The 51,457-nt window shown below is 59.2% G+C and carries 48 protein-coding genes; 28 read left to right on the forward strand and 20 right to left on the reverse strand.

Annotation, left to right across the window (positions count from 1 at the left end):
- From PMI28_RS17260 to PMI28_RS17235, 6 genes are all read left to right on the forward strand, one after another.
- Positions 1-1,228 (forward strand): imelysin family protein (locus tag PMI28_RS17260; RefSeq protein WP_007985813.1); only part of this gene is annotated, 1,228 nt, incomplete at its 5' end.
- A gap of 278 nt (positions 1,229-1,506) precedes the next feature.
- Positions 1,507-2,934 carry a di-heme oxidoreductase family protein gene (locus PMI28_RS17255; RefSeq protein WP_007985815.1) on the forward strand — a complete coding sequence of 476 codons (1,428 nt, stop codon included), beginning with the start codon at positions 1,507-1,509 and terminating at the stop codon, positions 2,932-2,934.
- 27 nt (positions 2,935-2,961) lie between these two features.
- The gene (locus tag PMI28_RS17250) at positions 2,962-4,026 is read left to right on the forward strand and encodes an imelysin family protein (protein ID WP_007985817.1); all 1,065 of its coding nucleotides are present in this window, start codon (positions 2,962-2,964) and stop codon (positions 4,024-4,026) included.
- Between the two features lie 14 nt (positions 4,027-4,040).
- The gene (locus PMI28_RS17245) at positions 4,041-5,141 is read left to right on the forward strand and encodes a DUF1513 domain-containing protein (protein WP_007985819.1); all 1,101 of its coding nucleotides are present in this window, start codon (positions 4,041-4,043) and stop codon (positions 5,139-5,141) included.
- 201 nt (positions 5,142-5,342) lie between these two features.
- Positions 5,343-6,491: an efflux RND transporter periplasmic adaptor subunit gene (locus tag PMI28_RS17240; protein ID WP_007985830.1), complete on the forward strand. Its 1,149-nt coding sequence runs from the start codon at positions 5,343-5,345 to the stop codon at positions 6,489-6,491.
- Between the two features lie 13 nt (positions 6,492-6,504).
- A complete protein-coding gene (locus tag PMI28_RS17235; protein ID WP_007985832.1) occupies positions 6,505-9,531 on the forward strand; it encodes a multidrug efflux RND transporter permease subunit in 3,027 nt (1,008 codons plus the stop codon).
- Positions 9,532-9,713: 182 nt separating this feature from the next.
- On the opposite strand, the gene PMI28_RS31050 is transcribed toward PMI28_RS17235, so the two are convergent.
- From PMI28_RS31050 to colR, 5 genes are all read right to left on the reverse strand, one after another.
- A complete protein-coding gene (locus PMI28_RS31050; protein ID WP_081501413.1) occupies positions 9,714-9,941 on the reverse strand; it encodes a hypothetical protein in 228 nt (75 codons plus the stop codon).
- Positions 9,942-9,943: 2 nt separating this feature from the next.
- Positions 9,944-10,657 carry a lipopolysaccharide kinase InaA family protein gene (locus tag PMI28_RS17230; RefSeq protein ID WP_007985833.1) on the reverse strand — a complete coding sequence of 238 codons (714 nt, stop codon included), beginning with the start codon at positions 10,655-10,657 and terminating at the stop codon, positions 9,944-9,946.
- A 4-nt stretch (positions 10,658-10,661) separates the two neighbouring features.
- Positions 10,662-11,330 (reverse strand): class I SAM-dependent methyltransferase, encoded by a 669-nt coding sequence (locus PMI28_RS17225; protein WP_033063255.1) that lies wholly within the window; start codon positions 11,328-11,330, stop codon positions 10,662-10,664.
- Between the two features lie 154 nt (positions 11,331-11,484).
- The gene (locus PMI28_RS17220; protein WP_007985837.1) at positions 11,485-12,759 is read right to left on the reverse strand and encodes a sensor histidine kinase; all 1,275 of its coding nucleotides are present in this window, start codon (positions 12,757-12,759) and stop codon (positions 11,485-11,487) included.
- The gene (gene colR / locus PMI28_RS17215; protein WP_007985839.1) at positions 12,749-13,432 is read right to left on the reverse strand and encodes a two-component system response regulator ColR; all 684 of its coding nucleotides are present in this window, start codon (positions 13,430-13,432) and stop codon (positions 12,749-12,751) included. Before colR ends, PMI28_RS17220 begins: the two co-directional genes overlap by 11 nt.
- Before the next feature lie 202 nt (positions 13,433-13,634).
- On the opposite strand from colR, the gene PMI28_RS17210 reads away from it, so the two are divergent.
- Both PMI28_RS17210 and PMI28_RS17205 read left to right on the forward strand, forming a co-directional pair.
- On the forward strand, positions 13,635-15,584 hold the full coding sequence (locus PMI28_RS17210) for an LTA synthase family protein (protein ID WP_007985841.1): 1,950 nt from the start codon (positions 13,635-13,637) through the stop codon (positions 15,582-15,584).
- A 54-nt stretch (positions 15,585-15,638) separates the two neighbouring features.
- Positions 15,639-16,382 carry a phosphatase PAP2 family protein gene (locus PMI28_RS17205; protein ID WP_007985843.1) on the forward strand — a complete coding sequence of 248 codons (744 nt, stop codon included), beginning with the start codon at positions 15,639-15,641 and terminating at the stop codon, positions 16,380-16,382.
- A gap of 230 nt (positions 16,383-16,612) precedes the next feature.
- Here PMI28_RS17205 and groL read toward each other — a convergent pair whose 3' ends face one another.
- From groL to PMI28_RS17185, 4 genes are all read right to left on the reverse strand, one after another.
- Positions 16,613-18,259: a chaperonin GroEL gene (groL, locus tag PMI28_RS17200; protein WP_007985845.1), complete on the reverse strand. Its 1,647-nt coding sequence runs from the start codon at positions 18,257-18,259 to the stop codon at positions 16,613-16,615.
- Positions 18,260-18,308: 49 nt separating this feature from the next.
- The gene (locus tag PMI28_RS17195; RefSeq protein WP_007985847.1) at positions 18,309-18,602 is read right to left on the reverse strand and encodes a co-chaperone GroES; all 294 of its coding nucleotides are present in this window, start codon (positions 18,600-18,602) and stop codon (positions 18,309-18,311) included.
- A gap of 248 nt (positions 18,603-18,850) precedes the next feature.
- The gene (locus PMI28_RS17190; protein ID WP_007985848.1) at positions 18,851-19,327 is read right to left on the reverse strand and encodes an FxsA family protein; all 477 of its coding nucleotides are present in this window, start codon (positions 19,325-19,327) and stop codon (positions 18,851-18,853) included.
- A 66-nt stretch (positions 19,328-19,393) separates the two neighbouring features.
- The gene (locus PMI28_RS17185; RefSeq protein ID WP_007985849.1) at positions 19,394-20,125 is read right to left on the reverse strand and encodes a HugZ family pyridoxamine 5'-phosphate oxidase; all 732 of its coding nucleotides are present in this window, start codon (positions 20,123-20,125) and stop codon (positions 19,394-19,396) included.
- 164 nt (positions 20,126-20,289) lie between these two features.
- Between PMI28_RS17185 and PMI28_RS17180 the strand changes: the two genes are divergently transcribed.
- Positions 20,290-21,048 (forward strand): SDR family oxidoreductase, encoded by a 759-nt coding sequence (locus PMI28_RS17180; protein WP_033063256.1) that lies wholly within the window; start codon positions 20,290-20,292, stop codon positions 21,046-21,048.
- Positions 21,049-21,171: 123 nt separating this feature from the next.
- Here PMI28_RS17180 and apbC read toward each other — a convergent pair whose 3' ends face one another.
- Complete coding sequence (apbC, locus tag PMI28_RS17175; protein WP_007985851.1) at positions 21,172-22,266, reverse strand: iron-sulfur cluster carrier protein ApbC; 1,095 nt, start codon at positions 22,264-22,266, stop codon at positions 21,172-21,174.
- A gap of 327 nt (positions 22,267-22,593) precedes the next feature.
- Between apbC and metG the strand changes: the two genes are divergently transcribed.
- The 8 genes from metG (at position 22,594) to PMI28_RS17135 (ending at position 29,562) form a co-directional block, all read left to right on the forward strand.
- Complete coding sequence (gene metG, locus PMI28_RS17170) at positions 22,594-24,645, forward strand: methionine--tRNA ligase (RefSeq protein WP_007985852.1); 2,052 nt, start codon at positions 22,594-22,596, stop codon at positions 24,643-24,645.
- Positions 24,646-24,874: 229 nt separating this feature from the next.
- On the forward strand, positions 24,875-25,444 hold the full coding sequence (locus tag PMI28_RS17165) for an electron transport complex protein RnfA (protein WP_007985853.1): 570 nt from the start codon (positions 24,875-24,877) through the stop codon (positions 25,442-25,444).
- Positions 25,441-26,454, forward strand: a complete 1,014-nt coding sequence (rsxB, locus tag PMI28_RS17160) for an electron transport complex subunit RsxB (protein ID WP_007985854.1) — start codon at positions 25,441-25,443, stop codon at positions 26,452-26,454. The genes PMI28_RS17165 and rsxB overlap by 4 nt, the downstream gene beginning before the upstream one ends.
- Positions 26,441-27,427 (forward strand): RnfABCDGE type electron transport complex subunit D, encoded by a 987-nt coding sequence (locus PMI28_RS17155; protein WP_007985855.1) that lies wholly within the window; start codon positions 26,441-26,443, stop codon positions 27,425-27,427. The genes rsxB and PMI28_RS17155 overlap by 14 nt, the downstream gene beginning before the upstream one ends.
- Entirely contained in the window at positions 27,424-28,035 is a 612-nt protein-coding gene (locus tag PMI28_RS17150) for an RnfABCDGE type electron transport complex subunit G (protein ID WP_007985856.1), read from the forward strand. The genes PMI28_RS17155 and PMI28_RS17150 overlap by 4 nt, the downstream gene beginning before the upstream one ends.
- Positions 28,028-28,612 (forward strand): Rnf-Nqr domain containing protein, encoded by a 585-nt coding sequence (locus tag PMI28_RS17145; RefSeq protein WP_007985857.1) that lies wholly within the window; start codon positions 28,028-28,030, stop codon positions 28,610-28,612. Before PMI28_RS17150 ends, PMI28_RS17145 begins: the two co-directional genes overlap by 8 nt.
- 25 nt (positions 28,613-28,637) lie before the next feature.
- The gene (gene nth, locus PMI28_RS17140; protein WP_007985859.1) at positions 28,638-29,276 is read left to right on the forward strand and encodes an endonuclease III; all 639 of its coding nucleotides are present in this window, start codon (positions 28,638-28,640) and stop codon (positions 29,274-29,276) included.
- Positions 29,277-29,382: 106 nt separating this feature from the next.
- A complete protein-coding gene (locus PMI28_RS17135) occupies positions 29,383-29,562 on the forward strand; it encodes a PA3496 family putative envelope integrity protein (protein ID WP_007972325.1) in 180 nt (59 codons plus the stop codon).
- Between the two features lie 81 nt (positions 29,563-29,643).
- On the opposite strand, the gene PMI28_RS17130 is transcribed toward PMI28_RS17135, so the two are convergent.
- Both PMI28_RS17130 and PMI28_RS30510 read right to left on the reverse strand, forming a co-directional pair.
- Positions 29,644-30,270 (reverse strand): response regulator transcription factor, encoded by a 627-nt coding sequence (locus tag PMI28_RS17130; RefSeq protein WP_007985861.1) that lies wholly within the window; start codon positions 30,268-30,270, stop codon positions 29,644-29,646.
- A 273-nt stretch (positions 30,271-30,543) separates the two neighbouring features.
- Entirely contained in the window at positions 30,544-30,801 is a 258-nt protein-coding gene (locus PMI28_RS30510) for a hypothetical protein (protein ID WP_157395762.1), read from the reverse strand.
- Between the two features lie 11 nt (positions 30,802-30,812).
- Here PMI28_RS30510 and PMI28_RS17125 point away from each other — a divergent pair, with 11 nt between their 5' ends.
- Positions 30,813-31,511, forward strand: coding sequence for a hypothetical protein (locus PMI28_RS17125; RefSeq protein WP_007985863.1), 699 nt, complete (start codon positions 30,813-30,815; stop codon positions 31,509-31,511).
- Between the two features lie 149 nt (positions 31,512-31,660).
- On the opposite strand, the gene PMI28_RS17120 is transcribed toward PMI28_RS17125, so the two are convergent.
- Positions 31,661-32,878: an argininosuccinate synthase gene (locus PMI28_RS17120; RefSeq protein WP_007985864.1), complete on the reverse strand. Its 1,218-nt coding sequence runs from the start codon at positions 32,876-32,878 to the stop codon at positions 31,661-31,663.
- Between the two features lie 129 nt (positions 32,879-33,007).
- The gene (locus tag PMI28_RS17115; protein ID WP_007985865.1) at positions 33,008-33,913 is read right to left on the reverse strand and encodes a flagellar protein MotY; all 906 of its coding nucleotides are present in this window, start codon (positions 33,911-33,913) and stop codon (positions 33,008-33,010) included.
- Positions 33,914-34,072: 159 nt separating this feature from the next.
- Between PMI28_RS17115 and pyrC the strand changes: the two genes are divergently transcribed.
- Together pyrC and rnt are read left to right on the forward strand one after the other, a co-directional pair.
- On the forward strand, positions 34,073-35,119 hold the full coding sequence (gene pyrC, locus PMI28_RS17110) for a dihydroorotase (protein WP_007985866.1): 1,047 nt from the start codon (positions 34,073-34,075) through the stop codon (positions 35,117-35,119).
- Complete coding sequence (gene rnt, locus PMI28_RS17105; protein ID WP_007985867.1) at positions 35,116-35,793, forward strand: ribonuclease T; 678 nt, start codon at positions 35,116-35,118, stop codon at positions 35,791-35,793. The genes pyrC and rnt overlap by 4 nt, the downstream gene beginning before the upstream one ends.
- A gap of 181 nt (positions 35,794-35,974) precedes the next feature.
- Here rnt and PMI28_RS17100 read toward each other — a convergent pair whose 3' ends face one another.
- Entirely contained in the window at positions 35,975-36,577 is a 603-nt protein-coding gene (locus PMI28_RS17100; protein WP_007985868.1) for a peroxiredoxin, read from the reverse strand.
- Between the two features lie 311 nt (positions 36,578-36,888).
- On the opposite strand from PMI28_RS17100, the gene PMI28_RS17095 reads away from it, so the two are divergent.
- Complete coding sequence (locus tag PMI28_RS17095) at positions 36,889-37,107, forward strand: bacterioferritin-associated ferredoxin (RefSeq protein ID WP_007985869.1); 219 nt, start codon at positions 36,889-36,891, stop codon at positions 37,105-37,107.
- 198 nt (positions 37,108-37,305) lie between these two features.
- Entirely contained in the window at positions 37,306-37,782 is a 477-nt protein-coding gene (gene bfr / locus PMI28_RS17090) for a bacterioferritin (RefSeq protein ID WP_007985870.1), read from the forward strand.
- 197 nt (positions 37,783-37,979) lie between these two features.
- On the opposite strand, the gene grxD is transcribed toward bfr, so the two are convergent.
- Together grxD and PMI28_RS17080 are read right to left on the reverse strand one after the other, a co-directional pair.
- Entirely contained in the window at positions 37,980-38,321 is a 342-nt protein-coding gene (gene grxD / locus PMI28_RS17085) for a Grx4 family monothiol glutaredoxin (RefSeq protein WP_007985871.1), read from the reverse strand.
- Positions 38,322-38,418: 97 nt separating this feature from the next.
- On the reverse strand, positions 38,419-40,527 hold the full coding sequence (locus PMI28_RS17080) for a molybdopterin oxidoreductase family protein (RefSeq protein WP_007985872.1): 2,109 nt from the start codon (positions 40,525-40,527) through the stop codon (positions 38,419-38,421).
- Positions 40,528-41,047: 520 nt separating this feature from the next.
- Between PMI28_RS17080 and argF the strand changes: the two genes are divergently transcribed.
- Positions 41,048-41,968, forward strand: a complete 921-nt coding sequence (gene argF / locus PMI28_RS17075; RefSeq protein ID WP_033063257.1) for an ornithine carbamoyltransferase — start codon at positions 41,048-41,050, stop codon at positions 41,966-41,968.
- A complete protein-coding gene (locus PMI28_RS17070) occupies positions 41,965-43,074 on the forward strand; it encodes an ABC transporter ATP-binding protein (RefSeq protein WP_007985880.1) in 1,110 nt (369 codons plus the stop codon). The genes argF and PMI28_RS17070 overlap by 4 nt, the downstream gene beginning before the upstream one ends.
- 117 nt (positions 43,075-43,191) lie before the next feature.
- On the opposite strand, the gene PMI28_RS17065 is transcribed toward PMI28_RS17070, so the two are convergent.
- Positions 43,192-43,974, reverse strand: coding sequence for a PhzF family phenazine biosynthesis protein (locus PMI28_RS17065; RefSeq protein WP_007985881.1), 783 nt, complete (start codon positions 43,972-43,974; stop codon positions 43,192-43,194).
- A gap of 106 nt (positions 43,975-44,080) precedes the next feature.
- Positions 44,081-44,551 (reverse strand): Cys-tRNA(Pro) deacylase, encoded by a 471-nt coding sequence (ybaK, locus tag PMI28_RS17060; RefSeq protein WP_007985882.1) that lies wholly within the window; start codon positions 44,549-44,551, stop codon positions 44,081-44,083.
- 348 nt (positions 44,552-44,899) lie between these two features.
- On the opposite strand from ybaK, the gene PMI28_RS17055 reads away from it, so the two are divergent.
- The 4 genes from PMI28_RS17055 to glpD all read left to right on the forward strand — a co-directional run bounded on the left by PMI28_RS17055 (position 44,900) and on the right by glpD (position 50,054).
- Positions 44,900-45,751 carry an MIP/aquaporin family protein gene (locus PMI28_RS17055; RefSeq protein ID WP_007985883.1) on the forward strand — a complete coding sequence of 284 codons (852 nt, stop codon included), beginning with the start codon at positions 44,900-44,902 and terminating at the stop codon, positions 45,749-45,751.
- A 74-nt stretch (positions 45,752-45,825) separates the two neighbouring features.
- Positions 45,826-47,331 (forward strand): glycerol kinase GlpK, encoded by a 1,506-nt coding sequence (gene glpK, locus PMI28_RS17050; RefSeq protein ID WP_007985885.1) that lies wholly within the window; start codon positions 45,826-45,828, stop codon positions 47,329-47,331.
- Positions 47,332-47,426: 95 nt separating this feature from the next.
- Complete coding sequence (locus PMI28_RS17045; RefSeq protein WP_007971301.1) at positions 47,427-48,182, forward strand: DeoR/GlpR family transcriptional regulator; 756 nt, start codon at positions 47,427-47,429, stop codon at positions 48,180-48,182.
- 333 nt (positions 48,183-48,515) lie between these two features.
- Positions 48,516-50,054, forward strand: a complete 1,539-nt coding sequence (glpD, locus tag PMI28_RS17040; protein ID WP_007985889.1) for a glycerol-3-phosphate dehydrogenase — start codon at positions 48,516-48,518, stop codon at positions 50,052-50,054.
- A 67-nt stretch (positions 50,055-50,121) separates the two neighbouring features.
- Here the strand turns inward: glpD and PMI28_RS17035 are convergent, their stop codons facing one another.
- Entirely contained in the window at positions 50,122-51,228 is a 1,107-nt protein-coding gene (locus tag PMI28_RS17035; RefSeq protein ID WP_007985891.1) for an NADH:flavin oxidoreductase/NADH oxidase, read from the reverse strand.
- Between the last annotated feature and the right edge of the window lie 229 nt (positions 51,229-51,457).

Raw genomic sequence — 51,457 nt, forward strand, 5'->3', positions numbered from 1 at the left:
GGCGGCTCCAGCCGTTGCGCCTGCCGCTGCCGGTAAAGTCGACGAAGCCGCCGCCAAAGCCGTTGTCGCCCATTACGCCGACATGGTTTTCGCCGTCTACAGCGATGCCGAATCCACCGCGAAGACCCTGCAAACCGCCGTAGACGCCTTCCTCGCCAAGCCGAACGCCGACACCCTGAAAGCCGCCAAGGCTGCCTGGGTCGCCGCTCGCGTGCCTTACCTGCAGAGCGAAGTGTTCCGCTTCGGCAACACCATCGTTGACGACTGGGAAGGTCAGCTGAACTCCTGGCCACTGGACGAAGGCCTGATCGACTACGTCGACAAATCCTACGAGCACGCCTTGGGCAACCCGGGTGCCACTGCCAACATCATCGCCAACACCGAAGTGCAGATCGGCGAAGACAAGGTCGATGTCAAAGACATCACCCCGGAAAAACTCGCCAGCCTGAACGAGCTGGGCGGTTCCGAGGCCAACGTCGCCACCGGCTACCACGCCATCGAATTCCTGCTCTGGGGCCAGGACCTGAACGGCACCGGCCCTGGTGCCGGCAACCGTCCGGCGTCGGACTACCTGGAAGGCAAAGGTGCAACCGGCGGTCACAACGACCGTCGTCGTGCCTACCTGAAATCCGTGACCCAACTGCTGGTCAGCGACCTGGAAGAAATGGTCGGTAACTGGAAGCCGAACGTGGCCGACAACTACCGCGCCACCCTGGAAGCGGAACCGGCTGAAACCGGCCTGCGCAAAATGCTGTTCGGCATGGGCAGCCTGTCCCTGGGCGAACTGGCGGGCGAGCGCATGAAGGTTTCCCTGGAAGCCAACTCCCCGGAAGACGAACAGGATTGCTTCAGCGACAACACCCACAACTCGCACTTCTACGATGCCAAGGGCATTCGTAACGTGTACCTGGGTGAATACACTCGTGTCGACGGTACCAAAATGACCGGCGCCAGCCTGTCGTCCCTGGTGGCCAAGGCCGACCCGGCTGCCGACACCGCGCTGAAAGACGACCTGGCCGCCACCGAAGCCAAGATTCAAGTCATGGTCGACCACGCCAACAAGGGTGAGCACTACGATCAGTTGATCGCCGCCGGCAACACCGCGGGCAACCAGATCGTCCGTGACGCCATCGCTTCCCTGGTCAAGCAGACCGGTTCGATCGAAGCCGCCGCTGGCAAACTGGGCATCAACGACCTGAACCCGGACAACGCTGATCACGAATTCTGATCAACGCTGGCTGAGTGAGTAAAAAGGCGACCTTCGGGTCGCCTTTTTTGTCGGGCCGAGCACCATCAATGTGGGAGCGGGCTTGCTCGCGAAAGCGGCGTGTCAGGCAACATGCATGGGGACTGAACCACCGCCTTCGCGAGCAAGCCCGCTCCCACAGGGTCCAGTGTCATCCGAATAACCTGCCCCACATCAAGCGAACGATAATTCCTCTTATTCAAATTCCCATCCCCTGTTAGACTTTGCGCCCTTGTTTTGCTCGTCTTGCAGGATGTCTGATGCCCTCGCTGCCTCTTCGCTTGTCCGCACTGTTTCTGGCCCTGGGCCTGAGTGCCTGCGATGACGCCCCGAAATTCACCCGGGCCGAACCCGGTGAAGCCCGCTCCGGCGGTAGTGCGACGGTGCGCAAGACCGATCAGAACGCGTTTTCCATGCCCTCGGCGAATCTGCCGCCGTCACGGCGCGTGGATTTCAGCGTCGGCAACAGTTTCTTCCGCAGCCCTTGGGTGATCGCCCCATCGACGACGACCGCTCGCGATGGCCTCGGTCCACTGTTCAACACCAATGCCTGCCAGGGCTGCCACATCAAGGACGGCCGCGGCCACCCGCCCGCGCCCAACGACGTAAATGCCGTGTCGATGCTGGTGCGCCTGTCGATTCCCGACGCCCCGGCGTATGCCAAGGTCATCGAGCAGATCGGCGTGGTGCCTGAGCCCGTCTACGGCGGTCAGTTCCAGGACATGGCCGTACCCGGTGTGGCCCCCGAAGGCAAAGTGCGGGTCGATTACACCCCCGTGCCGGTTCGCTTCAAGGACGGTACTGAAATCGAGCTGCGCAAACCGAGCCTGAACATCACCCAGCTCGGCTACGGCCCGATGCACCCCGACACCCGTTTCTCGGCGCGTGTAGCGCCGCCAATGATTGGCCTGGGCCTGCTCGAAGCGATCCCCGACGAGGCGATCCTGGCCAACGCCGCAGCGCAGGCCAAGACGGACAAAGGCATCAGCGGACGGCCGAACCGGGTCTGGGATGACGCCCAACAAAAGACAGTGTTGGGAAGATTTGGCTGGAAAGCCGGACAACCGAACCTCAATCAGCAAAATGTCCACGCGTTTTCGGGTGATATGGGCCTCACGACCAGCCTGAGACCCTTTGATGACTGCACGGACGCGCAAACGGCCTGCAAACAGGCACCGAGTGGCAACGGCCCGAATGGCGAGCCGGAAGTCAGCGATAACATCCTGCGCCTGGTGCTGTTCTACAGCCGTAACCTTGCCGTACCGGCCCGTCGTGACGTCAACGCACCTGAAGTGCTGGCCGGCAAGACCCTGTTTTATCAGGCCGGTTGCCAATCCTGTCACACACCGAAATACACCACCGCCGCCAACGCCGCCGAACCTGAACTGGCCAATCAAGTGATTCGCCCGTACAGCGATCTGCTGCTGCATGACATGGGTGACGGCCTGGCCGATAACCGTAGCGAGTTCCAGGCCAGCGGCCGCGAATGGCGCACCCCGCCGTTGTGGGGCATCGGCCTGACGCAGGCGGTCAGCGGCCACACCCAGTTCCTGCACGACGGCCGCGCCCGCAACCTGCTCGAAGCCGTGCTCTGGCATGGCGGCGAGGCGACAGCGGCGCAGCAACAGGTTTTGTCTTTCAATGCCGAGCAGCGCGCCGCGTTGCTGGCGTTCCTGAATTCCCTTTAACACGCATTCCACTCGCGGGAGCCCGACATGTTCCGTCCCAAATTGTTGTTCACCAGCCTTGCCGCCCTCGCCCTGGGCGCCTGCTCGCCCCAGGACCCGCAAGCGGTCACATCGGCAGCCATTGCCAAGTCGGTGATCCTGCCAACCTACACCCGCTGGGTTGAAGCCGACCGTCAATTGGCGGTCAGCGCCCTCGCCTACTGCGAAGGCAAGGAAACCCTGGAAACCGCCCGTGCCGACTTCCTGCACGCGCAAAAAGCCTGGGCCGAACTGCAACCCTTGCTGATCGGGCCGTTGGCCGAAGGCAACCGTTCGTGGCAAGTGCAGTTCTGGCCGGACAAGAAAAACCTGGTCGGCCGTCAGGTCGAGCAACTGGTCACCGCCCAGCCGCAAATCGATGCCGCCGCACTGGCCAAGTCCAGCGTCGTGGTGCAGGGCCTCTCGGCCTACGAATACATTTTGTTCGACAGCAAGCCTGACGTGGCCAACGCTGAGCAGAAGAGCAAATACTGCCCGCTGCTGGTCGCCATCGGTGAACGCCAGAAGCAATTGGCCGAAGACATTCTGCAAACCTGGAACAACACCGACGGCATGCTCGCGCAAATGAGCAAATTCCCGAACCAGCGCTACGCGGACTCCCATGAAGCGATCGCCGATCTGCTGCGCGTGCAAGTCACGGCCATCGACACCCTGAAGAAAAAACTCGGCACGCCGATGGGCCGCCAGAGCAAGGGCGTGCCGCAACCGTTCCAGGCCGATGCATGGCGTAGCCAGTCGTCCCTGACCAGCCTCGGAGCCAGCCTCGCGGCCGCCAAAACGGTCTGGGAAGGTGTGGATAACAAAGGCCTGCGCAGCCTGTTGCCGAGCGATCAGAAACCGTTGGCCGACAAGATCGATGCCGCCTACTCCGCCTCGCTGAAATTGTTCGCCGGCAACCAGCGCTCGCTGACCGAAATGCTCGGTGACGACGCCGGCCGTCAGCAGCTCAACGACCTGTACGAAAGCCTCAACGTTGTACATCGTCTGCACGAAGCTGATCTGGCCAAGGCGTTGGGCATCCAACTGGGCTTCAACGCCAACGACGGTGACTGATGAGGGCGAGGTCCATGCTGCGACGCCAGGTTCTGACTTTAGGTAGCTTGTTGCTGGGTGCGGTGACGCTGGGCGGCTGGAAGTTGTTCAAGCAAAAGGACAAGAGTCCGTTGTTGCTTTCGGCACGGGACGATACCGATGGCCAGCATTACGCCGTCGGATATCGACTGGATGGCACCCAGGTGTTCGCCACTCGGGTCGGCCAGCGTTGCCACGACATCATCAACCACCCGACCCTGCCGATTGCCCTGTTTGTCGCCCGCCGTCCGGGGACCGAGAGCTACCTGATCGACCTGCGCGACGGCACGCTCCTGCAAACCGTGGTGTCACAGCCGAACCGGCACTTCTACGGTCACGCGGTCATTCACCACAGCGGCGACTGGCTGTATGCCACCGAAAACGACACCACCGATCCGGGTCGCGGCCTGCTCGGTGTGTATAAATTCGAAGGCGAACGGCTGGTGCACAGCGGCGAGATTTCCACCCATGGCCTCGGCCCGCACCAGGTGTCGTGGATGTCCGATGGCGAAACCCTGGTGGTGGCCAACGGCGGAATTCGCACCGAAGCCGAAAGCCGGGTGGAGATGAACCTCAACGCCATGGAGCCGAGCCTGGTGCTGATGCAACGTGATGGCACCCTGCTGAGCAAGGAAACCCTCGCCCAGCAGATGAACAGCGTGCGCCATCTCGCCATTGCCAGCGACGGCACCATCGTCGCCAGCCAGCAATTCATGGGCGCGGCCCACGAGTCGTCGGAGCTATTGGCGATCAAGCGTCCCGGTCAGCCTTTCGTCGCGTTCCCGGTGCCCGAGCACCAGTTGCAGGCCATGGGGCATTACACCGCCAGCGTCGCGGTACACAGCGACTTGCGTCTGGTGGCGCTGACTGCACCGCGTGGCAACCGCTTTTTCATCTGGGACCTGGACAGCGGTGAAGTACGCCTGGATGCACCCCTGCCCGATTGCGCCGGGGTCGGTGCGGTGGCCGATGGTTTTGTCGTGACCTCCGGTCAAGGGCGCTGCCGCTACTACGACTGCCGCCAGACAAACCTGGTTGCAAAACCGCTGGAGCTACCCTCAGGGCTCTGGGATAACCATCTGCATCTGATGGCGTAAATCTTTGAAAAGATCGCCGCCTTGGGCCGCGTCTGCATCGGGATGACATACACCCCGCAGGCACGGCCCAAGGCGGCGAATCTTTTCCGGCTTTCACCTCTCTAATACCTCACAACCTGTAAAAACGGCAGTCGGATTACCCTCTACACTCCCGGTAATGTGCCCCACTGTCTCACCTGATTTTCTCCAAGGAACTGGAATATGCTGCGTCGCCGCATGCTGATCATGTTGGGTGTTGTTCTACTGATTGTGCTGGTCCTGGCCGCGTACAAAGCCTTCTCTATCTATACGATGGTTCAAGGCTACTCTGCACCCAGACCGGCCATCAGCGTTGCCGTGGCCACCGCCACCGAACGCCCATGGCAAGCCCGCCTGCCTACCGTTGGCACGCTCAAGGCATTGCAAGGCGTGGACCTGAGCCTGGAGACCGATGGCACCGTCATCGATTTGCAGTTCGAGTCAGGGCAAAAGGTCAAGGCCGGTCAACCACTCCTGCGCCTCGACAGCGCCGTGGAAAGTGCCCTGCTGGAAACTGCTCTGGCCGACCTCGGGCTGGCACAGCTCGATTACGGTCGCGGTAGTCAACTGGTCGGCAGCCAGGCCATTTCCAAAGGCGAGTTCGACCGACTTTCGGCGGTGCTGAAAAAGAGCAAGGCCACGGTCAATCAACTCAAGGCTGCGCTCAGCAAAAAAAGCATCGTCGCGCCGTTCAGCGGCACCATCGGCATTCGTCAGGTAGACGTTGGCGACTATCTTGCCAGCGGCACCATGATCGCCACCCTGCAAGACCTCAGTAGTCTGTATGTGGACTTTTTTGTGCCCGAGCAGTCGGTGCCGAAGATTGCTCTCGGCCAGCCAGTGCAGGTCATTGTCGCGGCGTATCCGGGCCAGGAGTACCCCGGCACCATCACTGCAATCAACCCTAAAGTCGAAAACAGTACCCGTAACGTGCAGGTCCGCGCCACCCTGGCCAATCCCGATGGCAAGTTGATGCCAGGCATGTTCGCCAGCCTCCAGGTGCTCCTGCCTGACCCGCAGCCGAGCATCGTGGTGCCGGAAAGCGCGATTACCTACACGCTCTACGGCAATTCGGTGTATGTGGCCGTACCAAAGAAGGCCGAAGACGGCAGCCCGGAAAAGGATGACAAGGGCCTGCCGGTGCTGATCGCCGAACGGCGGTTTGTCGAAACCGGCGAACGCCGCGACGGGCAAGTGATGATCACCAAAGGCGTGCAGAGAGGCGAGAAAGTGGTGACCGCCGGCCAGCTCAAACTGGATAACGGCGCACACATTGCCATCAGTAACGACAAGACCCTGGCCGAGCAGAACAGCCTGCCAAGCGCGGACTGATCAAGGAATCCCCATGGCTTTTACCGACCCGTTCATCCGCCGCCCGGTTCTCGCTACCGTAGTCAGCCTGCTGATTGTTCTGCTGGGCTTCCAGGCCTGGGGCAAGCTGCCGCTGCGCCAGTACCCGCAAATGGAAAACGCCCTGATCACGGTGACAACCGCCTACCCCGGGGCCAACGCCGAGACCATCCAGGGCTATATTACCCAACCGATGCAGCAAAGCCTGGCCAGCGCCGAGGGCATCGACTACATGACCTCGGTCAGTCGCCAGAACTTCTCGGTGATCTCGATCTACGCACGCGTCGGCTCCAATAGCGACCGTCTGTTTACCGAACTGCTGGCCAAGGCCAACGAGGTCAAGAGCCAGCTGCCCCAGGACGCTGAAGACCCGGTGCTGAGCAAACAATCTGCCGATGCGTCAGTGCTGATGTACATGAGCTTCTTCAGCAAGGAAATGAGCAACCCGCAGATTACCGATTACCTGTCACGGGTGATCCAGCCCAAACTGGCGACCTTGCCCGGCATGGCTGAAGCCGAGATCCTCGGTAACCAGGTCTTTGCCATGCGCCTGTGGCTGGACCCGGTGAAGCTGGCGGGTTTCGGCCTGAGTGCCAGCGATGTGACCAACGCAGTGCGCCAGTACAACTTCCTCTCGGCCGCCGGCGAGGTGAAAGGCGAATACGTGGTCACCAGCATCAACGCCAATACCGAACTCAAGTCCGCAGAAGCCTTCGGGGAGATTCCGCTCAAGGTCGATGGCGACAGCCGTGTATTGCTGCGCGATGTGGCGCGTGTGGAAATGGGCGCGGAGAACTACGACACCATCAGCTCGTTCGGTGGCACCCCTTCGGTGTACATCGGCATCAAGGCGACGCCCGGTGCCAACCCGCTGGAAGTGATCAAGGAAGTGCGCAAGATCATGCCGGACCTGGAGGCCCAGCTACCGCCGAACCTCAAGGGTGAAATCGCCTACGACGCCACCCTGTTCATCCAGGCTTCGATCGACGAAGTGGTGAAAACCCTGTTCGAAGCGGTGCTCATCGTGATCGTGGTGGTGTTCCTGTTCCTCGGCGCCCTGCGGTCGGTGGTGATCCCGGTGGTGACCATTCCGCTGTCGATGATCGGCGTCATGTTCTTCATGCAGATGATGGGGTACTCGATCAATCTGCTCACCCTGCTGGCGATGGTATTGGCCATCGGCCTGGTGGTGGACGACGCCATCGTGGTGGTGGAAAACATTCATCGCCACATTGAGGAAGGCAAGACGCCGCTCGACGCTGCCATTGAAGGCGCCCGGGAAATCGCCATGCCGGTGGTTTCGATGACCATCACCCTGGCGGCGGTGTACGCACCGATCGGTTTCCTGACCGGACTGACCGGAGCGCTGTTCAAGGAGTTCGCCCTGACCCTGGCCGGCGCGGTGGTGATTTCCGGCATCGTCGCCCTGACCTTGTCGCCGATGATGTGTGCGTTTCTGCTGCGCCACGACGAGAACCCCAGTGGCCTGGCCCATCGCCTGGACGTGATTTTCGAAAGCCTCAAGCGCCGCTATCAGAGCATGCTTCACGGCACCCTCAACACCCGGCCGGTGGTACTGGTGTTCGCCGTGATCGTGCTGTGCCTGATTCCGGTCCTTCTCAAATTCACCAAATCGGAACTGGCGCCGGATGAGGACCAGGGCATCATTTTCATGATAGCCAACGCCCCGCAACCGACCAACCTCGACTACCTGAACACCTACACCGATGAGTTCGTCTCGATCTTCAAGGCGTTTCCCGAGTACTACTCGTCGTTCCAGATCAACGGTTTCAACGGCGTGCAATCGGGCATCGGCGGTTTCCTGCTCAAGCCATGGAACCAGCGCAGCCGTACCCAGATGGCGATCCTGCCCGAGGTGCAGGCCAAACTGGGAAGCATCCCGGGGTTGCAGATTTTCGGCTTCAACCTGCCCTCCCTGCCGGGTACCGGCGAAGGGGTGCCGTTCCAGTTCGTCATCAACTCCGCCAACGATTACGAATTGCTGCTGCAGGTGGTCGACCGGGTAAAAAAACGTGCGAAAGAATCCGGCAAGTTTGCCTTTGTCCACGTTGACCTGGCCTTCGACAAGCCGGAAGTGGTGGTGGATATCGACCGCGCCAAGGCCGCGCAGATGGGGGTTTCCATGCAGGATCTGGGAGGAACCCTGGCGACTCTGCTGGGTGAAGCCGAGATCAACCGTTTCACCATTGAAGGTCGCAGCTATAAGGTCATTGCCCAGGTCGAGCGGCCGTTCCGCGACAATCCGGACTGGCTGAACAATTACTACGTGAAAAACACCCAGGGCGAACTGTTGGCGTTGTCGACCCTGATCACCGTCACCGACCGTGCGCGACCGCGACAGCTGAACCAGTTCCAGCAACTCAACTCGGCCATCCTGTCCGGAGTGCCGATGGTGAGCATGGGGGAAGCCATCGACCTCGTGCGCCAGATCGCCCGGGAAGAGGCCCCCCCCGGTTTTGCCTTCGACTACGCTGGCGCATCGAGGCAGTACGTTCAGGAAGGCAGTGCCCTGTGGGTCACCTTTGCCCTGGCACTGGCGGTCATTTTCCTCGTGCTGGCGGCCCAGTTCGAAAGCTTCCGCGACCCGCTGGTGATCCTGGTCACCGTGCCGCTGTCTATCTGCGGCGCATTGATTCCGCTGTTCCTGGGTTGGTCGAGCATGAACATCTACACCCAGGTCGGGCTGGTGACGTTGATCGGGCTGATCAGCAAGCACGGCATTCTGATCGTCGAGTTCGCCAACCAGCTACGCAAGGACAAGGGCCTGACGGCACGCGAAGCCGTAGAGGAAGCAGCGGCCATCCGGCTGCGTCCGGTCTTGATGACTACCGCGGCGATGGTGTTCGGCATGGTGCCATTGATCATCGCCTCCGGTGCTGGCGCGGTCAGCCGGTTCGACATCGGCACGGTCATCGCGACGGGCATGTCGATCGGCACGTTGTTCACCCTGTTCGTGTTGCCGTGCGTGTACACGGTGCTGGCCAAACCCGATAAGCGCTGACGCAGAAAAACCTGTGGGAGCGGGCTTGCTCGCGAAGGCGATTGATCAGTCGACTTACTGGTTGAATGACCCACCGCTTTCGCGAGCAAGCCCGCTCCCACATTGAATCGTGCATGTTTGGAAGTCAGGGCAAAAAAAAAGGCCGCGCATCAGCGAGGCCTTTCATTTGGGCTTCAATCGGTTCAATTGTGCGGCCTCAATCCCTGAGAAAGTCCGAACATGAACAGCAACAAATCATGATCGGGTTGAGTGGCCACGGATGCCTTCGCAACCCGTGGCAACGGACAATGTTCTTCTGCGCTTATCGAGCTGAGAACCTGGGGGCGTGGTTGCTCCCAGGCTGCCATCGCGATTGATGCAACTGCCAAGGCTCCTACCAGAAACAAACCTCGTGCAATTTCGAGTTTCATCGCTATAAACCCTTGATAGCGCTGCCAAACGCCGTCTCATAAAAGTAGACGAGCTTTTTCCAGTCTGCCTCGCTGAACGACGAGTGGCGACGCAATTGCTTCATGTCATGGGTAGAAGCGCGATAGGCGGTCAAGCGCTGTCGGCTTTTCTCCAGATCGATCAGGGCAACTTCGACCTTGGCCGACTCGCCCTCACCCGTCACACGAACAAATACGTGCTTGACGTACATGCAGCCGTGCTGCCAACGGCCCTTGTGCATACGGGCCAGGTTTTCAGCCAGGTCCTTGAGCACTCGGTCGTTTATGGCTTCACCATGGCGTTCGCGACCGCCACCGGCGTACCAGTGATCGATTTCCTCGAAGCCATCCAGCGACTTGGTGATCAGCAGGGCACGCCATTTGTGCACAGGATCGCGCTGTGCGCCACAGAAAACGATATGCGGTACCCGTACGCCAAGTTCGGTCACACTGGTGAGCGCATCACGCTCGCGCAGTACCGTAGGTCGGCCGAAAGGGTGCTGCCAGCTACGATGGATATGCCCGGTCTGGCGCTTGACGTAGAGCAACTGACCATCACTGCCCATCACTCGTTGAACGCCGCTTTCCCCTCCGCGACGGACGTTGGGTTCTTCTACCCATTCACCGCGCTGATTCCAAAAGTAATCGAAGCGGTCCTGGGGAGCGACTTCCGTTTCTGCTGCACACTGCACTGCCATCCTGTTACCTCTTGCGTAATACGTAAACTCGCCACATCGCATAGAGCGGCAAAAAGTCCAGTTGTTCCTGGATGCGGAAACCCGCCTGCTCAAATTCTTTTTCTACGGTAGCGACCGGTAACACAAACCGGTTTTGGTAACCTTTCTGCCCTCGGGTTCTCTCCGAACGCTTGCGTTTCCAGGCCTTGAAGTTGCCATCAACCCACAGCGACAGGATCACGCTGTCACGGGAAACACGCTCAAATTCGCGCAAAATAGTCATGCGATGCTCGGCTTCACCGATGTGGTGGAGCAAGCGCATGCAAAAAATGCTGTCGACGGCGTTGTTTGGCAAGGCAATGTCGAATGCAGAAGTGTGCAAGGGTTGTACCCGTTTCACCACGTCGGCCGGTTGCGCTTGGGTTGCGATCTTCAGCATGGACTCCGAGTTATCAGCACCGATGATCACGCGGTTGGCTTTTTCCGCCAGCAAGGGCCAGAAACGCCCTGCACCGCACGGCAAGTCGAGGACCAGGCCAGGTTCGCCAGCCAGGGCCAGTGCCTTGCGCGCCAGTTGCTCGTCACGCCAATGGGACAATCGACGTCCGAAACCTTCCTGATGTTTGCGCAAATAGCGTTGCGCGTGTTGATCGTCGTATTTTTCGGAAAAATCGAGCTTGATCGGGCCATCCATCATCAGGCCTCCTGAACTTCTGATAGCAACTACCTTAGGTTTCGCGGTGTTGGTGACAGGTGATCCGATTGTGAAAATTTCATTGTAGAAAACCCTGAAGTATTACAGGGTTTTACATAATTGACAGGGGCTGCCGGGCGCCTGACTCAACTGATCACGTTCGGGACAACTCCACCTGAAAACGGCAGCCATTAGGCTCCATGGTTGTCAGGCTGACGCTCCAGCCCTGGTTTTCACAGATCCGCTGCACCAGTGAAAGCCCCAGGCCCAAACCCTCCCCGCGCTGTTCGCTGCCCCGAACGAATGGTTCGAACATCGCCTCGCGTTTTTCCTCGGGAATGCCCACACCACTGTCTTCGACCAGAAAGCCCGCGCCCGTCAGGGTCAGGCGGATGAAGCCCTGTTCGGTGTAGTGCAAGGCATTGCGCAGCAAGTTCCCCATCACCGCGTGCAGCAGCGTTGCATTGTAGCCCTTGGCCTCAGGCTCGCCCGGTTCGAAGATCAGCTTCAACCCTTTGCTTTCAATGGGCTCGCGCCACAGACCGAGCAGGTCCTCGGCCACCTGGCCCAGGGACTGCTGCGGCGACATGCTGGCATCTTCGCGCTGGGCACGGGCCAGCATCAGGAAGGTTTGCACCAGCTCACGCATTTCTTCACATGCCCGGGCGATGCGCTCGACCTGGGCACGGCCGCGCTGATCGATACCGGGGTTTTCCAGCAACAACTCGCAGGAACTGGCCAATATCATCAGGGGGGTACGCAATTCGTGGCTGACGTCGCTGGTGAACAACCGCTCGCGGGTCAAGGCCTGACGCAAGCGCCCGAGGGTGGCGTCGAAGGCCACGGCCAACTCGCCCACTTCGTCGGCGGCATAGTCCGGGGCCAAAGGGGGGGCCAGGCCGAGCAGTTGATCGCGATGGCGCACCTGGCGGGCCAGCCGCACCACCGGCGCCATGACCTTGCGTGCCAGGACCCAGCCGAGAAACACCGCCAGCGCCAGGCTAAGTACGAAACCCACCAGCACCACGGCAAACAGCACCCGCTCACGCTCTTCGAAGTCGCTCTGGTCCTGCAACAACACGTAACGTCGGCCGTCGACGATTTCGACCATGGCGTGGTACGACAGGTTTTCACGGAACACTTCGTGGAAACCCGGCTCCAGATGGCGCAAATCCTTGGGCAACCTGAAATCACCTGGCCCGTTGCTGAAGTAGAACAATTGGTCCGGTTCGGGACGATGGCTCCAGTCCATGACATTGTCCATCAACAACAGGCGCTGCAAATCGCCGCCCAGGCCTGCGGAAATCAGTTTTTCTTCCACCAGGTGCACGGTCGCCACGATGCCCATGGCAAAGGCACCCGCCACCAGTGCGCTCATCAGCGCAAAGGCAATGATGATTCGTTGAGCAAGGCTCTGCTTAAACTCCATCACGGCCCTCAGCCAAGCGATACCCCACACCGTGTACGGTTTGCAGCAATGGCTTGGCGAACGGCTTGTCGATCACCTGGCGCAGTTGGTGGACATGGCTGCGCAGGCTGTCGCTATCCGGACAGTCATCGCCCCACAGGGCCTCTTCAAGAATTTCACGGCGCAGCACATGAGGGCTTTTCTGCATCAACACGGCCAGCAACTTCAGGCCGACCGGGTTGAGTTTCAGCAACCGGCCTTCACGAGTGACTTCCAGGGTGTCGAGGTCATAGCTCAGGTCGCCGACCTGCAAGGTCCGCCGCCCGCCGCCCTGGGTTCGGCGCATGACCGCTTCGATACGCGCCGCCAGCTCGGACAGGGCGAACGGTTTGATCAGGTAGTCATCGGCGCCGGACTTGAAGCCTTGCAGACGGTCATCCAGTTGATCGCGGGCCGTGAGCATGATCACCGGCGTTTCGCGGCGGGCATCCTCGCGCAGGCGTTTGCACAGGGTGTAGCCATCAATGCCGGGCAGCATGATATCGAGCACGATCAAATCGTAGTGCTCGGTGGCCGCCAGATGCAGGCCAGACAGACCATCCTGCGCGCAATCCACGGTATAGCCTTTGAGCCCCAGGTAATCGGCCAGGTTGGCCAGGATATCGCGGTTGTCTTCAACCAATAGAATTCGCATGGGTATCTCTCCGTCCACAGTAACGGCCGTCGTGGCCCGCGCAGCTTAAGGCCAAGTGTGGCTCACGGCTAGGGGAAGGCTGTGCGTAGATCAATTCGCTCAACCAAAAGGTATGATTGACAAGTTTTTCACTATCGATTCACACGCTACCTACAGTGGGCAGTGAAGACTGTCACGCGATTGATAATAAGGAATATAGAAAATGGACTATTTGAAGACGGCCCCGGTGCGCTTTTTGCTGCTGATCAGCGGCACCTGGCTGGCAATATTCTTTCTGACTCGAACAGTCCTGCTCCTCACGCATCTGGATGAGGCCGGAAGCGGCTTCCTGTCGGTATTCGGCATCGGCCTGCTTTACGACCTGGGCTTTATCGCTTACGCAGCGCTGCCCATGGGCCTCTACCTGTTGCTGTGCCCGCCGGCCTTGTGGCGCAGTCGCGGGCACCGCTGGTTTCTGCAAGGTCTGCTGACCGTCAGTCTGTTCGCGATGCTGTTCACCTCGGTGGCCGAATGGCTGTTCTGGGATGAATTCGGCGTTCGCTTCAACTTCATTGCCGTCGACTACCTGGTGTATTCCGATGAAGTACTGAACAACCTGTTGGAGTCATACCCGATCGGCACGCTGCTGAGCATCCTCGCCGTGCTGGCCGTGGTCCTGAGTCTTGTATTGCGTAAAGCTTTCAACGCTGCACTTGATGCGCCGTTGCCGCCGTTTCGTGGCCGCCTGCTCAATGCACTCGGTTTGTTGATCGTCGCCGGCCTGAGCCTGCAATTGCTCAGCCAGGATGCCCCGCGTGCCCAGGGTGGCAACGCCTATCAGAACGAACTGGCGAGCAATGGTCCCTACCAGTTCTTCGCCGCGTTCCGTAACAACGAACTGGACTACCCGCAGTTCTACAGCACTTTGCCGGCGGCCGTGGTTGCCCAACAGATTCGCGCCGAACTTGCCGAGCCCAATGCCCGCTTCGTTGGCCAGGACCCGCAGGACATCCGCCGGCAAATCGATAACCCGGGCACGCTGCGCAAGCCCAACATCGTGCTGGTCACCATTGAAAGTTTCAGCGCCAAGTACATGGGTAGCAACGGCGACACCCGCAACCTGACCCCCAACCTTGATGCCTTGCGCAAGCAGAGCCTGTATTTCAATAACTTCTACGCCACCGGCACCCGCACCGACCGCGGCCTGGAAGCCATCACCCTGGCGATTCCACCGACCCCCGGTCGCTCGATCGTCAAGCGCGTGGGTCGCGAAAGCGGCTTTGCCAGCCTTGGTCAGCAACTTAACGCCGTGGGCTACGACAGCGTGTTTGTTTACGGCGGCCGCGGTTACTTCGACAACATGAATGCGTTCTTCAGCGGCAACGGCTACCGCGTCGTGGACCAGAGCAGCGTCGAGGAGTCAGAGATTCACTTCAAGAATGCCTGGGGCATGGCAGACGAGGATCTCTACAATCAGACACTGAAACTTGCGGATACCGACTATGCCAAGCAGCAGCCATTCCTGCTGCAGCTGATGACGACGTCCAACCACCGCCCCTATACCTATCCGGACAACCGGATCGACATCAAGTCCGGCAACGGCCGTGACGGCGCAGTGAAATACACCGACTACGCCATCGGTCATTTTCTCGATCAGGCGCGCCAAAAACCCTGGTTTGACAATACAATCTTCATCTTTGTCGCCGACCACACCGCAGGCAGCGCCGGTAAGGAAGACTTGCCCATCGCCAACTATCAGATTCCGCTGTTCATCTATGCACCGAAGCTGATCGAAGCACGGGAAACTGCACAATTGGCCAGCCAGATCGACCTCGCGCCGACGTTGCTCGGGTTGCTCAATCTCGATTATGAATCGACGTTCTTTGGCCGTAACCTGTTGCAGGACAACCCGCTGCCGCCACGCGTCGTGGTCGGCAACTACCAGCACCTGGGGTTGTTCGACGGCAAGGACCTGGCGATTTTGAGCCCTCGCCAGGGATTGCGTCGTCACGATGCAGCGCTGACTGAAAGTCGCGAGTCCCGGTCCACTGCCGATGACCCGCTGATCACCCGCGCCATCACCTATTACCAAACCGCCAGTTATGGCTTCAAGCAACAGCTGCTTGGCTGGAAGGCGCCCAAGGAGGGTGCCGGTCAAGTCGGCGAACGTTAACCGAATCGCCCCGGGCTGATGCCCCGGGGCTTTTTCCTTTGTTCAGGATCCACCATGTCATCAACCGCTGTCCGCCCTGCCCCTCGCCCGCTCAACTTCTGGGTGTGCCTGGGCGTTCCCGCCGTTGCGGCGATCATTCTGGTGTTGCTCGAACTGACCTCACTGGACATGGACCTTGCCAAGCTGTTCTACGACCCGGTCGCGGGTGACTTCATCGGACGGCACAGTTACTTCCTGGAAAACATCCTGCATACCCGCGCCAAGCAGGTCGTCATTGCATTTTCGGTGTTCGCCATCTTCGGCTACATCGCTTCGTTCTTCATGGCCAGGCTCAAACCGCTCAAGCGCGAACTGGGTTGCCTGGTGCTGTCCCTGGGCCTGGCGACCTCCTTTGTCACGCCGATGAAAGCAGTGACCGCGGTGCAATGCCCATGGAGCCTTGAGCAATTTGGCGGTCACGAAACGTACAGCGAACTGTTGAGCCCTCGCCCGCACACTGATAAACCGGGACGTTGCTGGCCCGGCGGCCATGCGGCCACCGGCTTCACTCTGTTTGCCCTGTTTTTCGTATTGCGTGACCGTCGCCCGCGCATGGCTCGTGCAGCGTTTGTCTTTGCCTTCGCCCTCGGCTCGGTGTTCTCCATCGGGCGGATGATGCAGGGCGCGCACTTCTTCTCGCACAACGTGTGGACGGCGGTGTTCTGCTGGCTGATTTGCTTGGGCTCGTATTACTACGTTCTGTATCGACCGGCGTTGAAGGCTGATCGCGAGGTGAATGCAGGACCGGTCAGCGCCTGACCTGACGCCATCGCGGGCAAGCCACACTCCCACAGGATTTACGCAACTCCCTGTGGGAGCGGGCTTGCTCGCGAAGGCGGTGGTTCAGACAACTTAATGGGTGACTGACACCCGGTCTTCGCGAGCAAGCCCGCTCCCACAATGGATCGATGTGAACATTGAAGTCCGGGCAAAAAAAAACCCCGCCTGCTTTCGCAGGCGGGGTTTTTTCGTACAGGGGTAAGGCTGGCTTACATCATGCCGCCCATGCCGCCCATACCGCCCATGTCTGGCATACCGCCGCCAGCACCGCCGTCTTTCTTCGGTGCATCAGCAACAGCGGCTTCGGTGGTCAGGATCAGACCGCCGATCGACGATGCAGCTTGCAGCGCGGAACGGGTGACCTTGGTTGGGTCCAGGATGCCCATTTCGATCATGTCGCCATATTCGCCAGTCGCAGCGTTGTAACCGAAGTTACCTTTGCCGTTCTTGACTTCGTTGACCACAACGCTTGGCTCGTCACCGCTGTTGGCAGCGATCTGACGCAGCGGTGCTTCAACGGCACGGCGCAGAACAGCGATACCTACGTCCTGATCAGCGTTGTCGCCTTTCAGATCGTTCAGGGTTTGCAGAGCGCGGATCAGCGCAACGCCACCGCCAGGTACCACGCCTTCTTCAACGGCAGCACGGGTAGCGTGCAGGGCGTCTTCAACGCGGGCTTTCTTCTCTTTCATTTCTACTTCGGAACCAGCGCCAACCTTGATCACTGCAACGCCGCCGGACAGCTTGGCCAGACGCTCTTGCAGTTTTTCACGGTCGTAGTCCGAGGAAGTTTCGGCAACCTGGGCACGGATCTGAGTGATGCGTGCTTCGATGTCGCCGTGTACGCCAGCACCGTCAACGATGATGGTGTTTTCCTTGGACAGGGTCACGCGCTTGGCGCTGCCCAGGTTTTCCAGGGTTGCGCTTTCCAGGCTCAGGCCGATCTCTTCGGAGATAACGGTACCGCCGGTCAGAACGGCGATGTCCTGCAGCATGGCCTTGCGACGGTCGCCGAAGCCTGGAGCCTTGACGGCTGCGACTTTGACGATGCCACGCATGTTGTTCACAACCAGAGTCGCCAGGGCTTCGCCTTCAACGTCTTCGGCCACGATCAGCAGTGGGCGGCCGGCTTTGGCAACGGCTTCCAGCACTGGCAGCATTTCGCGGATGTTCGAGATCTTTTTGTCGACCAGCAGGATCAGCGGGCCGTCCAGCTCAGCGACCATGGTCTCTGGCTTGTTGACGAAGTACGGGGACAGGTAACCACGGTCGAACTGCATGCCTTCAACAACCGACAGTTCGTTTTCCAGGCCCGAGCCTTCTTCAACGGTGATCACGCCTTCTTTACCGACTTTTTCCATGGCTTCGGCAATGATGTCGCCGATGGAGTTGTCGGAGTTGGCCGAGATGGTACCAACCTGAGCGATTGCCTTGGTGTCAGCGCATGGCTTGGACAGGTTTTTCAGCTCTTTGACGATGGCGATGGTCGCCTTGTCGATACCGCGCTTGAGGTCCATCGGGTTCATGCCGGCAGCGACGGCTTTCAGGCCTTCGTTGACGATCGACTGAGCCAGAACGGTAGCGGTGGTAGTACCGTCACCAGCGTCATCGTTGGCACGGGAGGCAACGTCTTTGACCAGCTGCGCGCCCATGTTTTCGAAACGGTCTTCCAGTTCGATTTCTTTGGCGACGGAAACGCCGTCCTTGGTGATGGTCGGAGCGCCGAAGCTCTTCTCGATGATCACGTTACGGCCTTTCGGGCCCAGGGTCGCTTTTACCGCGTCAGCCAGGACGTTGACGCCTTTGAGCATTTTCTTGCGGGCGGAATCGCCAAACAGAACTTCTTTAGCAGCCATGATCGATATTCCTTAAATACTTTGTAGTAGCGGAAAATGAACGGGGGTATCAGCCTTCGATAACAGCGAGGATTTCGTTCTCGCTCATTACCAGCAGGTCTTCGCCGTCGACTTTCACAGTGTTGCTGCCGGAGTAAGGACCGAACACAACCTTGTCGCCCACTTTTACGGACAGTGCACGCACTTCACCGTTTTCCAGTACGCGGCCGGTGCCTACAGCGAGGATTTCGCCGCTGTTGGCTTTTTCAGCAGCCGAACCTGGCAGGACGATACCGCCAGCGGTTTTCTTTTCTTCTTCGCTGCGACGGATGACGACGCGGTCATGCAGAGGACGAAGCTTCATTGTCGATCTCTCCTAATTGTGGTTTTCATCGGCCGGTGTAGTCCCGGCGGGTTTAACAAAGTCCGGCGGCGCCGGTTGCGGCTCGTCAAGCGAACCGCGGAAGTCTGTCTGGCGTGTTCGCCAGAAACCTTGCGGTGACCGTTACATAAGGGCGCATAAGCTTATTACAAGGGCGGCGATGAAAAAATTTTCAGGTCGATGCCCCGCAAACGAACACGGCACCCGAAGGTGCCGTGTGGATGTGCGTTTTACTTGGTATCGCGATGTTCGAACTCGCCTTCGATCACGGTCGGTTCACGACCCAGTGGCTCGCGCGGGGCAGGACCGCCGCGTGCTTGCAGGTCGTCGGCGAACGCTCGCTGACGCATGGCCTGCTCTTCGGCACGCTGACGCATTTTACCCGCCAGCAGACGGCGACTGAACGGCAGCAGCATGAACAGGCCGACCACATCGCTGATGAAACCCGGAAGAATCAACAGGCCACCGGCCAATGCCAGCATCAGGCCTTCGAGCATGGTCTGGGCCGGCAATTCACCGCGGCTCAGGCTTTCACGGGCACGCAGGGCCGTGGCCAGACCGGCGATGCGCAGCACGAACACGCCGAACATCGAGCCGAGAATGATCAGCAGCAGGGCCGGGAAAAACCCGATAGACCCTGCCACCTTGACGAATACGAACAGCTCCAACACCGGGAACAGCAGAAAGAGCAACAAAAAAGGGCGCATCAAATGGTTCCTCAACGCAAGAATGCCTTGCCAGTTCACCTTAGATGACGTCGCCGTTTCGTGAATTCAAGCGTCGGCCACTTCATTTTTCGGCCAATGATCGGCGTGGGCCAGAGAAACCAAGGCTTCCCGGACTTGTGTCGGCGTATTACAAGGCGCTTGAAACGGCAACCAATACAGGCTTTGACCGATCCGCAGGTGCATGCCTTCGGCATCGATACCAGCCATTTGCGCCGGCACGTTTTTCGGCAGCCCGGCCAAATCGACGTAATGGGCGATGGCCTTGGCGTGATCGGCGTTCATGTGCTCGACCATGCTCACCTCAGCCTTGCCGGCGAACGGGTTGGCCAGGGTCAGGTCGTTGACCCAGTGAATCGCCCCAAAACCGCCGATGTAACGGTGGCGTACTGGCTTGAGCACCCAGAAATCGAAATCGTGGGCCTTGTGATAACCCTGCGACTCCGGGAAGTAGCGGTAATAACGCTCGGAGGCGGCCTCGATGGCGGCCTCGTCTTCGAGCTGCTGCGCTTGCGCCAGGTAAGTCAGCCGACCAACGGCTTGAACATCTTCGGCGCCACGCTCGCCGACAAAGAGCGAGCACTTCGGATCTTTTTGCAGATTATGAGTGTGCTGGGCGATACGGCTGATCAGGATCAGCGGCCGGCCCAGCTCGTCCAGACAATAAGGAACCACGGAGCCGAACGGAAAACCGGGCATCGATTTGGAGTGCGTCGAGAGCACCCCACGGTATTCCTTGAGAAGCAATTCTCGTGCATGCTTAGCCGCTTCAACGCTCAATTTATGACTCCTTAAATAGAATCCGTCATAAAAACGGACGAGCTGCTGGTGAAAGTTCCAGCACGCCATCGGGGCAGTTCTCATGTGCAGCCGGACCACGTCAGGCGCAGATCGAGAGGCTCTCTACAAGGAAACCACTCAGACCTGCTGCCGGGGGCATGCGAATGCAACTCACTGACAAAGTAATCATTATCACTGGCGGTTGCCAGGGTTTAGGCCGTTCCATGGCCGAGTATCTCGCCAGCAAGGGCGCGAAACTCGCGCTGGTAGACCTGAACCAGGAAAAACTCGACGCCGCCGTAGCGGCGTGCAAGGCCAACGGCGTAGAAGCCCGTGCCTACCTGTGCAACGTGGCCAACGAAGAGCAAGTGACCCACATGGTTGCCCGGGTCGCTGAAGACTTCGGTGCGATCCATGGCCTTATCAACAACGCCGGGATCCTGCGCGACGGTCTGCTGCTCAAGGTCAAGGATGGCGAAATGACCAAGATGAGTCTGGCCCAGTGGCAGGCGGTCATCGACGTCAACCTGACCGGCGTGTTCCTGTGCACCCGTGAAGTCGCGGCGAAAATGGTCGAGCTGAAAAACACCGGCGCGATCATCAATATCTCGTCGATTTCCCGCGCCGGCAACGTCGGTCAGACCAACTACTCCGCCGCCAAGGCCGGCGTTGCGGCGGCGACCGTGACCTGGGCCAAGGAACTGGCGCGCTACGGCATTCGTGTCGCTGGCATTGCACCGGGCTTCATCGAAACCGAAATGACGCTGGGCATGAAGCCTGAAGCGCTGGAGAAGATGACCTCCGGGATCCCGCTCAAGCGCATGGGCAAGCCGGATGAGATCGCCCATTCGGCGGCTTACATCTTCGAAAACGACTACTACACCGGCCGGATTCTGGAAATGGATGGCGGGTTGCGCCTCTAAACCCAACCCAAAACCCTTGTAGCAGCTGCCGAGGCACGAGGCTGCGTCGGGCTGCGCAGCGGCCCCGGAGGCGGTCCTGCGGACACGCAACGCAGCCTCGTGCCTCGGCAGCTGCTACAGGTCTTAATCGTCGCTGATGCTGATGTTCGGCATCGCCGGCGTCAAAGCTTCCTGCAACACAATCCGTGCACCGACATGGCGGGCCAGTTCCTGGTAGACCATGGCGATCTGGCTGTCAGGCTCGGCGATCACCGTGGGCTTGCCGCCATCGGCCTGTTCGCGGATGACCATCGACAGCGGCAACGAGGCCAGCAACTCGACGCCATACTGGTTGGCCAGTTTCACGCCACCGCCCTCACCGAACAGATGCTCGGCATGCCCGCAGTTGGAGCAGATGTGCACGGCCATGTTCTCCACCACGCCCAGCACCGGAATGTTGACCTTGCGGAACATTTCCACGCCCTTGCGCGCGTCGAGCAATGCCAGGTCCTGCGGGGTGGTCACGATGACCGCACCGGCCACCGGCACTTTCTGCGCCAGGGTCAGCTGGATGTCACCGGTGCCTGGCGGCATGTCGATGACCAGGTAGTCCAGGTCGCCCCACGCGGTTTGGGTCACCAGTTGCAGCAAGGCACCGGAGACCATCGGACCACGCCAGACCATCGGCGTGTTGTCATCGGTGAGGAACGCCATGGACATCACTTCGACACCATGGGACTTGAGCGGCACGAACCATTTCTGATCCTTGACCTCGGGACGGGTGCGCTCCGGGATGCCGAACATGATGCCCTGGCTCGGGCCATAGATATCCGCATCAAGAATCCCGACCTTGGCGCCTTCGCGGGCCAGGGCCAGGGCCAGGTTGGCCGCCGTGGTGGATTTGCCCACGCCGCCCTTGCCGGACGCCACGGCCACCACGTTCTTGACGTTGGCCAGCCCCGGAATCTGCGCCTGGGCCTTGTGCGCGGCGATCACACTGGTGATCTCGACTCGGGCACTGGCCACGCCATCCAGACCTTGAATGGCCATTTCCAGCATCTGCGCCCAGCCACTCTTGAACAGACCGGCGGCATAACCCAGTTCAAGCTGAACGCTGACGCGGTCACCCTGGATGTCGATGTTGCGCACGCACCCGGCGCTGACCGGGTCCTGGTTCAGGTAAGGGTCGGTGTATTGGCGAAGGACGGCTTCCACCGCTGCGCGATTGACGGCGCTCATGGGCAACTCCGATAGCAAGACTGGAAAATCAGGCGGATATCGTACCTGTTCTAAAGCCTGGGCGGCATGCTTTCAGAATGTCACAAATTCCTGTGGCAAGACGCCCCGTAGCAGCTGGCGAAGCCTGCGTTCGGCTGCGCAGCAGTCGCCAATCCGGACAACCCGGGTTACCTGAAACACCGTGGCGCCTGGTTTTACGACTGCTGCGCAGCCGAACGCAGGCTTCGCCAGCTGCTACGGGGACCGTGGATGCGGGTCGCGGGGGTGAAAAATATGCGCCGGCGCTTTATAGTGGCCGACCTCCGTTTCATCAAGTAGCCGAGCCCCATGTCCGAGCCACGCAAGATCCTCGTCACCAGCGCCCTGCCCTATGCCAATGGTTCGATTCACCTCGGCCATATGCTGGAATACATCCAGACCGATATGTGGGTGCGCTTCCAGAAGCACCGCGGCAATCAATGCATCTATGTCTGCGCTGACGACGCCCATGGTTCGGCGATCATGCTGCGCGCGGAAAAAGAAGGCATCACCCCGGAACAACTGATCGCCAACGTCCAGGCTGAACACAGCGCCGACTTTGCCGAGTTCCTGGTGGACTTCGACAACTTCCACTCCACTCACGCCGAAGAAAACCGTGAGCTGTCGAGCCAGATCTACCTGAAGCTGCGTGACGCCGGGCACATCGCCACGCGCTCGATCACCCAGTATTTCGACCCGGAAAAGAAAATGTTCCTGGCCGACCGCTTCATCAAGGGCACCTGCCCGAAATGCGGCACCGAAGACCAGTACGGCGACAACTGCGAAAAATGCGGCGCGACCTACGCGCCAACCGACCTGAAAGATCCGAAGTCGGCGATCTCCGGTGCCACTCCGGTGCTCAAGGATTCCCAGCACTTCTTCTTCAAGCTGCCGGACTTCCAGGCAATGCTGCAAACCTGGACCCGCAGCGGCACCCTGCAGGACGCCGTCGCCAACAAGATCGCCGAATGGCTGGATGCCGGCCTGCAACAGTGGGATATCTCCCGCGATGCGCCGTATTTCGGCTTCGAGATCCCCGACGAGCCGGGCAAGTACTTCTACGTGTGGCTGGATGCGCCGATCGGCTACATGGCGAGCTTCAAGAACCTGTGTAACCGCACGCCGGAGCTGGACTTCGATGCGTTCTGGGGCAAGGACTCCACCGCCGAGCTGTACCACTTCATCGGCAAGGACATCGTCAATTTCCACGCCCTGTTCTGGCCAGCCATGCTCGAAGGCGCCGGCTACCGCAAGCCGACCGGGATCAACGTGCACGGCTACCTGACCGTCAACGGCCAGAAAATGTCCAAGTCCCGCGGCACGTTCATCAAGGCCCGCACTTACCTGGATCACCTGTCGCCGGAATACTTGCGCTACTACTACGCCGCCAAGCTGGGCCGTGGCGTCGATGACCTCGACCTGAACCTCGAAGACTTCGTGCAGAAGGTCAACTCCGACCTGGTGGGCAAAGTCGTCAATATCGCCAGCCGTTGCGCCGGTTTCATCCACAAAGGCAATGCCGGTGTGATGGTGGACGTCAACGCCGCGCCCGAGCTGACCGAAGCCTTCCTGGCCGCCGCGCCAGGCATCGCCGACGCCTATGAAGCCCGCGACTTTGCCCGCGCCATGCGCGAGATCATGGGCTTGGCCGACCGCGCCAACGCCTGGATCGCCGACAAGGCGCCGTGGTCGTTGAACAAACAGGAAGGCAAGCAGGATGAAGTCCAGGCCATCTGCGCCACCGGCGTCAACCTGTTCCGCCAGTTGGTGATCTTCCTCAAACCCGTCCTGCCATTGCTGGCTGCTGACGCCGAGGCGTTCCTGAACGTCGCGCCGCTGACCTGGAACGACCACGCGACCTTGCTCGGCAACCACCAGTTGAACGAGTTCAAGCCGCTGATGACCCGTATCGACCCGGTCAAAGTGCAAGCCATGACCGACGCTTCGAAAGAAGACCTGACCGCCAGCCAGACCGACACTGGCGAAACCGTACCTGCCGGCAACGGTGAACTGGCCAAGGATCCGCTGTCGCCGGAAATCGAGTTCGACACCTTTGCGGCGGTCGATTTGCGCGTCGCGCTGATCGTCAAGGCCGAACACGTGGAAGGCGCAGACAAGCTGTTGCGCCTGACCCTGGACATCGGTGACGAGCAACGCAACGTGTTCTCGGGAATCAAGAGCGCCTACCCGGATCCGTCCAAGCTCAATGGTCGCCTGACCATGATGATCGCCAACCTCAAGCCACGGAAAATGAAGTTCGGCATCTCCGAAGGCATGGTGATGGCCGCCGGTCCTGGCGGGGAAGAAATCTACTTGCTCAGCCCTGACAGCGGCGCCAAGCCGGGTCAGCGCATCAAGTAAGGCCTGCGGCAAATCGATCCCATAGTCGTGCCTGGTGCGGCTGTGGGATTTTCATGTCTGGCCCCCCCTCCCGCCTTGCCGGATAATGCCTACTCTTTTTAGAGCATCTCCTGTAGGAGCGAGCTCGCTCGCGATGGTCGTTAACGATTATGCGTGTCCATAGATTGAACGCAGCGCTCTTGAGTCCATCGCGAGCAAGCTCGCTCCTACAAAACTGCCGGCACGATCAATGACCGAAATCCTGCTTACGCTTATCAGCGCCGCCCTGATCAACAACCTCGTGTTGTACTGGCCGTTGGCCGTCGATCCGCTGTTGGCTGGCCAGCGCCGTCAGGTCCATGCCTTGGGCATTGCGACGACATGCCTGATGCTGCTCGTGGGCATGCTCGGCTATGCGCTTTACCACTGGCTGCTGGTACCGCTGCAATTGACTGCGCTGCGCCTGTTTGTGTTTCTGCCATTGAGCGTGCTGCTGATCGCCCCGTTGCTGAAGCTACTGGCGCGGGTGTTTTCGACACTGTCGTTCGAAGGCCTCTGGCCATTGCTGCTGGGCAATGCCGGCGTGCTCGGCGTGGCCTTGCTCAACGCTCAGGATGACAAGGGCTTCTTTCACGCCACAGCCTTGAGCCTCGGTGCAGGGCTGGGCTTCTGGCTGGTGTTGAGCCTGTTCACTGATTTGCGTGAACGCACGGCCGACAGCGATGTTCCCCTGCCCTTTCGCGGCTTGCCGATCGACCTGATCGGTGCCGGTCTGATCGCAGTGGCCTTTCTCGGATTCAGCGGACTGATCAAAACATGAGTCTGATTCAACTCATCGACGCACTCTTGCCGCAAACCCAATGCGGCAAGTGCGGCCACCCCGGGTGCAAGCCATACGCCGAGGGCATCGCCAGCGGTGAGCCGATCAACAAGTGCCCGCCCGGCGGCAACGAAACCATCGCGGCCCTGGCTGAGTTGCTGAAGGTGCCGGTGCTGGAGCTGGACATCACTCGCGGCTCGGCACCTGCACAGATCGCCTATATCCGCGAAGCCGAGTGTATTGGTTGCACCAAGTGCATTCAGGCCTGCCCGGTCGATGCCATCGTCGGCGCAGCCAAACTGATGCACACGGTGATCATTGATGAGTGCACCGGTTGTGATCTCTGCGTGGCACCGTGCCCGGTGGACTGCATCGAAATGCGCCCGCTGCCACCGGACACGGTACTGCCCGTTGTCGGCGGCCTGGCCCTCACACCACAGGCGCGGCAGGCCCGCACCCTCAAGCGCGACCACGCACGGCGCCGTTTCGAGCAGCGCAATGCCCGCTTGCAGCGCGAGGAGCAACAGAAAATCGCCGAGCGCCAGGCCCGACAGCGTGCCGCACAGCCTACCGCGGCGACCGCCGACCCGGTGCAGGCCGCCCTTGAGCGCGTCCGCGCCCAGAAAGCCGCCAATGCCGATGCCGCGCTGAAAAAGGCCAAAATCGATGTGGCGATGAGTCGCGCGCAACTGCACAAATCGCTGAAAGCCTTCGGGCATCCGCCGACCTTCGAACAGCAATCGCAGTTGATCGTCCTGCAACAACAGTTTGAAGCCGCCGAACAAAACCTGGCGCAAATGGAAAGCGCCGCCCCACCCGCTCCCGCGCCGACGGTCACAGCCGTGTCGTCAAATGATGCCGATTTGAAACGGGCCAAGATCCAGTTGGCCATGCGCCGCGCCGAACTCAAGAAGGCTCAGGCCAACGAAGCACCGGCGGAACACATCGAAGCCCTGGAGCGCGCACTCGGCGAAGCCGAACGCCAGGTGGACGCCCATGCCGGCCCTTGAAGCGGTTGATGTTCGCCTGCAACAGGCGATGAAACTGGTGCTGCTGGCCACGCTGCCGGGAATGCTGGCGGCGTTCTGGCTGTACGGCTGGGGGGTGTTGATCAATCTGGCTCTGGCAGCCACTGCAGCCCTGGTCATTGAGGCCAGCGTCGTGCAATGGCGTAAGCGACCGTTGAGGCCGACCTTGAGTGACGGTAGCGCATTGGTCAGTGCCACATTGCTGGCTCTGGCGCTGCCGCCTTACTGCCCATGGTGGCTGCCCCTCAGTGCAGCTGCTTTTGCGATGATTTTCGGCAAGCACCTGTATGGCGGCGTCGGTTCGAACCCCTTCAACCCGGCGATGCTCGGCTTTGCCTTGGTGCTGGTGACCTTTCCCCAACCCATGACCCATTGGCCATCGTCCCATGGCATGGATCTGCTCAGTGGCTTGCAGCAAGTGTTCGGTGTCGGCAACGCGCCGGATGCGTGGGTTCAGGCCACGGCGCTGGACAGTCTGCGGATCAACAAAAGCCTGACCATGGATGAACTGTTTGCCGGCAACCCGGCATTCGGCCACTTCGGCGGCCAGGGGGTGGAATGGGTGAACCTGGCGTTTCTGGCGGGCGGAATGTTTCTCCTGCAACGAAGGGTGATCAGCTGGCATGCACCGGTCGGTATGCTGGCCAGCCTGTTCATCATCAGCCTGCTGTGCTGGAACGGGTCGGGCTCCGACTCCCATGGCTCGCCGTTGTTTCACCTGCTGACCGGCGCGACCATGTTGGGGGCGTTCTTCATCATCACCGAACCCGTGTCCGGCGCCAGAAGCCCTGGCGCGCGACTGCTGTTCGGCGTCGGCGTCGGGCTCCTGACTTATCTGATTCGCACCTGGGGCGGGTATCCTGACGGCATCGCCTTTGCCGTGCTGTTGATGAACCTGTGCGTACCGGCGCTGGAGCGATTCGTGGTGGCCAGACAACAGCCGGAGGCGCCATGAGCCGGACATCAAGCATCGCGCTTCTGGTGCTTTTGGCCGCACTTGGCCTTGGCATGACGTACTTCGTGCAGCTCGGCAGCGCGCCGCGCATTGCAGCCGAACAACGCCTGATCGACAGCCGCAACCTGCTAGACCTGATCGCCTCAGACAGCTACGACAATCAACCACTCGAACGCCCCATCACGATCGAATCAAACGCTCTGGCCAACAGCACCTTGCTCGGTGGTTATCTGGCGACCAAGGCCGATCAACCCGTCGCAGTGTTGCTGCGCAGTCAAACCCTTGGCTACGCCAGTGCCATCGATCTGATGATCGCTATCGACACCAATGGCCGGTTGCTGGGCGTCAAAACCCTCAAACAGTCGGAAACACCAGGACTGGGTGCACGGATCGCCGACTGGCCCAATGCCTGGCTTCAGGTTTTTTCCGGCAAGTCTCGAACAGAACCGGGCGACAGTGGCTGGGCGCTGAAAAAGGATCAGGGGCAGTTCGATCAGATTGCTGGCGCTACCATCACCTCAAGAGCGGTGATCAATGCCGTCCACGATGCCTTGCGCTACTTCGATGAACACCGGCAACAACTGCTCGGAAACCCTGCCCATGGATAATTCATCGACTCTGCGCAACGCCTTGATGCTGACGCCGCTGATCGGCGCCACCCACTCACTGGTGAGTGCCCTTGGCCTGTGCCTGATGTTCGTGGTGGTGACCCAGTTGTTCAGCCTGGCCATGGGTGCCCTGCGATCGCAACTGGTCCCGGCGACCCGCTTGCTGGCCAGCCTGCTGTTGGCGGCCACGCTCACCAGTTGCGCGGAACTCATGGCACAGGCCTGGTCGCTGCAATGGCAGCAGCATCTGGGGTTTTATGGCGCCTTGATCGCCTTGCAATGCGTCGTACTGGAGCACACCGGGTTCTTTCAGAACGGTTGGCGCCAACGCCTGCGACTCAATGGCCTGTTTGCCACACTGATGATTACGCTGGGCCTGCTGCGCGAACTCATCGGCAATGGGACACTCGCAAATCACCTATCGTGGCTGATCGGCGCAACGCAAGCCGACTGGCAAGGCTGGGTGCTGATGGCTGATGGCGGCCTGCGCCTGACCACATTGGTCCCTGGTGGGTTCATTCTACTCGGACTGCTGATCGCCGCCTGGCAAGCCTGGCACCCCACGCCCACACAATGATTGCCTTCGAGGAAACGCACTGCCCATGAATGCCGCAAAACGTCTGGAAATTTTCCGCAGACTGCACGAGGACAACCCGGAGCCCAAGACCGAGCTGGCCTATTCCTCACCGTTCGAATTGTTGATTGCCGTGATTCTCTCGGCGCAGTCGACCGATGTCGGCGTCAACAAGGCCACAGCCAGGCTGTTCCCGGTCGCCAATACCCCGGCGGCGATCCATGCCCTGGGTGTGGAGGGATTGTCGGAGTACATCAAGACCATCGGCCTGTACAACAGCAAAGCGAAAAACGTGATCGAAACCTGCCGCTTGCTGGTCGAGCGTCACGCCGGTGAAGTGCCACAAACCCGCGAGGAGCTGGAAGCGCTGCCCGGCGTCGGCCGCAAAACCGCCAATGTGGTACTCAATACGGCATTCCGTCAGCTGACCATGGCCGTCGACACGCACATTTTCAGGGTCAGCAACCGGACCGGCATTGCTCCCGGCAAGAATGTGGTGGAAGTCGAGAAAAAGCTGATGAAGTTCGTGCCCAAGGAGTACCTGCTCGACTCCCATCACTGGCTGATCCTTCACGGTCGCTACGTTTGCCTGGCCCGCAAGCCCCGTTGCGGGAGCTGCCGGATCGAGGACTTGTGTGAGTACAAGCACAAAACCTCCGACGATTGAGGCGCTATTAGGATTGTTCGATTAGCGATTGAAAAAATCTTTTTTACCCGCAGGGAGATTGTCGATATAAGGAGCGCCAAAGGCCTTCTTAGCCTGGAGCAATTAAATGAGTACTGGCAAAGAGCAATTGGACGTAGAAGACGACTTCACCACCGCCGAAACCGATGACGCTGAGCCGGTGGTTGAAGTAGCGAAAACTAATCTGAGCAAACGCCGCACCATCGACAACCTGCTGGAGGAGCGCCGACTGCAAAAGCAATTGGCCGATTACGATTTTGACTTATGACACCTGAAAGCCTCCCGAAACGGAGGCTTTTTACTAAGTGCCATACCCCGGTAGATGCCCCCTTGTCGAGCAGTTACGTCATCACACCAGACCATTGCGTTGCGCCAGCTCGATCAGATCGACCAGCGACCGCGCATTCAGCTTTAGCAACAGACGGGTCTTGTAAGTACTGACTGTTTTATTGCTGAGGAACATTCCATCGGCAATCTCTTTGTTGGTCTTGCCTCTGGCCAACTGTTGCAGGACCATCATTTCCCGTCCCGACAATCGATCGACCATATCGGCCTCGCTGGCGTTCCCCAAACTGGAACGCACGGTATGCAAGGCTTGATTCGGAAAGTAACTGTAGCCTGACAACACGGCCTTTATTGCACTGAGCAACTCCGTCAGGTCTTGTTGCTTGCAAACATAACCGGCCGCACCGGATTGCATGCAACGCATGGAAAAATGCCCCGGCGCCTGGGAAGTCAATATCAGCACTTTCATCGGCATTGAGGTCGAAGACAAACGCGCGATGACTTCCAACCCGTCCAGCTTCGGAATCCCGATATCCAGAATAACAATATCCGGCATAAGTTCACGGGCTAGTTGCAGTGCATCCACACCATTATCGGTTTCTGCAACAACTTCGTAGCCATGACGCTCCATTAGCATACGTACCGCAAGACGAATGACGGGGTGATCATCCACGATCAGCACTTTATTCATGGGCAAGTCCAATTTTCGCTGTTCGAATTTTTAGAGCCCGCACAATAGCCTAGTCGTTTCACCCATGGCATGTCGCCCCTTCCAGCCACCCGCACCGAGAGACATTCCCTACAAACAACACGGATTACTCCTACAAAAAACCCTCGAACGGAATGAGTTGAAAACGGTATCAGCGTCATGCTGTCGCATCTTCCAGCAGTCGCCGCTATCGATTTACGAGCAAAATTTTCCGAGAGCCCGCCTGAACAGTCGCAACCCGATAAACATCAGCCTCTACTCCGTTAAAACGTAACTGATATTTACCCACTCAACATTCACACCAGAAATATCACACACCAGGTATCCGACTACTCTTACAGCAAATAATATTTTTTGAGCAATCATTAAAACATCATCGACACTCAAAGCATCGAAGCCAGCCCCAGCAAACAAATAAAAATATCTATAGAAACCAACAGACAATAAAATCACTACAATAATCACCACACCAAACCAGCCACATAAACCATTCGAGAAAAGATAATCCAGCATGAGTACAGAACATGATAAGAAAACGAATTACCAACCCAATGACAATTATCGCGATATTCGCCGCACTCTCTGAAACTTCGGCAGCCGTTTCCCTACCCTTCCTTGATCAGGAGGAAAGAGAACTCTATGTCTGGTTTCTGATCAGCTTCCCGTTTTATTTACTTTTACTTTTTTTCGCGACACTCAACTTCAACTACAAATCACTTTATGCGCCTTCCGATTTTGAAAAGGGAAAGCACTTCATGAAGGTCATGGATGATGCAGGGCGGTCGGAAAAAAAAGCCTCCGGGAAGTCGTCTGAAAACCCCGCACTGGAAACGTCAACGAATGACTGGCAGTCAGCCCGGACGCCTTGTGGCGCACAGGACCCGCCAACCGGGATTGGTCTGCAAACCACCGTCTCCGTACAGCACCGACTTCAGTTACCGGAGCTTGTAAAAGACCTGTACATCATTGATGCACGCTGGATGAACAAGGAGATCGAATTTGGAGCGCTGCTGGAAAAAATCCAGAGGCCACCGGAAAAAACGGCGTACGTGATTCTGTTTGTCACTTGTGCCGTTTCGGAGACTTTACTGAAAGCCAGCGCGCTTAAACATTCGAGGCAGACCAGAAAGCGCAGTGCCGCCTTTCAGGTTGCCTACAATCTGGATTCGCACAGGTTGTCGGTCATTGATCAGGCCGGACAACCGGCAAACAACAATGCGTAGTCCAGGACAGACCATTGGAAGGAGAAAAACAGGAAATCATCAGCGCAATCGAAATCACGCGACAACGCAGTAACTGGCGTCACACCCCGTTTTCAGGTGCCTGACCTCGTCGAGGACGAGGTCAGGCACCCATCACGATTTCAAAGGTCTCAGAACAGCTTCCGGCCTTTGTTCGCCGCAATGCGCATGCGCAGGGCGTTGAGCTTGATGAAGCCCGCTGCATCCGCCTGGTTGTACGCGCCACCATCTTCTTCGAAGGTAGCGATGTTGGCGTCGAACAGCGAGTCGTCGGACTTGCGGCCAGTGACGATCACATTGCCCTTGTACAGCTTCAGGCGCACAACGCCGTTCACGTTGACCTGGGACGCATCGATCATCTGTTGCAGCATCAGACGCTCAGGGCTCCACCAGTAGCCGGTGTAGATCAGGCTGGCGTACTTGGGCATCAGCTCGTCTTTGAGGTGAGCCACTTCGCGGTCCAGGGTGATCGATTCGATCGCACGGTGGGCACGCAGCATGATGGTGCCGCCTGGGGTTTCGTAGCAGCCACGGGACTTCATGCCCACGTAGCGGTTCTCGACGATGTCGAGGCGGCCGATACCGTGTTCGCCACCGATACGGTTCAGGGTCGCCAGTACGGTGGCCGGAGTCATTTCGACGCCGTCCAGCGCGACGATGTCGCCGTTGCGGTAGGTCAGCTCCAGGTACTGCGGCTTGTCTGGAGCGTTTTCCGGGGAAACGGTCCAGCGCCACATGTCTTCTTCGTGCTCGGTCCAGGTGTCTTCCAGCACGCCGCCTTCATAGGAGATGTGCAGCAGGTTGGCATCCATGGAATACGGGGATTTCTTCTTGCCGTGACGCTCGATCGGGATCGCGTGCTTATCGGCGTAATCCATCAGCTTTTCACGGGACAGCAGGTCCCATTCACGCCACGGAGCAATCACTTTCACACCTGGCTTCAAGGCGTACGCGCCCAATTCGAAACGAACCTGGTCGTTGCCCTTGCCGGTGGCGCCATGGGAAATGGCGTCAGCGCCGGTTTCGTTGGCGATTTCGATCAGGCGCTTGGCGATCAACGGACGAGCGATGGAAGTACCCAGCAGGTACTCGCCTTCGTAAACGGTGTTGGCGCGGAACATCGGGAAAACGAAATCGCGCACGAACTCTTCGCGCAAGTCGTCGATGTAGATCTCTTTGACGCCCATGGCCTGAGCCTTGGCGCGTGCAGGTTCGACCTCTTCGCCCTGACCCAGGTCAGCGGTGAAGGTCACCACTTCACAGTTATAAGTATCCTGCAGCCACTTGAGGATCACCGAAGTGTCCAGGCCGCCGGAATATGCCAGAACGACCTTGTTTACGTCCGCCATGCCATCACTCCACGGGGTTCTACGGAAAGCCGTGAAGTCTACCGCTCATGCAGGATAATTTACAGAGGCGCGACAGCTTATGACGACAAAGCGACAGAATCTGTCGAGAGCGCGACGATGACCGAAGAGTCAGGAAGTTGCCGATACGGCTGCTTTTGTCGCTTGCGGGGCGACTTGTTCCGCCGGCGCTCCCCGCTCCAGGCGTACCGCTACACGACGGTTCTTCGCGCGGTTGGCGTTGTTGGTATTAGGCGCCAACGGATAACGCTCGCCATGGAAACGCACGGTGATTTGCGACTCCTGGATGCCGTTGGCCTTGAAGAACTCCATCACTGCCAGCGCCCGGCGCCGCGACAGGTCGCGGTTGGTCAGGCGGTTGCCGCTGTTGTCGGAGTGACCGTCGAGCTCGATGTGATTGACCGTCGGATCGGCCTTCATGTACTCCAGCATCACCTGCAGCCTGGCCTTCGCCGCACTGTCGAGTTCGATTCCGCCGCCGGGGAAGCCGATTTCGGATTGCTTCACCTGCTCGAAGTTCTGCGGCAACAATTTGGCCACGCAACCCTGGTAATCGGCAAAGGCCTTGTTGAACTTGACCGGCAACAAACGCACTTCCGAGACCCGGCCATCCCCCGAGGAATGGCGAACCACCGGGCTGCGACCGTCCATCAGACCGTTGATCAGGCGTCCGGCCTGAACCTGTGAACTGTTGAACAACACGTTGCCGCTGCCGACTCTCACCGTGCCCAGATTGATATCGTCACGCCCCGGTTGCCACGGTGCCGCAGCGGCCAGCAAGGTCGCCGAACCGCCGCCGATCATCGGGTTGTAGCTTTTCAGACGAAAAGTCGCCTGCTCGCCGGCACGACGCACGAATTCGCCCGAACCGAAATCGGTAATCGGCTGCGTCAGACGGCATTCGAACTTGTCACCTTCGACCGTCCACTCAATGTTCTCCAGACGGGTCTGGAAAGTGAGCGCCATTGCCGGAAGGCTGGCAAACACACTGAGCAAGGCTAAATAACGCTGGCGCACGGGAGGCTCCACTGGCTTCTACAACAAAAAGACCGACACACACATGTTTACGGCATACCTGTTGGATATCGGAAGCTTCCTGCAAAACTTGATAGCGAGTGCCTGCAAGAGTCTTTTCCGGTAGCATTCCCTTGAGTTTGACCCGCCTGGAATCCCCTCATGTCCGACCGCCTGACCCTGCTGCGTCCCGACGACTGGCATATTCATCTTCGCGATGGTGCCGTGTTGACCAATACCGTCGCGGATGTCGCGCGCACCTTTGGCCGCGCCATCATCATGCCCAACCTGGTTCCACCGGTGCGCAATGCGGCCGAAGCCGATGGCTATCGCCAGCGGATTCTCGCTGCCCGCCCGGCCGGCAGCCAATTCGAACCGCTGATGGTCCTGTACCTGACCGACCGCACCCAGCCTGAAGAAATTCGCGAGGCCAAGGCCAGCGGATTCATTCACGCCGCCAAGCTTTACCCGGCCGGCGCGACCACCAACTCGGACTCTGGCGTCACCAGCATCGACAAGATCTTCCCTGCACTCGAGGCCATGGCCGAAGTCGGGATGCCATTGTTGGTTCACGGTGAAGTCACCCGTGGCGATGTCGACGTGTTCGACCGCGAAAAAATCTTCATCGATGAACACCTGCGCCGTGTGGTCGAGCGCTTCCCGTCCCTCAAAGTGGTTTTCGAACACATCACCACGGCGGACGCCGTGCAGTTCGTCAACTCGGCTTCGGCCAACGTAGGCGCGACCATCACTGCTCACCACCTGCTGTACAACCGCAACCACATGCTGGTGGGCGGGATTCGACCGCACTTCTATTGCCTGCCGATCCTCAAGCGCAATACGCACCAGGAAGCCCTGCTCGACGCCGCCACCAGCGGCAGCGAGAAGTTCTTCCTCGGCACCGACTCGGCGCCCCACGCCCAGCACGCCAAGGAAGCGGCCTGCGGTTGCGCCGGTTGCTACACCGCTTATGCGGCCATCGAGATGTATGCCGAAGCCTTCGAACAGCGCAATGCGCTGGACAAGCTCGAAGCCTTCGCCAGCCTCAACGGCCCGCGGTTCTATGGTCTGCCGGCCAACACCGATCGCATCACCCTGGTCCGCGAAGAATGGACCGCCCCTGCCAGCCTGCCATTTGGCGAGCTGACCGTTATCCCGCTGCGCGCCGGTGAAAAACTGCGCTGGCGCCTGCTGGAGGAACACGCGTGAGTGAAGACCATTTCGACGACGAACTGGAAGGCAATGGCGGCGGAGGCGGCCCTCGTCATCCAATGGCTGCCAGGTTCCGTGGTTACCTGCCGGTTGTCGTCGACGTAGAAACCGGTGGCTTCAACTCGGCCACCGATGCCCTGCTGGAAATCGCCGCGACCACCATCGCCATGGATGAAAAGGGTTTTGTCTACCCGGATCACACCTACTTCTTCCGTGTCGAGCCGTTCGAAGGCGCGAACATCGAAGCGGCCGCCCTGGAGTTCACCGGGATCAAGCTCGATCACCCGCTGCGCATGGCCGTGAGTGAAGAGTCTGCCCTGAACGATATCTTCCGTGGCGTGCGCAAAGCTCTCAAGGCCAATGGCTGCAAACGGGCGATCCTGGTCGGGCATAACAGCAGCTTCGACCTGGGTTTCCTGAATGCGGCGGTTGCGCGCCTGGACATGAAGCGCAATCCGTTCCATCCGTTCTCCAGTTTCGATACCGCAACGCTCGCAGGCCTCGCGTACGGCCAGACCGTGCTGGCCAAGGCTTGCCAGGCAGCGGACATCGACTTCGACGGGCGTGAGGCTCACTCGGCGCGCTATGACACCGAGAAGACGGCAGACCTGTTCTGCGGCATCGTCAATCGCTGGAAACAAATGGGCGGCTGGGAAGATTTCAACGACTGATGGCTTTCTGTAGGAGAGAGCCTGCTCGCGATGGTCGTTAACGATAACGCTGCAAGCCTGACACCCCGCGGTGTTCTGAAGTCCATCGCGAGCAAGCTCGCTCCTACAGAGACCAGAACAATTCCCGCCCATAAAAAAACCGGCCTCGAAGGCCGGTTTTTTTATACCTGGAGCGTGCGCCTTACAGAGCGGCAGCGTGCTCGGTCAGGTAAGCCGCAACGCCTTCTGGCGAAGCGTTCATGCCTTTATCGCCTTTCTTCCAGTTGGCAGGGCAGACTTCGCCGTGCGCTTCGTGGAATTGCAGAGCGTCGACCAGACGGATCAGCTCTTCCATGTTACGACCCAGCGGCAGGTCGTTGATGATCTGCGAACGGACAACGCCTTTGTCGTCGATCAGGAACGCGCCACGGAAAGCCACGCCGTCAGCGGACTGAACGTCGTAGGCCTTCATGATGTCCTGCTTGATGTCGGCAGCCATGGTGTAGCGAACCTGGCCGATACCGCCATTGTTCACTGGAGTGTTGCGCCATGCGTTGTGGGTAAAGTGCGAGTCGATCGACACGGCGATCACTTCAACGTTGCGTGCCTTGAATTCAGACATGCGGTTGTCCAGAGCGATCAGCTCGGACGGGCAAACGAAGGTGAAGTCCAGTGGGTAGAAGAACACCAGGCCGTATTTGCCTTTGATCGCCGAGGACAGGGTGAAGCTGTCAACGATCTCGCCATTGCCGAGTACGGCCGGTACGGTGAAGTCAGGGGCTTGTTTGCCTACGAGTACGCTCATTGGATATCTCCTGGTGTAATAGCGTGAGAAACAGGGTTCGCATCAGCCTGCCACCCTGAGGCGACAGCCCTGTGACACGATCCCCGGTCGCAAAAGACCGGCCATCATACACCGCGTGTTTGAGCTGTCTTAGCTGTTTTTTCCCGGGACGGTAAAATCGACACCCGGCTTTCTTCACTGACTTTGTGCGCCAGACCGTTCGTCAGCCACACACCCTTATGACGAAAAGTGCTCCGAAAGCACTTTGACAATCATTCTCGTTAACATTAAGATCCATCGCAATTGAGTCACAATCAGCGACGGTCTTTCTTATGTATGTTTGCCTCTGCACTGGCGTCACCGACGGTCAAATCCGCGATGCGATCTATGAAGGATGCTGCAGCTACAAGGAAGTCCGTGTGGCCACCGGCGTTGCCAGTCAATGCGGCAAATGTGCCTGCCTCGCCAAAGAAGTGGTCCGTGAGACCCTGACAAAACTGCAAACGGCCCAGGCTGCAATTCCTTATCCAGCAGAATTTACAGCGGCTTAAATATCGAATTTCAAAAAACCGGACATATGTCCGGTTTTTTTATGTCTGAAAATCAACTAGTTATGCTCTAGACGCGGAACACAAACATTCTTATTCCGATTAATTTTCATTTAAGTTTCAATAACTTAGGTTTGACACTATTAAATACCCGGCTCAAACTCTGCTCTATTGACAGCTAATACAGGGCAGGACCCCATCATGAAAGGCGACGTTACAGTCATCCAGCATCTCAACAAGATCCTCGCCAATGAACTGGTCGCGATCAATCAATACTTCCTGCATGCACGCATGTATGAAGATTGGGGCCTGAACAAGCTCGGCAAGCACGAGTACCACGAATCCATCGACGAGATGAAGCACGCGGACAAGCTGATCAAGCGCATTCTGTTCCTTGAAGGCCTGCCGAACGTCCAGGACCTGGGCAAGCTGCACATCGGCGAACACACCAAGGAAATGCTCGAGTGCGACCTGCGCATCGAGAAAACCGGCCACGCCGATCTCAAAGTGGCTATCGCTCATTGCGAAACCGTTGGTGACTTTGGTAGCCGTGAACTGCTTGAAGATATCCTTGAGTCCGAAGAAGAACATATCGACTGGCTGGAAACCCAATTGGGCCTGATCGACAAGATCGGTATCGAGAACTACCTGCAATCGCAGATGGGCGAAGACGAGTAAGGTCTACACCATTAATCTCGATGCAAATAAAAAAGCCCCGCCCTCTTTCGAGTGGCGGGGCTTTTTGTTATCCGGAAACCAGGTTTACCCTGAAATCCTGATGTGGGAGCGGGCTTGCTCGCGAAGCAGGCGACACGATTTATCTGGAAACCGCGTTATCGTTCTTCGCGAGCAAGCCCGCTCCCACACACGGCGAATCAGGCTTCGGTCTTGGCAGCAGCGGCCTTGGCGGCGGCGTCCTTAATCAGGCTCTGCAGCGAACCGTCAGCAGCCATTTCAGTCATGATGTCGCTACCGCCGACCAGTTCACCGGCAACCCACAGCTGTGGGAAGGTTGGCCAGTTGGCGTATTTTGGCAGGTTGGCGCGGATTTCCGGGTTCTGCAGGATGTCCACGTACGCAAACTTTTCGCCACACGCCATCACGGCCTGCGCGGCTTTCGCGGAGAAGCCGCACTGCGGGGCATTCGGCGAGCCTTTCATGTAAAGCAGAATGGTGTTGTTGGCAATCTGCTCTTTAATCGTTTCGATGATATCCATGGAGCACCTCGGCTGAACTTTCCGACTCATGGGTCGGCACGGTGGCGCATTGTAACGGAAAGCCGAGCGCCCTGCTCGGTCTCTCCGTCAGACTGATTCAAGCCGCCGCCACGGTCACCGGCACGCCATTGAGCGCGGCATTGCCCGACAACTCGTCAAGCTGGCAGTCGTCGGTCAGATCGTTGGCGCTGGACCCCGGCTGGCTGCTGGCAATCGTCATTTGCACACCCGGCCGCGCATGGCCCCAGCCGTGCGGCAAGCTGACCACTCCCTTCATCATATCCAGACTGCCAAGCACCTCAACCTCAATCACACCCACCCGTGAACTGACCCGCACACGTTGCCCGTCGTTGAGTCCGCGACTGGCCAGATCGTCCGGATGCATCAGCAACTGGTGACGTGGCTTGCCCTTCACCAACCGATGATAGTTATGCATCCATGAGTTGTTGCTGCGCACATGTCGACGGCCAATCATCAACAACTCGTCGGCGGCCGGCGCCTGCAAGGCTGCGAAGCGCGTCAGGTCAGCGAGAATCGCGGCCGGCGCGGCCTGGATACGTTGATTGGCAGTCTTCAGGCGTGGTGCCAGGTTGGGCTTGAGCGCTCCCAGATCGACGCCATGGGGATGATCGAACAAAGTCGCCAACGACAGCTTGTGCTCTGAAGTGTCGCCGTACATCCCCATGCGCAGGCCACGATCGATCATTTGCGCCGGGGCGATGGTCGGCTTCAACTCTTTGCCGGTCCTGGCGGCAAATGCCTTGGCCAGCCCGACGAAGATCTCCCAGTCGTGCAGTGCACCTTTGGGTTTGGCGAGGATTGCGCGGTTGAAACGGCTGACGTTGCGCACCGCAAACAGGTTGAACGTCGTGTCGTAATGGTCGTTTTCCAGCGCCGACGTGGACGGCAGGATCAGGTCGGCGTAACGCGTGGTTTCATTGATGTACAAGTCGATACTGACCATGAACTCCAGCCCGTCCAGCGCCTGCTCAAGTTTTCGGCCATTGGGCGTGGACAGCACCGGATTGCCCGCCACGGTGATCAACGCCCGTACCTGCCCGTCCCCTTCGGTGAGCATCTCTTCGGCCAGCGCCGACACCGGCAGCTCTCCGGCGTATTCCGGACGCCCGGAAACCCGGCTCTGCCACAAGTTGAAATGCCCGCCCGAAGTCGTCGCCACCAGGTCCACCGCCGGCTCAGTGCACAAGGCCCCACCAACGCGATCGAGGTTGCCGGTGACCAGGTTGATCAACTGCACCACCCAGTGGCACAGCGTACCGAAGGCCTGGGTCGAGACACCCATGCGGCCATAGCAGACTGCACTCGGTGCCGCGGCGAAGTCCCGCGCCAATTGGCGGATCTGTTCCGCTGGTACGGCGCACAACGCGCTCATGGCCTCGGCAGTGAACGGCGCGACGGCCTCCCGCACGTCCTCCAGACCGTCGACCGGCAGATGGCTGTCGCAGGTCAGACCTTCAGCGAACAACGTGTTGAGCAGGCCGAACAACAATGCCGCATCGCCGCCAGGGCGCACGAACAGATGCTGATCGGCAATCGCCGCCGTTTCACTACGGCGCGGATCGACCACCACCACTTTGCCGCCTCGAGCCTGTATCGCCTTCAAGCGTTTTTCCACATCCGGCACGGTCATGATGCTGCCGTTTGAAGCCAGTGGGTTGCCGCCCAGGATCAGCATGAAATCGGTGTGATCGATGTCCGGGATTGGCAGCAGCAAACCGTGGCCGTACATCAAATGACTGGTCAGGTGATGGGGCAATTGATCGACCGAGGTGGCAGAAAAACGGTTGCGGGTTTTCAGCAGGCCGAGGAAGTAATTGCTGTGGGTCATCAGCCCGTAATTGTGCACGCTGGGGTTGCCTTGATAGACCGCCACGGCATTTTGTCCGTGATGCTCCTGAATGGCGGCGAGGCGTTCGGCGACCAGATTGAATGCCGCTTCCCACTCGATGGGCTGCCATTCATTACCCACCCGCTGCATGGGCTGATGCAGGCGATCCGGATCGTTTTGAATGTCTTGCAACGCAACGGCCTTGGGGCAGATGTGCCCACGGCTGAACGTATCCTGGGGGTCGCCCTTGATCGATGTGATCTGGACGTTACCGCCTTCGACTTCAGTGGTTTCGATGGTCAGGCCACAGATGGCTTCGCACAAATGGCACGCACGATGATGGAGAGTCTTGGTCATGGCCAGTCTCTGTCTTGTTATGGGCGGGGCAACGTTGGCCGCGGAAACAAAACTATGGCGCCAGACCCGCCACCGCGCCAGCGATGTTCGTCTTGTGAATCGAGGGTTATCAGGCCAGCCGATGGCCGCCGGAGCTCAGTTCGAAGGCAGCCTGGGTGGCGCCTGCAACTGGATTATTTCAGGCTGGCGACACGCTGCTCAAGACCTGGAACGACAAGTCAGAAACCGACTGTCAGCGCACCATTGCCGCCCCGCCCGATTGCCAAGCCCCGAGAGGCCGGTGTACAAATGAGCCGCCGCTATCAGGAAACAGGCTTCAAAAGCGCTACCACGGTAAACCCGTAGCACCTCTGAAACTCCCTAAAAACTGTAGCCCTATTGGTAAGACGCGACATTTAATTATAAGATCGCGCCTTCCCCTATTTCGTCGCCCCGTGCGGCTTACGCCGCAGGTCTCGCCCGTTGTTCCGTTAAACAAGGCTTTGAGCATCTGCGGTTTGTAGCAAAAAGGTAGTCAATGATGAGCGCAAGGCACTTTCTCTCCCTGATGGATTGCACGCCCGAAGAGCTGGTCAGCGTGATCCGTCGAGGCGTTGAGCTCAAGGACCTGCGTAACCGCGGCGTACTGTTCGAGCCTCTGAAAAACCGCGTCCTGGGGATGATTTTCGAGAAATCCTCGACCCGCACCCGGATCTCTTTCGAGGCCGGCATGATCCAGCTCGGCGGCCAGGCGATTTTCCTGTCGCCACGCGATACCCAACTGGGCCGTGGCGAGCCGATCGGCGACTGCGCCATCGTCATGTCGAGCATGCTCGACGCGGTGATGATTCGTACCTTTGCCCACAGCAACCTGACCGAATTCGCCGCCAACTCCCGCGTGCCGGTGATCAACGGCCTGTCCGATGACCTGCACCCGTGCCAGTTGCTGGCAGACATGCAGACCTTCCTCGAACACCGCGGCTCCATCCAGGGCAAGACCGTGGCCTGGATCGGCGACGGCAACAACATGTGCAACAGCTATATAGAAGCGGCGATCCAGTTCGACTTCCAGTTGCGCGTAGCCTGCCCGGAAGGCTACGAGCCGAACCCGGTGTTCCTGGCCAAGGCCGGCGATCGGGTCACCATCGTTCGCGACCCGAAAGATGCCGTGCGCGGTGCACACCTGGTGAGCACCGACGTCTGGACCTCCATGGGTCAGGAAGAGGAAACCGCCAAGCGCCTGCAACTGTTCGCACCGTATCAGGTCAACCGCGCCCTGCTCGACCTGGCTGCTGAAGACGTGCTGTTCATGCACTGCCTGCCGGCGCACCGCGGCGAAGAAATCAGCGTCGACCTGCTCGATGACAAACGCTCGGTTGCCTGGGATCAAGCCGAAAACCGTCTGCACGCGCAAAAGGCCTTGCTCGAATTCCTCGTTCCACCTTCGTACCACCACGCATGAGCCAGCCATTACTGCTAAACCTGCGCAACCTCGCTTGCGGTTACCAGGACCAGCGAGTGGTTCAAAACCTCAACCTGCACCTGAACGCGGGCGACATTGGTTGCCTGTTGGGCTCCTCGGGTTGCGGTAAAACCACAACGCTGCGGGCGATTGCCGGTTTCGAGCCGGTGCATGAAGGTGAAATCCAGTTGGCTGGCGAGACCATCTCCAGCGCCGGTTTCACCCTTGCCCCGGAAAAACGCCGTATCGGCATGGTGTTCCAGGATTACGCGCTATTTCCGCATTTGAGCGTGGCCGACAACATCGCCTTCGGTATTCGCAAACATCCGCAAAAGGATCGGGTTACCGAAGAGCTGCTGGAACTGGTCAACCTGAAGAACCTCGGCAAGCGCTTCCCTCACGAGCTTTCAGGTGGTCAGCAGCAACGTGTCGCCCTGGCCCGCGCACTGGCGCCGGAACCGCAACTGCTGCTGCTCGACGAGCCGTTCTCCAACCTCGATGGCGAATTGCGCCGCAAGCTCAGCCATGAAGTGCGCGACATCCTCAAGGCCCGTGGCACCAGCGCGATTCTGGTGACTCACGACCAGGAAGAAGCCTTCGCGGTCAGCGACCACGTTGGCGTGTTCAAGGAAGGTCGCCTGGAACAGTGGGATACGCCCTACAACCTGTATCACGAACCGCTGACGCCATTTGTGGCCAGCTTCATCGGCCAGGGCTATTTCATTCGCGGTCAGTTGAGCAGCCCGGAGTCGGTACAAACCGAACTGGGTGAGTTGCGCGGCAACCGGGCCTACACCTGGCCGGTAGGCGGTGCCGTAGACGTGCTGTTGCGCCCGGACGATATCGTCTATGCACCGGACAGCGCACTGAAGGCGCGAATCGCCGGCAAGACGTTCCTGGGGGCTTCGACCCTGTATCGCTTGCAGCTGCCGACAGGCGCGCAGCTGGAGTCGATCTTCCCGAGCCATGTCGATCGTCAGGTCGGGTCGGATGTGGGTATTCGTGTCGCGGCTGAACACCTGGTGTTGTTCCAGGCGTCCGGCAGCACGGCTGCGCAGATTCCGGTGGTTGAATCCGGTGTCCGTCGCTACAGCACGACCAGCTGATACACACGAAACAATTGTGGGAGCGGGCTTGCTCGCGATAGCGGTGAATCAGTCGACATGAACTTTGACTGGCACACCGCCTTCGCGAGCAAGCCCGCTCCCACAATTGGATTGGAGCTAGCCCAACATCAGCGTTCCGCTCGCAACCAGCGTCGCATTCCCGCCAATCTTCACCCGTTCCCCTTCCAGTCGGCAGAACAATTCCCCACCCCGGGCCGAACGCTGACAGGCCGTCAAACTCGACTTGTCTAAACGCTGCGACCAGTACGGAATCAGAAGGCAATGGGTCGATCCGGTTACCGGATCTTCGTTGATGCCGATCGCTGGTGCGAAATAGCGGGACACGAAATCGTGCTGGCTGCCACGCGCCGTCACGATTGCGCCCAACCACGGCAGTTTCGCCAGGGCGACCATGTCCGGCTTGCAGTCGAGCACAGCTTGCTCGGACTCCAGCACCACAAACAGTTCATTGGAACCCAGCACATCGACAGCCTCGACGCCGAGGGCACGCTCGACATCCAGGGTCACGTCGATTTCCGAGGGAGTGATCGCCGGGAAATCCAGCCACAGGCGCCCACCTTCACGGGTTACGCTCAGCGGTCCGGATTGGCAGGTGAAGTCCAGTCGTTCGACTGGTTCTTTATAGATTTCAAACAATACATAGGCACTGGCCAGCGTCGCGTGACCACACAATGGCACCTCGGTGGTCGGCGTAAACCAGCGGATGTGCCAGCCCTGCCCTTCGCGCACGACAAACGCCGTTTCGGCGAGGTTGTGTTCGGCGGCAATCTTTTGCATCAACTCATCGGCGAGCCAGCTATCGAGCCGATAGACCATCGCCGGGTTGCCACTGAATGGCTGATTGCTGAACGCGTCGACCTGATGAAACTCCAGCTGCATAACCTTCTCCCTTTGTCAGACCGCCGAGCATGCCGCGCTGGTCGCACCGGCACCAGTGACAGAACTGGCTGATTTTCACCATACAGAGCTGCGTTCACTTCGACGCTCACGTACGGCCGATATCGGCAAACTTCGCCTGGGTGTGTTCGGCCAGCACGGCCGGCGCCAGTTCGACTTCCAGTCCGCGCCGGCCCGCACTGACAAAAATACTGGCGAAGGGCTGGGCTGAATTATCAATGAAGGTTCGCAAACGCTTTTTCTGCCCCAGCGGACTGATCCCGCCCAACAGATAGCCAGTGGAGCGCTGCGCCGCCGCCGGGTCGGCCATTTCGACCTTTTTCACGCCAGCGGCGTGGGCCAGCCCTTTCAAATCCAGGCTGCCGACAACCGGCACCACCGCCACCAACAACTCGCCCTTTTCGCTGGCCGCCAGCAAGGTCTTGAACACCTGAGCCGGGTCGAGCCCCAGTTTCTCCGCTGCTTCCAACCCGTAGGAGGCGGCCTTCGGGTCATGTTCGTAACTGTGTACGCGATGTTCGGCTCGAACCTTTTTCAACAAATCCAATGCGGGGGTCATGGCAGTTCCAGATTGGGCGGCAGAAGAAAAATACTGCGGCGGATTCTAGGACATTGATCGTTAAAAGGCTCCAGGGCAGCGCATCCATGACGCCATAACCCAACCTTCCCTGCACCCAAAGACTCGTTCATTCATGCGACGAATAGTTTATTTATGACCGACGGTTCACTTTCGACCTTTGACAGTAGTGTTTCTTGTCTATATTTTTTCGTTTCTGAAACTGTACGAAATGTCCTACCGTAGCACCCAGCAGTAAACCGCGATCAGGATGGGGATCCTGCCTCGCTGAAAAACGCGCTCCGACCATGATGGAAAAAGCGCCAGACAACAAAAAAAACCGAGGTTTCAATGACAACTGCTTTACAACAACCATCGCTCTCGAGCCAATGCATGGCCGAATTTCTGGGTACGGCGCTGCTGATCTTTTTTGGTACGGGTTGCGTTGCCGCGCTCAAAGTCGCGGGTGCCAGTTTTGGCTTGTGGGAAATCAGCATTATCTGGGGCGTCGGCGTCAGCATGGCGATCTACCTGACCGCCGGAGTTTCCGGGGCACATCTGAACCCTGCCGTCAGCATTGCCCTGAGTATTTTCGCGGACTTCGAAAAGCGTAAATTGCCTTTCTACATGCTCGCCCAGGTGGCAGGTGCTTTCTGTGGAGCATTGTTGGTTTACACGCTTTACAGCAATCTATTCTTCGAATTCGAACAAACTCACCATTTGGTTCGTGGAACCCAGGCCAGCCTTGAATTGGCCTCTGTGTTCTCTACCTTCCCGAATCCTGTGCTGACCACCGCCCAGGCGTTTCTGGTCGAGGTGATCATTACGGCCATCCTGATGGGCGTGATCATGTCCCTGACCGACGACAACAATGGCCTGCCAAAAGGCCCGTTGGCACCGCTGCTGATCGGCCTGCTGATTGCGGTGATCGGCAGTTCGATGGGGCCACTGACCGGCTTTGCAATGAACCCGGCGCGGGACTTCGGCCCTAAACTGATGACTTTCTTCGCTGGCTGGGGTGAAATTTCCTTCACTGGCGGACGCGATATTCCGTATTTCCTGATTCCTGTTTTTGCGCCGATTGTCGGTGCCTGCCTCGGTGCTGCCGCCTATCGCGGGCTGATTGCCCGCCATCTGCCCAGCGCCGTACCTGCTACAAAGGACGCACTACCTGCCATTGACGGCAAACCCAGAACTTCTTGATACCGTTGGCGCGTGCCCCTGCCCTTTGATCGCGCGCCAGACCTCACTCCCTTATTCACGCCAAGGCAATCGACATGACCGACACACAGAATAAGAACTACATCATTGCCCTCGATCAGGGTACGACCAGCTCCCGCGCGATCATTTTCGACCGCGACGCGAACGTGGTCTGCACCGCCCAACGGGAGTTCGCTCAGCATTACCCGCAAGCCGGCTGGGTCGAGCATGACCCGATGGAAATCTTCGCCACCCAAAGCGCCGTGATGGTCGAGGCCCTGGCACAAGCCGGCCTGCACCACGACCAGGTGGCAGCCATCGGTATCACCAACCAGCGCGAAACCACCGTGGTGTGGGACAAGAACACCGGCCGCCCAATCTACAACGCCATCGTCTGGCAATGCCGACGCAGCACCGAGATCTGCCAGCAGCTCAAACGCGATGGTCACGAGCAATACATCAGCGAAACCACCGGCCTGGTCACCGACCCTTACTTCTCCGGCACCAAGCTCAAGTGGATTCTCGATAACGTCGAAGGCAGCCGCGAACGCGCGCGCAATGGCGAGCTGCTGTTCGGCACCGTCGACAGCTGGCTGATCTGGAAATTTACCGGCGGCAAGGTCCACGTCACCGACTACACCAACGCCTCGCGCACCATGCTCTTCAACATCCACACCCTCGAGTGGGACGCGAAGATGCTGGAGGTGCTGGATATTCCGCGCGAAATGCTCCCGGAAGTTAAATCGTCCTCGGAAATCTACGGCCACACCAAAAGCGGCATCGCCATCGGCGGTATCGCCGGTGACCAGCAAGCCGCTCTGTTCGGCCAGATGTGCGTCGAGCCAGGCCAGGCGAAAAACACCTATGGCACTGGCTGCTTCCTGCTGATGAACACCGGTGACAAAGTGGTGAAATCCAAGCATGGCATGCTGACCACCATCGCTTGCGGCCCTCGCGGCGAAGTGGCCTACGCGCTGGAGGGTGCGGTGTTCAACGGCGGCTCCACCGTGCAGTGGCTGCGTGACGAGCTGAAAATCATCAACGACGCCCACGACACCGAATACTTCGCCAACAAGGTCAAGGACAGCAACGGCGTGTACCTGGTGCCGGCCTTCACCGGACTTGGTGCACCGTACTGGGACCCGTATGCCCGTGGCGCATTGTTCGGCCTGACCCGCGGCGTACGCGTGGACCACATCATTCGTGCCGCGCTGGAGTCGATTGCCTACCAGACCCGCGACGTGCTGGACGCCATGCAGCAGGACTCCGGGGAGCGTCTGAAAGCTCTGCGCGTGGACGGCGGCGCGGTGGCCAACAACTTCCTCATGCAATTCCAGGCCGACATCCTCGGCACGCAGGTCGAGCGCCCGCAAATGCGCGAAACCACGGCACTCGGCGCCGCTTACCTGGCAGGCCTGGCCTGTGGTTTCTGGGGCAGCCTGGAAGAATTGCGCGGCAAGGCCGTGATCGAGCGCCGGTTCGAGCCGACGCTGGATGAAGGGGCGAAGGAAAAACTCTACGCAGGGTGGAAAAAAGCGGTCAGCCGCACCCGCGATTGGGCGGCTGAAGACGAGGCTGAATAAACCGGGATACGGGCTCGTATCCGGATGTAACTGGTAGGGAGCAGATTCCTGCGGCATCATGGGCAAATTTTGCACGGCAGCCCAAAGGACGCCCCATGAATCTGCCTCCCCGTCAGCAGCAAATCCTCGAACTGGTCCGCGAACGCGGCTATGTCAGCATCGAGGAAATGGCCACGCTGTTCGTTGTTACCCCGCAGACCATCCGCCGCGACATCAATCAGCTCGCGGAAGCCAATTTATTGCGTCGCTACCACGGTGGCGCCGCCTATGACTCCAGTGTCGAAAACACCGCCTACGCTATGCGCGCCGATCAGATGCGCGATGAAAAACAGCGTATCGGCGAAGCCATTGCCGCGCAGATTCCCGACCATGCCTCGTTGTTCATCAACATCGGCACCACGACCGAATCCATCGCCAGGGCACTGCTCAACCACAGTCACCTGAAGATCATCACCAACAACCTGCATGTGGCTTCGATGCTCAGCGCCAAGGACGACTTCGACGTGCTGCTGACCGGTGGCAACGTACGGCGCGACGGTGGCGTGGTCGGTCAGGCCAGCGTCGACTTCATCAACCAGTTCAAGGTCGATTTCGCGTTGGTCGGCATCAGCGGCATCGATGAGGACGGCAGCCTGCTGGACTTCGATTATCAGGAAGTGCGGGTATCCCAGGCGATCATCGCCAATGCCCGACAAGTGATCCTCGCGGCCGACTCCAGCAAGTTCGGGCGCAACGCCATGATTCGCCTGGGGCCGATCAGCCTGGTCGATTGCCTGGTCACCGATCAGCAGCCTTCGCCGGCGCTGGCGCAGCTGTTGAACCAGCACAAGGTTCGGCTGGAGGTTGTTTAACCCTTTCGAATGCAATGCTCCCCTGTGGCGAGGGAGCTTGCTCCCGCTCGGCGGCGAAGCCGTCGCAAACCCGACTGGCTCGATACACCTGACTGAACCTGGTTGACGGGTTTCAGGGCTGCTTCGCAGCCCAGCGGGAGCAAGCTCCCTCGCCACAAAAGCACTCCTGACATACATTAAAATGTTCGTAAATTTTCCTTTAACGGCCCTTCGATGAGTATTTTCAATCGAAGCTGACTGGCTGTGCGCGTCTTTATGGGCTAGTATTTTCGCAAATGAACATTAATGTTCGATTTCAAATACAGAACATCAAAGAATTCCGAGGCCAAGCCGATGCCCACTTCCACCTTGCCTACGCCCCCTCTCGCTGAGGTTTACGATATCGCCGTCATCGGTGGCGGGATCAATGGCGTGGGGATCGCAGCAGATGCTGCCGGTCGCGGCCTATCGGTGTTCCTTTGTGAAAAGGATGACCTGGCCAGCCATACCTCGTCGGCCAGCAGCAAGCTGATTCACGGCGGCCTGCGCTACCTCGAACATTACGAATTCCGCCTGGTGCGTGAAGCCCTGGCCGAACGTGAAGTGCTGTTGGCCAAGGCACCTCACATCGTCAAGCAAATGCGCTTCGTGCTGCCACACCGCCCGCACCTGCGCCCGGCGTGGATGATCCGCGCCGGGTTGTTCCTCTATGACAACCTTGGCAAGCGCGAGCAACTGAAAGGTTCGAAGAGCCTGAAGTTCGGCCCCGACAGCGCACTCAAAAGCGAGATCACCAAGGGTTTCGAATACTCCGATTGCTGGGTCGACGACGCGCGCCTGGTGGTATTGAACGCCATGGCCGCCCGGGAAAAGGGCGCCCACGTTCACACCCAGACCCGCTGCGTCAGCGCCCGTCGTAACAAAGGCCTGTGGCACCTGCATCTGGAACGTGCCGATGGCAGCCTGTTTTCGATCCGCGCCAAGGCATTGGTCAACGCGGCCGGGCCTTGGGTCGCCAAGTTCATTCGCGATGACCTGAAGATGGAATCGCCTTACGGCATCCGCCTGATCCAGGGCAGCCACCTGATCGTGCCGAAGCTGTACGAAGGCGAACACGCGCACATCCTGCAAAACGAAGATCAGCGCATCGTGTTCACCATTCCGTACCTGAACCGCTTCACCCTGATCGGCACCACCGACCGCGAGTACACCGGCGATCCGGCTGCAGTTGCAATTACCGACGGCGAAACCGATTACCTATTGAACGTGGTCAATGCCCACTTCAAAAAGCAAATCAGCCGCGACGACATCCTGCACAGCTATTCCGGCGTGCGCCCGCTGTGCAACGACGAATCCGACAACCCGTCGGCCGTGACCCGCGATTACACCCTGGCGCTGTCGGGCTCTGGCGAAGAAGCTCCATTGCTGTCCGTATTCGGCGGCAAACTCACCACCTATCGCAAACTGGCCGAGTCGGCGCTGGCGCAACTGGCACCGTACTTCAAGCACATCAAGCCAAGCTGGACCGCCAGCGCCACGCTGCCGGGCGGTGAAGACATGACCACCCCGCAAGCCTTGACCTCGCGTATCCGCGACAGATTCGACTGGGTACCGAGCGAGATCGCTCGCCGCTGGGCCACCACCTACGGCAGCCGTACCTGGCGCATGCTCGAAGGCGTACAGGACCTCAGCGATCTGGGCGAACACATCGGCGGCGGTCTCTACACCCGTGAAGTCGACTATTTGTGCAGCGAAGAATGGGCCACCAGCGCCCACGACATCCTCTGGCGTCGTAGCAAGCTCGGTTTGTTCACGACGCTGGCCGAACAGGAAAAGCTCAAGGACTACCTGAACAAGGTCGAACAGAACCGCAGCAAGATCGAAGCGGCCTGATCGATCACCGGCACAAACAAAAGCCCCTGAATCTCACGATTCAGGGGCTTTTTCGTATCGATGGATTTCAGTCGCGCAAATCCGATTCGTGAATCGGCTGCTCACGGTGGGTCGCCCGTTGATACTGCGCCGGCCACACGGCCTTGTGCCCGCCCAGATCGTCATCTGCATGTAGCGCCCAATATGGATCGCGCAACAACTCACGGGCCAGGAAGATGATGTCGGCCTGGCAGGTACGCAAGATGTGCTCGGCCTGGGCCGGCTCGGTGATCATGCCAACCGTGCCGGTGGCCATGCCCGACTCCTTGCGCACACGCTCGGCGAAGCGGGTCTGATAACCCGGCCCTGTGGGAATCTCCGCATTCGCCGCCGTCCCGCCCGACGAGACGTCGATCAGGTCCACGCCCAGGTCTTTCAGGCGGCGCGCCAGTTCCACGGTTTCATCAGGGTTCCAGCCGTCTTCCACCCAGTCGGTGGCCGAGACCCGGACAAACACCGGTAACTCTTCAGGCCATACCGCACGCACCGCTTCGGTGACCTGCAGCACCAGCCGAATACGATTTTCGAACGAACCGCCATATTGATCGCGACGCTGGTTACTCAACGGCGACAGGAACTGGTGCAGCAGGTAACCATGGGCCGCGTGCACTTCGACCACCTTGAAACCGGCAATCAGAGAGCGCTTTGCCGCGTCGACAAACGCCTGGATCACCTTGGCGATCTCGCCGTCATCCAGTTGTCTGGGTTGTGTGTGCTGTGGGTCGAACGCAATCGGTGAAGGTCCGACCGGCACCCAGCCGCCATCGTCGGGTTTGACGCTGCCGTGTTTGCCAAGCCATGGCCGGTAGGTACTGGCCTTGCGCCCCGCATGGGCCAGCTGAATGCCGGCAACGGCGCCCTGGGCGCTGATGAAGCGGGTGATGCGTTGCAGGGGTTCGATCTGCTCATCATTCCACAGACCGAGGTCTTGAGCGGTGATACGCCCGTCGGCGGTGACCGCCGTGGCTTCGGTAAACACCAGCCCTGCCCCGCCGACAGCGCGGCTGCCGAGGTGGACCAGGTGCCAGTCATTGGCCAGGCCATCGGCGCAGGAATACTGGCACATCGGCGATACCGCGATGCGGTTGGGCAGGGTCAATTGGCGAATGGTAAAGGGTTCAAGCAGCAGACTCATGGGGCACCTCTCGAATCAGTGGGCAGGCTCCAGGTTCTGTTTGAATAGTCGACGAGTGACAGGAAAAAGGTACAACACCCGCCCCCGCGGGCAAAAAATTCGACAAGACGTCACAAGGCTAAAATCAAGCAGTGTTTAGAGCCTAGTCGACAACCGGGAATGAGGGAGGGTTCAAGAATTGAAACACCTCAATGGCAGGTTAATGAAGGACCTGTGGCGAGGGGGCTTG

It is taken from the genome of Pseudomonas sp. GM48, assembly GCF_000282335.1.
In the GTDB taxonomy this organism is placed as follows: domain Bacteria; phylum Pseudomonadota; class Gammaproteobacteria; order Pseudomonadales; family Pseudomonadaceae; genus Aquipseudomonas.

What these genes read in the sequence shown, in the direction of transcription:
- PMI28_RS30510 (WP_157395762.1), bottom strand. Translation starts at nt 30,801, where the DNA reads ATGCTGGATTATCTTTTCTCGAATGGTTTATGTGGCTGGTTTGGTGTG.
- PMI28_RS17145 (WP_007985857.1), top strand. Translation starts at nt 28,028, where the DNA reads ATGGATAATTCATCGACTCTGCGCAACGCCTTGATGCTGACGCCGCTG.
- PMI28_RS17240 (WP_007985830.1), top strand. Translation starts at nt 5,343, where the DNA reads ATGCTGCGTCGCCGCATGCTGATCATGTTGGGTGTTGTTCTACTGATT.
- rsxB (WP_007985854.1), top strand. Translation starts at nt 25,441, where the DNA reads ATGAGTCTGATTCAACTCATCGACGCACTCTTGCCGCAAACCCAATGC.
- PMI28_RS17205 (WP_007985843.1), top strand. Translation starts at nt 15,639, where the DNA reads ATGTCATCAACCGCTGTCCGCCCTGCCCCTCGCCCGCTCAACTTCTGG.
- PMI28_RS17165 (WP_007985853.1), top strand. Translation starts at nt 24,875, where the DNA reads ATGACCGAAATCCTGCTTACGCTTATCAGCGCCGCCCTGATCAACAAC.
- PMI28_RS17095 (WP_007985869.1), top strand. Translation starts at nt 36,889, where the DNA reads ATGTATGTTTGCCTCTGCACTGGCGTCACCGACGGTCAAATCCGCGAT.
- metG (WP_007985852.1), top strand. Translation starts at nt 22,594, where the DNA reads ATGTCCGAGCCACGCAAGATCCTCGTCACCAGCGCCCTGCCCTATGCC.
- colR (WP_007985839.1), bottom strand. Translation starts at nt 13,432, where the DNA reads ATGCGAATTCTATTGGTTGAAGACAACCGCGATATCCTGGCCAACCTG.
- PMI28_RS17245 (WP_007985819.1), top strand. Translation starts at nt 4,041, where the DNA reads ATGCTGCGACGCCAGGTTCTGACTTTAGGTAGCTTGTTGCTGGGTGCG.
- PMI28_RS17180 (WP_033063256.1), top strand. Translation starts at nt 20,290, where the DNA reads ATGCAACTCACTGACAAAGTAATCATTATCACTGGCGGTTGCCAGGGT.
- glpK (WP_007985885.1), top strand. Translation starts at nt 45,826, where the DNA reads ATGACCGACACACAGAATAAGAACTACATCATTGCCCTCGATCAGGGT.
- PMI28_RS17210 (WP_007985841.1), top strand. Translation starts at nt 13,635, where the DNA reads ATGGACTATTTGAAGACGGCCCCGGTGCGCTTTTTGCTGCTGATCAGC.
- PMI28_RS17250 (WP_007985817.1), top strand. Translation starts at nt 2,962, where the DNA reads ATGTTCCGTCCCAAATTGTTGTTCACCAGCCTTGCCGCCCTCGCCCTG.
- PMI28_RS17230 (WP_007985833.1), bottom strand. Translation starts at nt 10,657, where the DNA reads ATGGCAGTGCAGTGTGCAGCAGAAACGGAAGTCGCTCCCCAGGACCGC.
- pyrC (WP_007985866.1), top strand. Translation starts at nt 34,073, where the DNA reads ATGTCCGACCGCCTGACCCTGCTGCGTCCCGACGACTGGCATATTCAT.
- PMI28_RS17080 (WP_007985872.1), bottom strand. Translation starts at nt 40,527, where the DNA reads ATGACCAAGACTCTCCATCATCGTGCGTGCCATTTGTGCGAAGCCATC.
- grxD (WP_007985871.1), bottom strand. Translation starts at nt 38,321, where the DNA reads ATGGATATCATCGAAACGATTAAAGAGCAGATTGCCAACAACACCATT.
- ybaK (WP_007985882.1), bottom strand. Translation starts at nt 44,551, where the DNA reads ATGACCCCCGCATTGGATTTGTTGAAAAAGGTTCGAGCCGAACATCGC.
- PMI28_RS17125 (WP_007985863.1), top strand. Translation starts at nt 30,813, where the DNA reads ATGATAAGAAAACGAATTACCAACCCAATGACAATTATCGCGATATTC.
- PMI28_RS17065 (WP_007985881.1), bottom strand. Translation starts at nt 43,974, where the DNA reads ATGCAGCTGGAGTTTCATCAGGTCGACGCGTTCAGCAATCAGCCATTC.
- PMI28_RS17255 (WP_007985815.1), top strand. Translation starts at nt 1,507, where the DNA reads ATGCCCTCGCTGCCTCTTCGCTTGTCCGCACTGTTTCTGGCCCTGGGC.
- PMI28_RS31050 (WP_081501413.1), bottom strand. Translation starts at nt 9,941, where the DNA reads ATGAAACTCGAAATTGCACGAGGTTTGTTTCTGGTAGGAGCCTTGGCA.
- glpD (WP_007985889.1), top strand. Translation starts at nt 48,516, where the DNA reads ATGCCCACTTCCACCTTGCCTACGCCCCCTCTCGCTGAGGTTTACGAT.
- PMI28_RS17055 (WP_007985883.1), top strand. Translation starts at nt 44,900, where the DNA reads ATGACAACTGCTTTACAACAACCATCGCTCTCGAGCCAATGCATGGCC.
- PMI28_RS17155 (WP_007985855.1), top strand. Translation starts at nt 26,441, where the DNA reads ATGCCGGCCCTTGAAGCGGTTGATGTTCGCCTGCAACAGGCGATGAAA.
- apbC (WP_007985851.1), bottom strand. Translation starts at nt 22,266, where the DNA reads ATGAGCGCCGTCAATCGCGCAGCGGTGGAAGCCGTCCTTCGCCAATAC.
- PMI28_RS17130 (WP_007985861.1), bottom strand. Translation starts at nt 30,270, where the DNA reads ATGAATAAAGTGCTGATCGTGGATGATCACCCCGTCATTCGTCTTGCG.
- PMI28_RS17225 (WP_033063255.1), bottom strand. Translation starts at nt 11,330, where the DNA reads ATGGATGGCCCGATCAAGCTCGATTTTTCCGAAAAATACGACGATCAA.
- PMI28_RS17100 (WP_007985868.1), bottom strand. Translation starts at nt 36,577, where the DNA reads ATGAGCGTACTCGTAGGCAAACAAGCCCCTGACTTCACCGTACCGGCC.
- PMI28_RS17120 (WP_007985864.1), bottom strand. Translation starts at nt 32,878, where the DNA reads ATGGCGGACGTAAACAAGGTCGTTCTGGCATATTCCGGCGGCCTGGAC.
- PMI28_RS17150 (WP_007985856.1), top strand. Translation starts at nt 27,424, where the DNA reads ATGAGCCGGACATCAAGCATCGCGCTTCTGGTGCTTTTGGCCGCACTT.
- nth (WP_007985859.1), top strand. Translation starts at nt 28,638, where the DNA reads ATGAATGCCGCAAAACGTCTGGAAATTTTCCGCAGACTGCACGAGGAC.
- PMI28_RS17045 (WP_007971301.1), top strand. Translation starts at nt 47,427, where the DNA reads ATGAATCTGCCTCCCCGTCAGCAGCAAATCCTCGAACTGGTCCGCGAA.
- groL (WP_007985845.1), bottom strand. Translation starts at nt 18,259, where the DNA reads ATGGCTGCTAAAGAAGTTCTGTTTGGCGATTCCGCCCGCAAGAAAATG.
- bfr (WP_007985870.1), top strand. Translation starts at nt 37,306, where the DNA reads ATGAAAGGCGACGTTACAGTCATCCAGCATCTCAACAAGATCCTCGCC.
- PMI28_RS17195 (WP_007985847.1), bottom strand. Translation starts at nt 18,602, where the DNA reads ATGAAGCTTCGTCCTCTGCATGACCGCGTCGTCATCCGTCGCAGCGAA.
- argF (WP_033063257.1), top strand. Translation starts at nt 41,048, where the DNA reads ATGAGCGCAAGGCACTTTCTCTCCCTGATGGATTGCACGCCCGAAGAG.
- PMI28_RS17235 (WP_007985832.1), top strand. Translation starts at nt 6,505, where the DNA reads ATGGCTTTTACCGACCCGTTCATCCGCCGCCCGGTTCTCGCTACCGTA.
- PMI28_RS17070 (WP_007985880.1), top strand. Translation starts at nt 41,965, where the DNA reads ATGAGCCAGCCATTACTGCTAAACCTGCGCAACCTCGCTTGCGGTTAC.
- PMI28_RS17135 (WP_007972325.1), top strand. Translation starts at nt 29,383, where the DNA reads ATGAGTACTGGCAAAGAGCAATTGGACGTAGAAGACGACTTCACCACC.
- PMI28_RS17190 (WP_007985848.1), bottom strand. Translation starts at nt 19,327, where the DNA reads ATGCGCCCTTTTTTGTTGCTCTTTCTGCTGTTCCCGGTGTTGGAGCTG.
- PMI28_RS17035 (WP_007985891.1), bottom strand. Translation starts at nt 51,228, where the DNA reads ATGAGTCTGCTGCTTGAACCCTTTACCATTCGCCAATTGACCCTGCCC.
- PMI28_RS17220 (WP_007985837.1), bottom strand. Translation starts at nt 12,759, where the DNA reads ATGGAGTTTAAGCAGAGCCTTGCTCAACGAATCATCATTGCCTTTGCG.